Here is a 57,671-nt window from a genome sequence, read left to right as displayed (position 1 = left end):
CCGTTTATGCTATGTACTAGTACAGCAAAATGAAAGTTTTACAAGGGGTAATAAGGTGAAACCCTTTCTTGGGGGCGAAGCCCCCAAACCCCCAGGTTGCAAAGTTTAGTGTTTGCAACACTAGTTAACAATTGCACCCTTAAACCCGGTCATATAGTTTGCTTGCGAAGCTAAATTCGGACAGACCGATTCCAGAATTACAATCCGGTAATCATAATCGGAGAGCCAGCATGTCTCTGAGGTTCACCAGCATCTTCAACCGTAATGGCAACGTTAGTAACTAGATCCTGGGAGCGGAAAGCCCTGGGGACTACAATCACCTGAGAAAAATTGCCCTGCTCATCTACCTGAAACACTTCTGTCAGAATGGCAGACTTGTCATCGGTGGTAAAAGGAGCATTCGGTTTCAGCACCGTCCATAGGGCATAGACCTTTCCAGGCGACAGGGGAGGCAAATTTTTCACCTCCAGCGTGGCTTCTAATGCGTTTGGATCGACTTTAACGATCGCAGATGCATTGCTGTCTCCTTTGGTTGCTGCCAGGGCATAGCTAAGACTGGCGTACTTCTGGGTTTCAATTTGGGCAGTCTTCACATCTTGCCAGAGGCGATAGTTATTGACTCCCAATGCAACAATGACAGCAGCGGCAGCAACTTCTAGCAAACCACGCCACGGTAGCTTTCTGCGCCCTTCTGGACGAACCCGTGGAGCTATCCTGGTAACTTCGGTTTGAACTTGGCTCAGAATTACTGAGCGCAAATGCTCAGGTGGCATGATCTCCGGTGGAGCATAGGTAGCTTCTAAAGCACTTTGCATCTGGGCAACTTCGGCTGCGATCGCCGGATTTTCTGCCAGGACTTGCTCAAATGCGGTTGCCTCCTCCGGACTCAAATCGCCGAGGACGTAGCCTGCCACCAATAGTTGTAACTCTTCCGAAGGCGTTGACATAGCCATCACCGTAACTATCCAGTAAAACTTGTAAGGGTTTGGCGTAACTTAAGCAGCCCTCTTCTGGCTCTCGCTTTTACTGTACCCAGGGGAATCTCTAATTGGCGGGCAATTTCTGACTGGCTCAGACCATCGTAATAAGCCATCCTCAAAATTTGCTGCTGGCTATCAGACAACTGAGCCAGGGCAGCCTGTACTTCTTGAGATTGTTCTGTTTGAGAGACGTGTTCCAGGGGAGTGTTGGATGAGGTCGCGTCGGCTGCGCCTGACTTCCAGCGATTGACCCGGTCACGAGCACTGGTGCGAGATCGCAGTCGATCAATTGCCCGAGATCGGGTCAAAATTGCCAGATAGGTTCTGAGCGATCCCCGGGCTGGATCGTAGGAACATCTCTTTGCCACAGTGAGAAAAATGTCCTGAGTTAAGTCCTCTGCTTCCTGGGCAATGCCCAAGGTGTTGAGCGCTATCCCATAGACCAATCCGGCATGGCGATCGTAAATAACACCCAGAGCATCAGTTTGACCATTACCTAATGCGACAAACAAATCTGCATCTGTTGGGTCAGGCAATGGACCGGCTGGACGACCAGATGGCTCAGAATGCATCATGCACACATAGCGAAAACGGTTTGCGGGAGCGAAGATTCGATCGGATTACGGCACTATAGCGTTTTTGAATCCACTCAGGTACATGGATTGGGCTTTGGTCGTTCAAGCTGTTTGGATAGGCGTTTAGAGGGGTAGGAAAATACCGCGCAGTTCTCCTGCCCGGTTCTGCCTGGTATGAATATCCACATATAACCTACCGTCAGCCAGAGCTTGCCGTTGCTCACTCGTAAGAGTATACTCCCCAGCAAATCTACCGCCGATTCCAGTCTGGTTGGGGGTAACAGTCAGCGCATACTGAAACGGTCCATTTTCTGTGGATATGCCCTGATGGATGTGAACTGCCGAGGTAATGTTGGGATTGGGAGGACTCAGCGGGTCGATGGCATAGTCACGCAAGGCGCTGGACAGCCCGTTAAAGTCACCCCGCACAACCAGGCGATCTCCCACTAACACCGCCCCCGCCACCCCATTTGCAGAAGTTGAAGGCAGATTGGGAACCACATTGTTTTTGGTCAGAATTGCCGCATAACGTTGCATGGAGCCGTCAGCCATCCCTTGAGCCAGCAAGACCGCTTCAGAGGCTTGCAAGTCTGTCATCAACTGCTGACTTATCGGCTGCAACCCTGAGTCTTGCTGGAAGTATTCAGATACGGTAGACGGCTGGCTTTGAGTCGGTAAGGGAGAGAGGCTGCTGCTCCAGGATGGAATGGGAATACCCATCAATACCACACAGGTCATTGCACTCAGGAAGAAGTAGAAAAAATTCCGCTTTGCTCTATTCATAGATGCTTAACCGCACAGGTGATAGGATTTCAACCCTTAATACGGAGCATTGAACTCTTTGGATGCATTGAGAGATCGCTGGAGCATTGAGAGATCGCGATCGCCCTTGAAGAATCACGTCTGGATACCCAGGCAGGTATCGCAACCTCAAGATACCTCGATTCTTGCACAGGGTTGGATACATAGAGCTTGGATAACTGAATTCTGCTTCAACAGTGACAGAAACACTCAAGGACAGTAGAAACACTCAAAGATGTAATAATCAAAAGATTGTTCGAATTCTGAGAAATTACGGATGCGATTCAGAAAACTTTGTGGGTCACCATCTCGTTGTCAAGAGGCAGAACCCCAGCTTTGCTAACTATTTAACAAATATGGAAATAGGAAAAATTACCAGCAATCGAACGCCAGCAACACACAAACCTTGCTTACTATAGGTTTTTATAGTTAGCATCTTTAAATTCCCTGTTTGATTAATAAAGCCACACCCTGATAAGCAGGGCTGATGTAATATGTACATGTTGAATATGCTTAGAACAATTTAACTTGACGTTCTCAGGGAAATCGCGCATCTACCCAGTCATGCAACTTGAGCTGGACGTTGATCTCAAATTCAGGTTTGGGTGAAGCGTTTTTGTTTTTTTGGTATTCACGTCTTTCAACGGTGTAATCATGGGTTCCTATCTATCCTCTCTGTCATCTCTCCCCCAACCAACCTCTAGCTTTCCTGAGCCGTCTCTATCAACTTCAAACTCACTGCTAGTAGAAAGCAATCCTCTAACTCCTTCGCGGCCCGTCCCCCGTCCCCTACAGTCCTCCTCCCTTCTCTTCATTGATGCAGAAGTGGACGACTACCAGAGCCTCGTCAATGGGGTTGTTGCGGGAACCGAAGTGTATATTTTGGATTCCGCTCAAGATGCAGTCAGCCAGATTACTGCTGTGCTAGCGGGGCGACAACAGGTTTCCAGCCTTCATATTGTTTCTCATGGTGAAGTTGGTGAACTCAGGTTTGGGAATAATTCACTCAACCTCTATAACTTGCAAGACTACGCCAACCAGATCCAATCCTGGAGTAGCGCCCTCACTCCCAATGCCGACATTATTGTGTACGGCTGCAACGTGGCACAGGGAGAGCTGGGAGCGGCATTTGTCCATAACCTCAGCCAGTTGACCGGAGCCGATGTGGCAGCCTCGAATGATCTGACCGGCAATGCCAGGCTGGGTGGTAACTGGATTTTGGAAGTCAGTACAGGCACTATTGAAAGTTCCCTGGCTTTCCAACCAGCAATTTTAGCCAACTATTCCTATATCCTTGTGCCTGTGTTGGATCAGGTGACCGGGACGATTAACTACCAATTTATTGGTGCCCCTACCTTGTTGGCACCAAACTTGAGCATTGCCGATGCTGATACTCCCCCTGCTACGCTAGATGGGGCGTTTGTCAATATCACCACTAATTTCGATTCCACCCAGGACCGTCTGGGAATTCAGGGACAAGCTGGTACCAGTGGCACAGTCAGTGGCTTGAACTGGAATTACAATACGACCTCAGGTGTACTCAGCCTCAGTGGAGTCGCGAGTCTTGATGTTTATCAGAGTGTCCTGCGCCAGGTAACTTATACCAACCTGAGTGGGGCATCGGCAGCCAATCGACAGGTTCAGTTTAATCTGGGATCTAGCTTATTGAACCCAGAAAACGGACACTTTTACGACTTCATTTCATCTCCAGACATTACCTGGACAGATGCTAACACAACCGCAAATTCCAGCACTTTCTTTGGTTTACAGGGCTATTTGGTAACCATCACCAGTGCCACAGAGCAGGAGTTCGTTCTGATCAAACTGGGGGGTAATGGTTGGATTGGAGCCAGCGATGCAGCCGAGGAAGGAACCTGGCGGTGGGTGTCCGGTCCAGAAGCTGGGATGCAGTTCTGGCAAGGGGTAGCAAACGGTAGCCCCGTCTGTGGAGGATATAATAACTGGGACGTGGGGGAACCGAACAACTTTGTCAATAATGGCATTGATGAAGACTATGCCCACATGATTGGCAATCCTGCCCTCGCTGCCAGTAGAGGTTTCTGGAACGACCTTTCAAATACAGGCCCGGGCGGCATCTACGCGCCGCTGGGGTATATGGTGGAATACGGTGGCTTGGCAGGTGACCCTCCTTTGCAAATCACGGGGACTGTCACCGTTGACCTGAGTGGAGCCACTACCCCACCAGCCACCTTCAGCATCAACAATGTCCAGCGCAGTGAGGGAACCCGCGCCAATAAGGAGTACACGTTCACCGTGACCTTATCGGCAGCACTGGGTCAAGCGGTGACGGTCGATTACTCAACCACTGATGGTACAGCCACGATCGCCGATAATGACTATATCGCCACTAATGGAACATTGACCTTTGCTCCCGGTGTAACTACCCAAACGATCACAGTTACGGTGGTTGGGGACAGCAAACTGGAGGGCACAGAGCGGTTCACCGTCAACCTCTCTAATCCTACTGTTGCCACAATTGCCAACGGAACTGGTACAGGGATTATTGGAGATGATGACGGCAACGCCCCCGACTTCAATCTGGATGGTAACGCCGACATCCTCTGGCGCAACACAATCACAGGTGCAAACAAAATCTGGCTGATGAATGGTTCCTCTGTGGCTCAAGTGGTTGACCTACCTAGTGCAGACTCAACCTGGAGACTGGAGGGATGGGGTGATTTTAACGATGACGGGGTCGATGACCTGCTCTGGCAGAACATTCAAACATTTGAAACAGGCATCTGGCTAATGGATGGAACCTCGATTGGCTCTATTGCAGTCCTGCCATCCACTGGTACAGCAAACTGGTCTGTTGAAAAGATTGCTGACTTTACTGGTGATAACCAGGTCGATATTCTGTGGCGCAACAGTGCGAATGGAGAAACTGGCATCTGGCTGATGCAGGGTGCAACATTCACTAATGTGGCACTGTTACCGACATCAGTCGTGGATTGGCACATCGCTGGGGTTGGCGATTTTAATGGAGATAATGTTCTCGATATTCTCTGGCGTAATCGTGTGAATGAAGAAACCGGAGTCTGGATCCTAGATAATACCTCCCTTGCCGATGTAGCCCTGCTTCCATCATCTCCCCCCAGTTGGGTGGTCGGTGATACTGCTGATCTCGATGGAGATGGCGACCTCGACTTCTTCTGGTACAACACCGTGAGTGGACAAACTGGCATCTGGCAAATGAATGGATTGACGCTTCAATCTGTGGTGATTGATTTGCCAATTTCTCAAGGTTGGGAAGCTAAAAATATTATTGACCTGGAAGGAGATGGTCAACTAGAAGTCTTTTGGCGTAACAATACTTTGGAGGCTAATGGCATCTGGCGCTTGGCAGGTACCAGTTTTAGTAGCGCTGAACCTTTACCATCGGAAACTCTGGGATGGGAGCCTTCCTTCGATGGTTGATCAGCCCTACCTGTGCTTATAAATTACTGCCTTTGGATAAGGCAATTGACGACAACCCCCAGGGCGATCGCCCCTGGGGGGTTATATCGGAAAACAACTTACTTACTGCCAGTTAACTGCTCTACTAAAGCAAGAACTTTTGTGCGGCTGAGTTTTTCTTCACCCTGAGCGAGAGCATCCAAGGTAGCATGCGCCAGTGCCAGCGGAATTTGGCAGAAGTTGAGCGCCGGACCCAGGGGCAATGCACTGGTATAGGCATCTGCCATCGCCAGATTGCGGCGGGCGTAGGTCTGCATCCGCTCATTGGTCCAACCATCGGGGTAAAAATCCACGCCCCGGTTCTTATCCTCCAAATGGTTGCGCAGGATGTTCACCGCCTGTAGACCACGCCCAAAACCCACGGCATGAATTCGGTTAGTCTGAGTGCCGTCATACCAAGCCCACAAATCAGACAGCAGTAGCCCAACCGCACCGGCAACACTCATGGTATATCGATCCAGATCTGCTTGGGATTGAATTCTCCAATTGTTGGATGCCCAATACGCCATGCGATCTGACATGGCAGCCGTTGCATCCCAGACACGGGCAGCAATTGTATTGGGTGCTAGCATTGCCCACTCGCCGATGCGGATGCTGACCTCTGGCAGTAAGGTCGTATATTGGCTCAATTCTGCCGCCAGGTCATCGACATCAATGCCATCCGTGGCTGCCTGCAAAGTTAGACTAATCGTTTGCAAAAGCTGTGCTTTGAGGGGATTATCCAGATCTGGATGATCTTCAATTTCATCAATAGCACGCATACAGAGATAGGCTGAGGTTACCGCTTCTTGCAGTCCTGCCGGAAGACGGCTGATAGGGATATGAAACGTTCGACTGGTTTCTTGTAAAACCTCTAGGGCATTTTTGTGCAATTGCATCAATTCACTCCTCCAAACCACCAGACCAAGTTCGCTCTCAATATATAGCAAAAAACTTAATTTTTTTTGAAAGAGATTTGCATGGGATTCAGCTTTTTCGAGACATCCACACCGTTTAAACCTGTAGAGTTATGAGACTAACTGTGAGAGTATAAAGAGAACCTCAATGTTAAGTTTAAGATTTACAGAAATCTGTCTGACTAATTGCAACTGCTCATGAAGGTTGGTTCGCATCAGTAAACTCTACGAATTTACCAATCCTGTTGTCAAAAATATAGTAACTTCTGTTACTGACCCGCGATCGCCAAGGGATGTTCGGAGTCCACTGTCTAACCATCCATACACAGGAAACCCCCAGCTTTCCTGAAAAATTGCCTTCACCTTTTGTTAAGGTCATATTAAGCTCCTTTGATGAGAAGAGATGCTAGAGTCTGTCTCAGGTAAACGCCTTGTCTTGTGGGAATTGAATGATTAGATAGAATACCGTATAACAATTCTCAATCCAGGGAGAGTACTTGCCAATAAGGAAGCCGAGGAGTCAGACGACTGAGGATATGCCACCGTTGAGTAGGAACGGTTAAATCTGAATACTTGATGTCTATTTTTTGCTTACAACTTTCTAAGTTTCTTCCTCTATCTGGGTGGTTTTGTGAAAGAACTTTTCGTATGAACGATTAAGAGGGTGTTTGAAAAGTCATTTTTGTCATTCTAAGTGGAGACAAGCATTCAGGGTTTAGGGCAATACACTGAGATGCGGACGTGCGGAAACGCTGACACGAAGCCTTTGCTGCGGCTTTGAATTCTGTGGGAAGCAAGCTACAGACGAATAATCAGCCCCGATTCAGTAATACTGGAATTTCAATTGCAAATTCTGTGCCATTACCAGGGCTGGAAAAACATTGGAGCTGACCACCATGTTTTTCGGTAATGATTTCATAGCTAATCGATAGTCCCAATCCGGTGCCTTTGCCAACGGGTTTTGTCGTAAAAAATGGCTCAAATAGCTGTTTCTGCACTTGTTCTGAAATACCCGGACCGTTATCAGCAATCTGAATCATGACCCAATTGGAGTCAAGTACCTTAGTCCGGATCGTGATCGTTGGTAAACGGCAGTGGGCACCGGTTGAAGAGGTGGATGAAAAGCAATCTGAATACTCCGCCCATTTCCCATTTCCTAGCGCCTCTTCGATCGCGTCGATCGCATTCGTCAAGATATTCATAAACACCTGGTTCAGTTGTCCGGCATAACACTCGACCAGGGGTAAATTGGCGTATTCCTGAATCACCTGAATTTCGGGATGGTCGGGTTTGGCTTTCAGCCGATTTTGCAGAATCATCAACGTACTGTCGATACCTTCGTGGATATTGACCGATTTCGTCTCCGATTCATCCATGCGGGAAAAGTTGCGTAGAGAGGAAACGATGGACTTAATCCGGTCGGCTCCCACTTTCATAGAGGTCAGGAGCCGGGGCATATCTTCTACCAGAAACTCAAGATCAATCTCCTCAGCTTCTATCTGCACTTCAGAAGCAGGATTGGGATAGTGTTTCTGGTAGAGTGCCAGCAACCTTAGCAAGTCCTGAGCATAGCCGTTGGCATGACTGAGATTGCCATAAATAAAATTCACTGGGTTATTAATTTCGTGGGCAACTCCAGCAACCAACTGTCCCAGGCTGGACATTTTTTCATTCTGTACCAGTTTGGATTGGGTTCTTTTGATATATTTCAAGGCATCTTCCAGTTCTTCTGCCTGTTGTCGCATTTTTGCCTCTGAGTGCCGTAGCATATCCTCTGCCCGCTTCCGCTCAGTAATATCCCGTAAGATGACCACATATTCGGCAATCAGATCGGGACGATCTGCCTTTGAAATGGCAATTTCGACGGTTCGTTGCCCGCCATCCAGCAATTTCAGAATCTGTTCACTTTGAGGTGACCAGATCTCTGGGTTGCCACTCAATTCCAGCAGGAACTCTGCCAGGGGTTGCCCTATTAAGGCTGAGCCATTAAGCGCAAACAGTGCTTTTGCTGCCGGATTGACCTGGTGAATCACTCCCTGCTCATCCAGTACCAGAATGGCATCGCGGGCAATCATAAACAGTTGTTCTGCCTGTTCCCGCGCTTCCATCACAGCAGCCACCTGGGGCAGACTCGTCCAACAAGCGATCGCAACCCCCACAAAGGCGATCGCCAGTAGCAAGACGACAAACAGATTGGCGTTATTATCCAATGCGGAACCATCTAACCGGGCACGCACAAACCAACCAGTGCAGGTGGCTCCGCAAATCAGCAGGATCAAAACACAAACCTGACGCAACATCAGGTCAGAAAACTGGTGCAGCACTGGTCGTTGATAGTGCTGCACCCACCAATCCAGTCGGAATAGGGGAATCTTTGTCTGCCTTAAAGCCGCATCCATTCCCAGGATGGCGATCGGCAGCAACAGTCCAATCAGTAAATCTTGCCAACCCCATGCCAGACCTCCCACAATCAGAACGATCACCTCTACCACACAAAACAGTAGCGACCAGCGGGACCAGCGAGCTTCCGGATGCTTGCGGCGCAGCCACATGCCGAGATGCACCCCAATCATGGCAATCAGGTAACTGGTGCCTGTCACCATCACCACACGGGAAACGTCTCCCCACACCAGGCAAGCCACGCTCAACGTTCCTGTGAACGCCAGCCCAGGTGCCAGCACCCCCCGTCGGGAAACAAAAGAAAACAGGGGTGCCAGATAGCCATCGAGAGACAGTTGATAGAGCACACGGGGAGCATTGGAAACTGCGGTGGCAGAACTTAACAGGCAACCAGAAGCGATTAGAAACGTGACTAGAATGGGAGCGGCATTTCCCCAAAAGGGTTGAGCCGCCGCTGACAGGGTCAGAAATGGGCTATCACCCAGGCTAGGAGACGTTGCCAGACGCATGAGCAGCCAGGAACCCCCCACATAAACAATTGGCAGAAACAGAGCAGCCAATGAAAGGCAGCGTAAGGTGACGGACGGACGGCGGCTATCGGCAACAAATGAAGAGGCGGTTTCACAACCATAAACGGCATACACCGCCACAAAAAACCATTTCGCCCAGTTCTGGAACTGGAAACCTGACCAGGTAGACGGGACTAGACCAGGGCTTTCCGGGGCAACTGCCAACCATCCCAGCCCTTGAGTGCAAAAGAGCAGTAAGAACCCGATCGCCGGTAACACAAAAACCAGATGCAAAATGCTAAGTGATCGGGTGCCACTAAACGCAACGATGAAGGGAATGGCGGTGAACCCTACTTTGAGGAGCCATACAGGACAATCAATTCCCAATGGTGCCAAATTGGCGGTAATCAGGTCAGCCAGGATGATGGCATTCATCGCTGGCACTGACACCCAGCCGATCCAGTAGCCGATCGCCACGTAGCGAGCCAGTCCTGGGTAATGTTTCAGTAATCGGGTAGTGTAGTTGGGCGTTCCCCCCGAAACATCCTGCCAGTGGGTTCCCAGATGCCTGACCTGCAAGTTCAGCATGATGCCAACAATGGCACCGGGAATCCAAACCCAGATTGCCTGGATACCTAGATCGTGATGCATTCCAGGTTCAGTACCCAGCCACAGGAGCAAGCCACTCAGCCCAAAACCACAAGTTTCAGCAGCACTGAGGCTTCGAGGTAACCGTAAGGACGAAAGCGAGTTCGGGGATACAGGTGAGCTGTTAGACATGAGAGCACAGGCAGCAGATTTGTTACAAAAGCTGAAGAAAGTGTTCCCTTAAACACGGGTAAGCTCACAGGGATCAGTGGAAGTGAGGGGGAGGGGGGAGTTGAGAATTTTGAGTTGAGAGTTTTGATACCGATTTAAACGGATTTGTGGGCACGTCAAAGTTCAGGAGGGGCTTGGCACTGCCAAGCCCGTACCGGGATCTGTTGTGGTAATTCAAATTGGTATGAGTTGTGGCCATAGCCACCTGATTTAGGACGGGGTGCAGGGGTGGAACCCCTGGCTGAGGGCAGTGCCCCCACACCCCCTTTAACCCCCAATGTACTAAGTAACCTGGCGATAGCTATATAGATATGACAGGTGGTCAATGGTGAGTGGCGGCTTTAGGAATAGCTACCACCTCTCACCTACCCTCGGCTGCACTTCAACGTTTGTAGACAATAAACCCAGCGATCGCATCCAGTAATGCTTCTGGTTCGTCTGCACGGATGGCATGACCACTATTTTCAAAGATGCGCAGGTCTGAGTTGGGAATCAGGTTGGCAATTTCTTCGGAAAATTCTGGGGGGCAGATCCAGTCGTGGCGTGCTCCGATGACTAAGGTGGGTGCGGTGATTTTTGGGAGCTGGTCCCGCACATCATAGGAGCGTAGAAATTGCCCAAAGGCAATGTTAATCGCATCAGGGGAGACGATCGCCCGTTCCCAAGCCTTAGGCGGTGCCGCATCCGGGTCTGCTTTGAGGGAGTAGAGGGGACGCATGATGCGGAAATAGTCTCTTAACTGGTCTTCGCTGGTAAAGGTACCGTCCCAAAGATGTTGGGCGATCGCTTTCTGCTCCTCTGTTCCCCGCTCTGCCAGAATTGCCTTTGCCCGCTCTAGAAACCGGAAATCGGGTACGGTCACAATCGCAATCAAATGGGACACATGCTCTGGATAGCGGCTGGCATAGGTAAGAGCAACCATGCCGCCGTAGGAAGCGCCGATTACAACAATCCGATCCAACCCCAGGTATTGCCGTAGAGCCTCCATGTCTTCCACATTGTTGTCCAGGGTGTAGGTTTCCTTTGCCCCCCGTGCCGATCTGCCCTGCCCCCGGTGGTCAAAATAGACCAGTTGCATCTTCCGACTCAGGGGCGAAAAGGTGGGCTTAAATCCGGTATGGTCTGCCCCTGGTCCTCCGTGGATCAGGAATGCAACTGGCTTCTCCCGCATTTGTGACCCGTCTGGCACCAGTCCTGAACCTTCTACGTCAAAGTAAATTTCAGTGTCTCGGATTTTGGCTTTCATGGGCAGTGATGCTAGAGGTATCAGGTGTCAGGAATTATAGTCTGCTATAACTGCCGCCAGTTTTCGGTTTGCAGCCCAGGTACTCGAAATTCTCGCTGGTTGGCTGTGACCATCAGAGGATTGTTCTGAAGTGCAGTTGTCGCTATCAAGACATTGTAAGCACCCATTGGTTGTCCTCGAGATTTAAGGACGGCGCGGATTTGAGCCGCTTGTTCGGCTTCTACCGTGCTGAACGGAAGAATGATTGCAGAGGCTAGAGGACTGGCGATCGCGGGTTCAACCTTTTGAACCCGCTGAGGATTAAGTACCAAACCATAACGTAACTCCATGACAGTAATGGCAGAAACGGCGATGTCAGCCGGTGGAGTTCGCTTGAGCCTAACTTTAGTGCCAGCTTTACCTCTGATGAAGTCGCTTGAAGTCGCTGATGACACAGGTATCGAGTAGGTAGCGCATTAGAACAGTTTCGGTTCATGAGGCGGAAGGAGTTCATTCCGGTAGGACTCAACCGCAGGAAAGTCAGGGGTTCCTTCGTAGGACAAGATAACCTCCGACCATTGCGAGGTGGAAATGGGTGGTGCTTGGATGGTCTGACGTAAGGCTTGCAGAATTAAGGTTTGAAGTGGAACGTTGAGCTGCGCCGCTGGACGGATCACGTCTTGCTCAAGATCTGAATCTGATGACCAAACCTTGTTAAAACAATCTTTTATTCGAGGTGTCCTACGGTTCTATCTCTGCAAGATTCATTATATTTACCAACAACAAGGTGTTATATTGCATCGCAGCTTTGAATGAGCTATCTCCTCTTATAGAGGGGCTTCAGGTTAAGTCCGGTGATAGACAAAGATAAGGGCTAAGTTTTTCCTGCTTTCCTGCCTTCTCTCTCCCGTTGCTCATCTGCCAGCCAAATGACAACTCCTTTTGCAGACCAAGATGCGATCGCCTACCTCCGTTCTCCCCAAGCCATTCGAGAACGATGCGGGCAATTATTTGAGTTGGCTTGTGCTGACCAGTTGCGCTGTTTTCGGTGCAATTTGAGCCAGCTTGATGGAACGGCTGACTATGTAATCCAGGTCATGCGGGAAACCTACCCTGACCTCGATATCCCATTCCATAGTCGCTGGCGACATTTTGAAGTGGGAAGTACCTCTCGATTAGCTGACCTGGAACGGCAATTGACCGATTTAACTCCCCTGGAAAAAGCCTGGGCAAAGTTTGATTTAGCCATTACAAGCGTATTACTGGATGCCGGGGCGGGTGCCCAGTGGCAGTATCAAGAACCTGGAACGGGCGAAGTATTCAGGCGATCGGAGGGGTTGGCAGTTGCCAGTTTCCATCTGTTCTGCCAGGGCTTGTTTTCCAGCGATGCAACCAATCCCTTACAGGCAGATGCAATCGCCCTTCACCAGCTTTCAGCCGAAAAGTTAGCAAACGGCTTCCAGGTTAGTGCAGCCAATCCCTTAATCGGTATGCAGGGACGTACAGAACTACTGCAACGCCTGGGTCAAACCCTTTCCCTGCACCCAAAGCTGTTCGGGCTGCAAAATCCCCGTCCCGGTTACCTGGTCAATTACTTGTTAGATCAGACCCAGAATAGTCAACTAGAAGCCAGCACTATTCTGCAAGCCATTTTGGAAGGCTTAGGCGACATCTGGGCAGGGCGCATCACCCTTGCAGGCGTTAATCTAGGCGATGTCTGGTACCACTCTGCCCTACTGCCCAATGCGACTCTCCCCCCCTCTCCCCTCTCCCCTCTCCCCTCTCTCTCTTTCATTCCCTTCCACAAACTCTCCCAATGGCTCACTTACTCACTATTAGAGCCATTACAAGAGCTGGGAATCACCATCACCGGGTTAGACGCTATGACTGGATTGCCGGAATATCGCAATGGTGGCTTATGCGTGGATATGGATCTTTTACAGATCAAAGACCCCCTTGTGCTTCAGCAACCCCATTTACCCAGTTCTGAAGTCATTGTGGAGTGGCGAGCCTTGACTGTTATCTTGTTAGACCTGATTGCAGAAACCATCCAGAAAAAACTCAACCTGTCCAGCACCGAACTTCCCCTGGTCAAAGTCCTGCAAGGCGGCACCTGGACAGCCGGACGCAAAATCGCTTCAGAAAAACGTCCTGGCGGCGTTCCACCCATTCAAATTGAAAGCGATGGAACTGTATTTTAATCAAGCCTCTGGCTTTTGTTGTAGGTTCGGTTGAAGCATGTAGCTTGCTTCCCCGCAGAATAACCCAACATCCAAACCACGCCAGGGTCTGTGGATGTTCAGTTTGCCGAAGCCGAAAGCTAATGAGGAAAAGCTTGACGGTGTTCAACCCGACCTACGAGATGGGCGATCGCGGGATGACGACATAGCCAAGTTGGGGGCGTTAAGAGGCAGGCTTGTCTAATTTTGGCTTATTTTCCCACTCCAGGGTAATTTCTAAATTGGCAGTGCCTGTACCCCTGACAATGGCGGCAACTAAACTGCCCTGCTCAATCCCGATCGCCAGACCATATTTCACTGTAGCTTTGGTTGGCTTTGCCGCTTGAATTGGCGCTACTATGACTTGGGAAATTTTGGCGATCGCCTTACCCACGCATCAAACGGTAGGGTGCCTGCCTTGACTTTTTCCAGCCCAGTTTCGGTGACTTCAACTTGAGCGATAACGCCATCACCCAGGTCTACTGGAATCAATTCAGTCGGCAAATCTGCATTTGGCATAGATTGTTTATTTATAGGCTGCTCATCGTTTTAGCTGCACAGTCAGTTTGTCCAGAGGGGTAATTTCGTATGGGCTGATGAAGCTGGCTGAAGCAACATAACGTTCGCAATCACCGGACACCAATACCTTTATAATGCAACAACCATACTGAATTGTTCCGGTGCATTGCGATTGTTAGGTTTAGTTTGTGCCAAGTAGTTTCAGTGCCAGTGCTTTTGCTTTGTCTATTGGTAACTCTTTTTCTTCAATATGTTCACCGTGGCTTAGCTGATCACGGATCTTTTTCATCTCTAGGAAGCACGCTACATCACTCTCTTCAATCCTTTCCCAAGCAATTATTGAGCACCAATGGAACCGTTGCGATAAATTTTTCGAGTCCACAAATATTTTTTCAAAAAACTTTGTAGCTGGTTCTTTTACACGATCAGGCACATTGAAAGCTTCTTGCACGTTGTTACTGTAATTCAATGACTTATATGTACTGTGAGTGTATCTCTCTATAAATTGAAAGTAACCAAGGAATTTTTTCAATTTATCAGATTCATTAAGAGCTGCATAAAAATGCCTACACGTATCTTTAGTTAGAACGGGCAATAACCCTTTCGATTTTTCTAATGATGTGTTGATTTGTTCAAGACTTTTCGGAGAAGACACATCGAGGCTACCGCTAAAAGTGAATTTTAGGTCAAAAAGTGTTTGCCCTTTGCTTGTGACACCGAAAATACTGCGCTCTATTGGTACAAGATCGACTTGCTGTTCTAGTGTCGAAAGATGAACCGTTAAAGATGTCACGATACCTGGAATAGCTTCGTCTTCCCACTCCCTAATTTCTTTTTTGTCAAAAGCATCATAAGTATAAATACAGCCATCCTTTTCCTGCCTATATCCTCCTCGCAATTCCCTTGGAGAAGCTTCTCTAAAATAAAGTAAGAGGAAAGGCGGATTTACTTTCTTATCAGATAACCACTTCTCCTCATCTTCGGCAAATACGTCCCCAACTAATATTTTTGAAGCTTTATTAATTGATTGAGCGATTACAACAGTACAACGATCTGCGATAGATACCACGTCTGACTGCTTTCCCTCGCAGTCTTGCTGAAATACCATTCCCCGCAATGAGTAAGCTCTAAGAATCCCAAAATGAACTGCTATCACATCAGTCAAGGGATACTCAGTGTAACCCATAGCTTCAATTGCATATCTCGAGAGAGTCATTTCGTCTTCGTAATTTGTGATTTAACACCTAACGTTGCCCATCACCCGCCGCAGATAAGCTTTGCGTCACGGTGTGCATGGGCGTTGTTATGCACCATTAGGTGGTGATGATGGGTCAAATCCATCTTCTATTGCTCGATCAAGTCCGTCCAACAATTTCTTTGCTATTTCAAGCCCCTTAGCCCAGTCAACGTCCTGTTCTTCTTCGCGAAAATGTGCGGCATGAGCAGCGCGATTACGGAGATCACGAAAAAAACGAAATTCATGTGCCGTTTCGTGCGGGATGTACCCCTTTATTGCAAGATTGTCTATGAGATGTGGAATTTTGCGGGATAAATCCATTAAAGCCCTCCGACCAATCTCGTCGCCGGGTGTTACCGTCAGTCTCAATAATCGTTCCTCAACAAGGTTGTATGCTTGCAGAACAGCCGACTCAGGAGAAATCTGAAATAACGGATCGAGTGCATGTTCGTTCTCTTCAATTTGTTGAGCGAGTCCGATAAATGCGAGTTCATCTTGCGATAAGTGTGATTTCAATACATCTGACAAATCAACACCATACTCATCGCTAAGTATCCTTTTTAAAAAAAGATTATGCATTCCAGGTAGTAGAAAACGCTCTCTGCATCAGGAAATCCAAATCTATGCTGAATTGTATTGCGATCGTCGATAAGCAATTCAATAATTGGACGTTCCGGCACTATGACATTATGATCAGCAAGTTTGTCAAATACTTCCCAGATGCCAATTGTTTGAGGCTGTTTTGGCTTATAAATACTTTCGCCTTTGTCAATCAACAAGTCTTTCAAGATCAGCTCGACTGAATTGGCTAAGTGCAGAATAACAAATTTGAATTTTCGAGGCTTATTGGCGCGGTAAAGCTCAACCGCGTGAGCAATCAATTCCATCGAACTGACAAAAAGGGGAGATTTATCGCTCATGGCTGACCCGTCAGGTACATAACAACATCATGGCGCATAACTATTAATAGACTGAAATTTTCTGCCTAAGATCCCGTAGTAGGTGGATAGGGAGAATGGTTCGGTATAATACCCTAAATTTAATACTTATGCAGATTATTTCCGCATAGTACCCCGCTCAGGCTAGATAGCCCGAATTTTTCGGCATAATTTCAGATCTTTAGAGAGATGCACGGCATCTTTATCTTGGATGCCAACTGATCGCTTTGCGCTACAGCCCTCACCGATGAGTCAAGGGTTAAAACTTACTGTACAGAGCTTTGCTGTAGCTCTCCACGCTCCGGGTGGATCTACAGCAGGTTCCATAGAACTGTCAGCCCAGCACGATCGCCCTTCTTCCAAAAAGCCGAAGATTTTGCTTTGACACCAACAGCTAAAAACCAACTACTAAAAACTACCTGAAAATGTCCTTCCGCTTCTGCACCCAGAAGGTAATCACCAGATAAATAACTGCATGGAGACAGAGCATTCCCCAATTGAGCCACAGGTTATTCCAGGTTGGGCTATAAACATTGCTGGCTTCAAACGGAAGTGGAATTGTGCTGCCATCGGGAAGTCGGGTAGGTTCTGGCACCATACTATTCACATCGACCAGACTGCCATAGCCACCAATTGACCAACGACTTAGCATCAACCAGGAAACTTTACTGGTAAATCCTTCGATGCTGAACAGCACACCGGAAAAAATAATCTGAGGCAACAGCAGTAGGGGCAGGGCGCTGTTTGCCTGAGTGCTATTGTGGACGATTGCCGAAATCATTAGCCCCATACTCATGCAAGCAATCAATGTGAGAAAAGTCGTTATTCCCAATCCGGCACTCCACGGCAGCAAGGCTGAATTGGGATCGGCAAATCCAATTAGAATCACGGCGACCATCAATAGGGTTTGCAGTAAAGCCAAACCCGAAAGAATCAATGCTTTAGAACCTAAATAGGCAAACAAGCCCAGGTTAATCAACCGCTCCCGCATGTAAATGGCAGACTCTTTAACAATTTCTTGCAGGGAACTGGAAAGTCCCACCCAGAGAGCCGCACAGGTAAACACAAACAACACTCGCAGCGCCAGGGGAGCCAAAGTTGGATCGGGAGTGTCGCCGAAAAGGAAGGGATCTCTATTACGGATTGCCAGGGTAATTAAACCAATGCTCAGGGGGGCCGTTAACAGAGCCAATCCGAGATTGATCGGATCACGTACAATCAGTTGAAAGTAGCGCTGGGTCAGCAGAAAAAGCTGTTTAACGAAAGACGCTCCCTGGCTGGGAGAAGCGAGAACTGGTCGCTTGGTTGAATTTCCAGGACTCAAATGCCCTGTGACGTAATGCCAGTGATCATCGGACTGGCGAAACTTTTCTGCCCAGTGGCGGACAACGGTTTCGCCCCGCTCTAACTCGTTGTAAATATCAGCGAAGTCATCGGAGGTGACATCAAAAAACTTGAGTGCTTTTGTAGGAGGACCAAAATAGCAGAGTCGTCCACCCCGACCTACAAAAACAATGCGATCGCACAGGGTAATATTTGCCGTGGCATGGGTGACTAAAATGACGGTGCGCCCCTGGTTTGCCAGCTTGCGGAGCAACTGCATCATCTTTTTGTCCAGCCCCGGATCTAGCCCCGAAGTCGGCTCATCCAGAAAGAACAGCTTGGGGTCTGCCAGCAGTTCTACCCCAATGCTGACCCGTTTCCGCTGCCCACCGCTGAGCCTGCTGACCAGCACATTACGGTGTTCTTCCATCTCAATTTCAGCCAGGGTTTGGCTGACCACTTCTGCCACATCCGTGTCGGCGGGTAAACGCAACCGGGCAGCATAGGTCAGCACCTCAGCAACCGTCAGTTCCCGATGCACAATGTCATCCTGGGGCACATAGCCAATCTGGGAACGGTAGATGCCAAAGTTGTGGCGCAGAGCATTGCCATTCAAATAGACCATACCCCGATCGGTGGGATCAATGCCCAGTAAGGTGCGCATCAGGGTAGACTTGCCTGCCCCACTGCCGCCGACCAGAGCAACAAACTGTCCCGGTTCGATCGCCAATGAAATCTCATCCAGCAGGCGACGCGGTTGCTGGCGCTGGTCTTTTACCTCCCGCACCAGTTCCCAGGCATCCAGGCGGATCTGGTTCCCCCGATCTACCACTTCCAGCTTGTCTCCCTGCAATTCCAGGGTAAAAGGTCCAATCTGGACGGTGGCTCCCTCCGTCAAAAATGTGCTTCCATTAACCCGTTCGCCATTGACGAACACCCCGTTCATGCTGTGATCCCGCAGGATGTAGCGATCGCCACTATCCGGCTCAATCGTGGCATGGCGGCGGGAAATGATCGGAGCTTCCAATTGTAGGGTTGCCTGGGGATCTCGCCCCAGCAGGACAGACCGATTTTTCAAAGAAATTGCCCGTTTATCGGGGAGTTCAACCGCATCTGAACCAAAGGGGTTACGGTAGGTCAGCAAAACCTGACTGCGGGAATTTTGCCCAATTCGCAGTTCCGTGCCTGGTTTCAGTAAGTAGCCTTTGGCAGGGGTGATGCGGGTGCGGTTAAGAAACAACCCGTTAGTACTGGGTTTATCCCCGTCCCCGTCATAGATACAGTAGTCTTCTCCTTCTCGACGCAAGCAAGCATGGCATCCAGAGACCATTTGCCAGTCCGTCGGAACCAGCAAATCTGCCCGTTTGGGATCCCTTCCTAAAAGGTGCTGCTCCTGGGTTAGAAACAGTTGAATACTGTGTCCCTGGTTGTTTAATTCCAGAAATGGCTGGGTAAAGACAGTTTTCTGCTCAATTGCAGGCATGGGAAGTGAGGGGCTTGAGAATGAAGTCAGGTAAACCCTTCGTCAAGCATACCCAGACGCTTAGTGGGTATAGCGCCCCCAGCGAAAAAAGGTGGTCACTATATAGAGGACAACCAACGAACCAATCAGGGAAGGAATCAGCGGAACTCCTAAAATTGCCCAGTCCAGGGCATCATGGCTCAACCCATACTGATCCCGGAGGAAGTTAAAGACAACTTCACCCAGCCAAACACCGACCAGTCCAGTCAGCATTAGCCCTAGAAAACGACCGGGAATCCGGCGTGGGATCAGAATATTTGCAATGCCAGCGCAGAGGATAGCGACGATTAACTGTACAGCCAGATGTTCCATAGTTGATTAAAGAAAGGGGAATCGGTAATGGCTGCACCCATGATTCAGGGGGGCATTGGTCATTGGTCATTGGTCATTGGTCATTGGCTTTGACTTCAAACCTGAATCCAAAGTCAGGAACCAAAGGGCTGAGCTTGACCAGGAAAGCAAGAATTGGCAGTTTTGAAATGAAGTCATATCAATTTAAGTGGTCAATGCAGTAGATGCGAGTGTGGGGTTGAAAGGGGTGCTGCTCCCACACACCCATCTGCAAATATTTCTAATCACATTAGGATCAAAATAGGAAATTGACTCGTTTGGGTGAACCTAAGAACGAGCGTAATAATGCATAATTCTCTCCCTAATTGGTAGATCCGGGAAAAAGGTGGATCTTGTAGAGGGGAAGGTAAACAAGCGAAGACCTCCGAAGTCTTTAAGACTTCGGAGGTCTCTGGAGGCTGGTTTGATTAGCGTCCCAGTTCTTGCGATCGCCGATAAGCCGCCTGGACTGCTTCAATCACAGATGAGCGAAAACCGGATCGTTCCAGTTGAGCAATGCCTGCAATGGTCGTGCCACCCGGACTGGTGACCCGGTCTTTCAGTTCGCTGGGATGCATGTTTGATTCTTGCAACAGTTGGGCGGTGCCTTTAACCGTTTGTAATGCCAGTTGGGTTGCGATCGCTCTGGGCAAACCAGCCGCGACTCCCCCATCGGTTAAGGCTTCGACCATGATTGCCACAAACCCCGGACCAGAACCGGAAAGTCCAGTCACCGCATCCATCAGAGATTCAGAGACTTCCACGACTTCTCCCACAGCTTGAAAAATTCGCTGTGCCTGCTCCAGATGATGGGGTTGGGCATGGGTACCGGGGGCGATCGCAGTCATGCCCGCTCCCACGGTGGCTGGGGTATTGGGCATTGCTCTGATGATTGGCAGTCCGCTAAAAGCGTTCTCGAGTTTACTCAGAGGAGTCCCTGCCAGAATAGAAATGATCAGTGGTTCAGGTTCTGATGGGTGAGGCACCCTAGACAACCCCGCCACAACTTGCTCAAATACCTGTGGCTTAATTGCCAGCATCAAAACTTCGGTTTCACAGGTTGCCTGATTATCTTCAGTAACCTGCACGTTGTAACGTTCTGCCAGCAGCGATCGCCGTTCTGCCTGGGGTTCACTGACCAGTACATCCTGGGGGGCATAAATCCCCTGCACAATAAGGCGGGATAAAAGAGCTTCGCCCATTACCCCGCCACCAATCATACTAAATTTAATTGCCACCAAACGCCTCCTCAAGTCGTTAGCGATCAGATGTTAGTTGTGAGATAGATATGACTTCTAACAACTAACATCTAATAACCAACAACAACTATTGCGCCATCCGGATCTGCTCCGTTGACCAGGCAGCAGAGGGAGGAGCCTGACGGGGCATGCGCACCTGGGGCTGCTGAACAGGCGCTTCAAAGCCTGTTGTGCCTTGAGTGCTAACCTGAACACAACTGGGAGTGAACAGAAAAATGCTTTCGCCAATCCGTTCCTGGTGCCCATCGATCGCGTAGGTGCCCCCAGCCACAAAGTCTACCGCTCGTTGTGCTTGGTCGGGGTCCATAATCGTCAGGTTGAGGACAACGGACTTGCGCTCACGTAATGCCTGAATTGCCTGGGGCATTTCTTCAAAGGAGCGGGGTTCCATCACCATCACTTCAGAAATACCGTTTACAGCACCCGGCATTCCAATCACATTGCTCATGCTGGGAGCAGATCCCATCCCCACATCTGCACCCATTGACACTGGGCGATCGCGGAACCGACTACGACGAGTCCGCAAATCTTCTTGGGCTGGCTGGGGCATTGGTTGGGGAACATGCTCCTGCTGATAGAGATCTTGATAATCCCCACCATCCATTTCATCGTACTCGTACTCGTAATCCATCTGCTCATTAAAGCCAACGAAATCCCGTAGTTTGCTGAATAGATTGCTCACTGTTCACGCTCCATCACGATCAGGGTTTAGTTATGAATCTATGCGGATGACTAGAAACTCAAAAACATATCTAGTCGTTATTGTCGAGAATTTAGGACTGCCTTTAGGGGTTGTAGTGATAGCCAAACGACTTACGTTAATGGCTCAATCTGCAAACGAATATATTTAGGCATCCCGCCTGTTTGGCTGAATTGAAAGTTTAGTATACATCCACATTCCTGAAATGGATAGGTTGTTCACGTTTTTTCGTTTAAAGCTTGGAGGATTCACGAAAATCGTTATCAGAGCAAGCAATCATAGACCACTTACTCAATTTTGAAGCGAAATATCTAAAAAAAAGATGCTTGCCACTCCATGCAAGCATTTAACAATCTCTAAAGGTTTTTCCTAAAAGTCTAAAGTTATTGTATTTAGTTGCCCCTTTGGGGGAGATTGATACTGCTTGGGCGATCGCCGAACAGGATGCGCCCCAGGCGTACCATCGTCGTACCCGCTTTGACCGCCAGCAAGTAATCGCCTGACATCCCCATTGAAAGCTGGTCAGTGCAGAGATGGGACCAACTTTGTTGATTAATTTTGTTAGCCAGGTCGCGGGTTTGTTGAAAAATAGTCAATAATTCTGAGTCACTTAAGCCTAAGGGGGCAATGGTCATTAACCCTGAGATCTTGAGATGCTCACATTGATCTAATTCAGATAAGTCATTAAGCAAATCGGAGGCTGACCAGCCATATTTATCAGGGTCTGGCAATAGTTTGACTTGTAGTAAAACCTGAGGTTTTTGGGGTAGTGGTTCCGCTAACCGACTGAGGCGTTGAGCCAACTTTAAGCTGTCGATTGAGTGAATCCATTGGAACCGTTCCAACGCCTTTTGGGCTTTGTTGGTTTGCAGATGCCCAATTAAATGCCAGGTAATATCAGTCAGATCGCGAAGCTGTTCTTGTTTTGCCTCTGCTTCCTGTACCCGACTTTCGCCAAAGTCACGGATTCCGGCATCGTAGGCTGCACGCATGGCATCGACCGAAACCTGCTTGGTCACAGCGATTAACCGGACAGAGGCAGGCAGGGTTTGGCGAATCTCAGAAATGCGCTCTGAAATTGTACTCCCAGGTTGAGGAAACGAACTCATTGAAATGTTTGCTTATAAACCACTTGGATGCGATCGTGATCCTGATACTGTCCTCCACGGCGCAGGATGCGCATCCGGTTTTCGACCATGATGCGGGCATCGGTTCGGGTAATGGGTTCAAACTCCAATCCATCCTGACCATTGGCGACCAGAAAAAACAGGCGCTGGGCATACAGGGTTGTAAACAACTCGCGATTTTCATCGACCAGGCATACCCTGAACAGCAAGCCAAAGTTGGGGTGATTAAGATAATTTTCGGTGCTCATTCAGGCTCAAGCTGGGCAGACATGAAAATGTTACATCTGTTTCTACATCCCATCACTTTACGTGATAAAGCGACTCTGTTCCAGTCATCATCCGATTTCGGAAGTACCCACCAACTAACAACTCCGACTCACCGCTGCAAACTACGCGGATCGAGAGCATCGCGTAGACCATCGCCCAAAAGGTTAAATGCCAGAACAGTCAGAATGATCAGAATGGCGGGGGGCCAAATCAGCCAGGGTTGTAGAACCAGAATGGAGGCGTTGGTTGCCAGGGATAGCATATTTCCCCAGGAGGGGTCTGGTTGCTGAATTCCAAGCCCGATCAAACTGAGAACAGACTCTGCCACGATGAAACTGGGAATAGCTAAGGTGGCTGAAATAATGACATAGGTCAAGGTCTGGGGTAGGACATGACGAACGACGATATAAAGCGACTTGCCCCCCATAGCTTCTGCTGCCTGAACAAACTCACGCTCCTTCAAAGAGAGTACCTGTCCCCGAATCACTCTTGCCAGCGCCGCCCAACTAATGAAAGAGGTAATCAAGATAATTAGCAGAAAGCGTTGAGCACTGGTCAGACCGGGGGGGAGGACGGCGGCTAATGCTACCAGCAGGTAAATGCTGGGAATCGTCATGAGCACTTCCACCAGACGCATCAGGCTACTGTCAATCCATCCTCCGAAGTAGCCAGAAATGCCACCTACCAGCATTCCTAGTGGGAATGAAATGGCGATTCCAACTAAACCAATGCTGAGGCTAATCCGTCCACCATAGATCAGACGACTAAACTGGTCTCTTGCCTGCTCGTCAGTACCGAGTAGATTGAACCTGGCAATGCCATCGGTACCAAACAGATGCAGGTTGCCAGGAATGCCGGGAAAAAGTTCGACTTCTTCAAATCTGGGGTCGGTCAGAGAAAACCGGGTGGGTAAGGGCAGTTTGATCTGGAGGAAGCGGTACTCTTCACCCTGGGCAAACAGCCTGAGGCGAGAGGGGGTGTTACGATCAACGATCAGTTGGCGATCGCCCGTTTCCAAATCTACAGGTCCCTGAATCGTGGGGTAAACATGGGGACCAATCAACTGCCCAGCCTGATCTCTCCAGTAAATCTGGGTTGGTGGCAACAGTGCCCCATCGATTTGAGAGCTGTAGGGGTCATAGGGCGCGACAAACTCAGCAAAAATTACTGACAGATAAAACACTAGTAGCACCACTGCTCCAAATCGCGCCAGATTATTGTTTTTCAGCCGTTGCCACCAGTTCATAGGGAGAAATCAAGAGTGAGGGGTGTAAGCAACAATTTTAGACAGGGATTCTATATCATGACAAACTCAGTGGGATTATCTCATTTTGTTATTTGATTCTCAGGGTATCTCGCCCTGTCCCCTATGTTCTAACCCTTCAAGCAAACCTCAATGTTTCCTGTTGTTGAAACCCTGCTAACTGTCCTGATCATTGGCTCCATTGCCTTCTACTTTGCCTGCGCTTTCTTCACTTACCAGTTCTTCTCAAATTCCCAACATCAGGGAGACCATTCAACAGCCAAAGGCACCAACTCCCCCCCTCTCCCCTTCACCCTTTCCCTTCCCCACCCTCCCATCTCCCTTTTGATCCCTGCCTGTGGGGTTGATGCTGGGGCATGGGATAACTGGACTTCCCTCTGCACCCAGACCTATCCTGACTATGAGGTGTTGTTTGGGGTCACGGATCCCCAGGATCCCTGTATTCCAGTGATCAAAGACCTGATCGCTGCCTATCCTGAGCGGGTGAGGCTGTATGAGGGATTAGAACCACGGGGCTTTAACTATAAAGACAGTAACTTGAGTTATTTGCTGGAAAAGGCAAAATATGATCTAATTGTCTTTGCCGATAGCGATATCCGGGTTCATTCGGACTATTTACATACTGTCACTGCCCCTTTGGGGGATGAGCAAGTTGGGATGGTGACCTGTGCGTTTATTGGTTATGAGCCTCAGTATGTGGGAGCCGCGATCGCCTCCCTGGGGCGGTGTGTCGATTTCATTCCCAGTCTGCTGATTGCGCGATCGCTGGATGGAGGGTTGCGCTGTGCCGTGGGAGCGACGATCTCCACCCGTCGCTCTGCCCTGGAGGCATACGGGGGATTGCAGATGAATCGGATTGGTTCGGACTATAACATTGGCAAACGGGCGGCAGAGGCAGGCTATCGGGTAGAGTTGTCTCCCTATGTGCTGGATTCGGACACGGGGACTGAAACCGTACAGCAGGTATTTCAGCGGGAGTTGCGCTGGTCCAGGACAATTCGTTTCAACCGGGGGGCACAGTACTACACGATGGTGTTTTGCTTTGGGACGGTTTATTGCCTGCCGTTGCTGCTGGTATCTGGGTTTGCGGGCTGGGCGATCGCTCTGACATTGTTAACCTTTACCATTCGTTATCTGCAAGCCTTAGTCGCCATTTCCAGTATCGGTGCGCTGAAACTGATGGGATGGCTGTGGCTGCTTCCCTTGCGCGACTTACTCAGCTTTGCCAGTTGGGTTGTGGGAGCGTTTGGTCGTGGTGTGTATTGGCGAGGAAGGCGGCTGCGAATTGAGGGAGATGGGTTGATTACGCAATGGTGAAAGCTTTGAAGCTCCTACACCTTATCTGACTTAAAAGCTCAAATTTAAGGGTTGGATCGTTTGGATGCTTACTCACACGGACACCAAGAATGTTGCAAAGTTGTCTTCTGGGATAGACAAGCCATCTTCTTCTAGTGCAGTCACGTAGCCTGCGATCGCTTCCTTGATGGTTGACAGAGCCTCCTCTTTCGTTTTTCCTTGGCTATTACATCCCTTCAAGCTTGGGCACTCTACAACCCAATAACCTTAGATTACCCGTCTTGTATGCTGGTTCATAGGTCACACAACAGCAAGTAACGTTTCTCCGTAATCCATAAAAAGACCCAATAAAGGTGAGCATATCAATATTCGAGCAGAATTGTGAAGGGGCGATCTCTTTTACAAACTTCGCAATGTCTGTGTTCAACAACGCCCAGGGCCACACTGTTGCCATCAGATTCCCAAATGCTCCAACTTATCATTTTTTCAATTCTCTAAACTTGCCACAGCCAGTCCTCGACCGCGATCTCACAGATAACTCCAAGCGGTCTAACGGTGAAGTTGTGCGGTGGCGACAATCTTGAACTCTCGCCGATCACCTCTGTTCCGTCCGCACCAACGCAGTGTTAGGTGGCGATCAACTTGGAGGAATGCTCTGCCACAATTCGGCTGCAACAAATCTCGATAAGTGCCCTATATTCGTTGTCGCAATGACAACACCTGCGACTCCGAGAGTCATTGCTTGAGCCACCAAAATCATATCACCGTCAATCGTTTTGTCACCCGCTGTCGGTTGCCCTTGCTGACGAGCCTGTGCCCAAAGCTGCGCCGCTTGACGCATTGCAGTCGTTGTAATCGGCAAATACTCAAGAAACTTGGCTAAATCATCTAGACGAGCAATCCCCTTTGTCTTATTTGCTCGTAACAATTCACGTCGAACCTCGTAATCTGCAATTTCTGGAATAATGACGCGATTCCCTACTGTAACGTGGGTCTGAAGCCATTGGGCGCAAGCAATACTCTCAGCAGATAACCTTGGATTCGTGACTAGACCAAGCGGACCAGTATCTAAAGTGATGACTCGGCTCACCAAGTTACACCCTTCATGTCAAGTGGAAACAACTTTCGCTCAGATAACCGATCATCATCTAAGGCATGAATCAAATACTGACCTGTTTCTTGCTGTTCCTCCACATCCTCATCATCAATCCAAGACTGGAGCAAGTTGACTGCTTCAGTTTGTTTTTGCTTCAACGAAATAGAATTTACTAAAAGTTGCAATACCAATTCCTCTACTGAAAGCCCTTGTTGATTGGCTTCCTGTAAAAGATACTGCTCTAGCTCTGGTGACAGGTCAAGGGTTAATGTCATAGGTCTTTCGAGAATACGCCTTAAAATTGTAACTCTGTAAAGTTAGGAGTTTAGGACACGATGGCGCTGCGCCTTAGACAGCAATTCTCCAAATGGAGGCTGATTTGACGATAGGTTTCAACCTGAAGCTGCTCGGATTGTTTCGCCGTGAGCACTAACTCGCCCAAAGTACTTTTCAGATGTCGGGGTTTGCCCGATGCTTTGCCAGTAAATGTTTTAACCATCCCTAAAAGCGTGTAATTCAGGCTTGAATACGGTTCTAACTTCATAAATAGGACATCAGTACTGAAAAATTAGCGCCTTTACATCTAGGGTCATGGAGCAATTAATTTAAAGTTTAGGCTCTAGATGTAGCGCATTCCTCAAATTTCGTCTACACTCCAGACGTGAAAAGCTGGATCCTCTAGCACCCAACTCAGATTAACACTCTGGGCAGTTTCTTCTGCTATAGAGCAGGCTCGTGCAAGTCCATCCCTGGCACCTGACCCCTAAAAATTTGCATTCTTTTGTAAAGAAAGCGTCGATTTTGGTGCAGGTGTGCAAAATGAATGGGCATCTCTGGCAAGCCCAGTTTTTCCATGAGACAGAAAACGCTGTTGAAATGCTGAGTCAATTCGCTCCTAACTTGCTTTGATTTCTTCACTGCCTACTTCTGAGAAGCCTTCTCTGGCGTGGTTGCCCAGATATCTGGTGGTTTCTGCGATCGCCCTTCCTCCCCTGGCGATCGGTCAGTTTCTCCTGGCAAACAGCCCTGTCAGCGCCCAGACTGCCCCTACTCCAGACTCCCAGTTTTACCAGCGCTATCAAACAGTGGATGTCGCTGAAACGGAACCGGCTACGCCACTCCCCCCTCAAGCCGCTCCGGGTGTTGCCTCTGTGCCTGAAAACACCCAGCCATCCTCCTTTTCAGATCCGATCTGGGTGATGCCAGACCAGCCAGCCGCATCCCCGCCGCCGCCTCTCCCGACGGCTCCTTCTGTGCCTCCTCCCGTTCAAGTCACGGTTCCCGATATTCGTAACACCCCACCGCCCCCTTCCAGCAAACCGGCGACTGTTCCACCACCACCGAGCAAGCCTAACATTGCTCCTGGACTGGCAGTGACCGCTACCAGTGTTGCGATCGAGGGGGTTGACACAGAACTGCAAGAGGTCGTTCGCCAAAACATCAAAACCCAGCCCGGTGGACAAACTAGTACTGCCCAGCTAGAGCAAGATGTGGCAGAAATCTTAGAGAGTGGCTTTTTTGCCACTGCCACGGTTAGCAGTCGTCCCAACCCGAATGGGATTAGTGTGGTGTTTCGGGTAACCCCGACCGTTGTGCAGAGGATTCAGCTATCGGGGGCACAGGTTCTGACCCAGAATGTGGTGGAAGAACTGTTTCAGCCTCAACTGGGAGCTACCATTAGCCCCGCTGCCCTGACCCAGGCAGTGCAACGCACAAACCAGTGGTATGCCCAGAATGGCTATGCTCTGGCACGGGTGCTGACTCTGGAACCTACCCGTGACGGGACTGTGATTATGACAGTGGCGGAAGGGGCTGTCGGCGATGTTCAGGTACGGTTTGTCAACCAGGAGGGCAAGCCCGTTGATGATAAAGGGCAACCCCTGCGTCATCGCACTCAGGCAAACTTTGTCCGGCGGCAGATTAAGCTGCAACCGGGGCAGGTTTTTCAAGACCAGGTGGTGCGCCAAGATTTAATGCGGCTCAATGAGTTGGGGATTTTTGATAGCGTTAGTGTCAGCTTTGAGGGAGATGCCCGTCGCACAACCGTGGTTTATAACGTGGTAGAAGGGAAGTCGCGCGGCTTTAACTTTGGGGGTGGCTACAACACTGATTTGGGTGTGTTTGGCAGTGTTAGCTACCAGGATAGAAACTTTGGTGGGTTGGCACAGAGCATGTCTGGAAGTGTACTGGTAGGGGTGCGGGATGTGCAGTTTGATGCCCGCTTTGTCAGCCCTTATCGGGAGACGGATCCGGAGACTCCGGGCTATGGAGTGGAGCTATTTCGGCGGCAAGGGCTTTCCCGCGTTTTTGATGACCCTTACCGGCTACCAAATGGCGATCGCGTTCGAGAACGGCGTTTTGGTGGGGCGATCAGCCTCAACCGACCGATTGGACCCACCTGGATGGGGACACTCGGATTCAGCTATACCAATGTCAGTATTCGCGATAGCGATGGTACCCCCTTTGCGACCGATGGTGCTGGTCAGCCTCTGACCCTCAGCGACAGCGGCATTGATGACCTGTTTGCCCTCACCTTTAATGCTGTACGGGATCAGCGGGATAGCCCAATTAACCCCAGCACTGGTTCTATCCTCAGCCTCTCGACCCAACAATATTTCCCAATTGGGCGGGGGAACGTCCTTGGCAATCGGCTGGATGCCCACTATTCCTACTTTATTCCGGTCAATATCATCAGTGGGCTAAAAGGCGACCAGCCTCAAGTGTTGGCATTTAACCTTCAGGGAGGCACTTACCTGGGCGATTTACCCCCTTATAATGCCTTTATTCTGGGGGGGGTGAACTCAGTCCGAGGCTACGATTTCGGTGATGTCGCTGTGGGACGCAGCTATGTTCAAGGGTCTGTAGAGTACCGCTTCCCCATCTTTAAATTTATTGGTGGAGTCGTCTTTGCCGATTTTGGTTCAGCTCTGGGCACTCAGGATAATGTTCCAGGAGAGCCTGGGGAAGTGCGCGATTTGCCTGGAAGTGGCTTTGGTGCAGGGTTTGGCTTGCGGTTTAACTCTCCCATTGGCATTATTCGGACTGAACTGGGCATCAGCAATGGTGGAGACACCCGGTTCCATTTTGGCTTCGGTCTACCCTTTTAGTTCAGTTATGCTTTATGAATTATGAGTTAAACGAATTGGGAAACTGAACTCGAATTCAAGACCTGTGATGGATGTATTAATTGGTACAAGGCTTCAAGGTGGGAAGTATACCCTGGATCAGGAATTAGGTCGGGGCGGCTTTGGCATTACGTTCAAGGCAACCCATCACCTGTTGGGTCAAGTGGTGGTGATCAAAACTCCGAATGAAGCATTTCAGTACGATCCCAGTTACGGAGACTATCAGCGCAAGTTTCAGGATGAAGCCCGCCGTCTGGCACTCTGTGTCCATCCCAATATTGTGCGGGTAAGTGACTTCTTCCTGGAAGACGGTCGGGCATATATGGTGATGGACTACATTCCTGGTCCCACCCTGGAAGAGGTTGTTTTTCCCCACCATCCCCTGCCAGAAACGACGGCGCTTCACTACATCCGGCAAGTCGCCAGTGCGCTGAAGGTGGTTCACCAGAATGGCTTGCTCCACCGCGACATCAAGCCCCAAAATATAATTTTGCGTCAGGGAACCGATCAGGTCGTGCTGATTGATTTTGGGATTGCCCGCGAGTTTACCCCCGGTTCAACCCAGACTCACACGAATCTGATTTCTTCCGGCTATGCGCCGATTGAGCAATATATCGCCAAGGAAAAGCGCACCCCAGCAACGGATGTTTATGGACTGGCAGGCACTCTATACAGCCTGCTGACGGCTGAGATTCCCGTGGCTTCGATCCTGCGCGATCGCCAGCCCATGCCTGAACCACGCCACCTGCGACCCGAACTGAGTCCAGCGGTGAATCAGGCAGTGATCCGGGGAATGGCGATCGAAGTGCGCCATCGCCCTGCCAGTATCGATGAATGGCTGGCGCTCCTGCCGGACGGTTCTTCTGCCGGAATCGCTCCTCTCCCCACGACAACCCTGCCTCCCAGTCCTCCCCCACCCCGCACGGCGGCTACCCTACCCATCTCACCCCAGCAACCTGCTCCCTGGCAAACCCAGCCGGACGCTGACCACACCATCAATCAACCAACCGTTGCGCCTGGACTCCAGCGGCGTTCAGCACGTACCAATCCCCTGCTGCTCCTGTTGGGATTGTCTTTTTTGACGCTGGTGGGTGTGACCCTGGCATCCTTCTGGTTCCGAGCTATGCAACCCCCAGAGGCGATCGTGGAAGAAGTGAGTCCTTCCCCCCCACCGTCGCCGCCTCCAGTGGTCGAGTCTCCCGAACCAAGCCCCAGCCCTTCCCCCACGGTCAGCCCTTCGCCTGAACCCAGCCCTCCTGTTGTTGAAGAGACCCCACCAGCGGAGACACCCCCACCCTCTGAGCCTACCCCCGCTCCAGATACCACTCGAATTCGGGGTTTTGCCACGGGTACCCGAGAAAGTGAGATTAAAGCCTCTCTAGGAGAGCCAACCCAGGAGGGGAAAGGCTTCTGGCAAAATACGCGCACTGCCCTGTACGAAGTGGTTCCCAATGCCGTCACCCTCGCTTACATCTATGACATCTCCAATGGAAATGTGCGTCAGACGGAAGCTTCCTTTGCCCAATCCGTTGACCTGATGCAGATGAAAGTTGCCCTCAACGGCATGATGGGCGGCAGTGCCCCCGGTGAGGCGATCGATGAGTTACAGCGGGTGTACCAGCGGCAGTCCAATGAATACACCTTTTCCAAAGGAAACCTGAAAGGTGTCATTCAGCGGAACGACAAAGACCGAATTTATGTCGCTGTCTGGGAGAGGGATTTGCATGATTGATGGGTTTTGGTGGTTGGTCACTGGTCACTGGTCATTGGTCATTGGTCATTGGTCACTGGTTATTTTCAACTCTCAACTCTCAACTCCTAACTCTCCTCTACCCCCGATACAATAGGTAACAACCGATCGCATACTATCCAGCCAATGACCGCATCTCCGGAACTAGACGCTAAACCTGAACAAGAGTCGGGTGCTGACTCCGCCGATTCAACCGCGAACGATGCGGTAATGACTTCCTCATCGGCAGTGGTTGATGAGGATGACCTGATTGATGATGTGGAGATGTCGCTGTTTGACCATCTGGAAGAGCTGCGCCAGAGGATTTTTTATGCTTTGATTGCTGTTGGAATTGGCATTGTGGGCTGTTTCACGGTCGTAAAACAGATCGTGCAAGTGTTGCAAGTTCCAGCGGGTCCAGTTAAGTTTCTTCAGCTTTCACCAGGAGAATATTTCTTTGTTTCGCTCAAGGTGGCGGCATACAGCGGCATTCTGGTTGCCAGTCCGGTGATTTTATACCAGATTATTGCGTTTGTAATCCCCGGCTTGACCCGCAAAGAGCGACGGTTACTGGGTCCGATTGTGTTTGGTTCTAGCTTTCTGTTTGTGGGTGGACTGTTCTTTGCCTATGTGGCTCTGATTCCGGCGGCACTCAACTTTTTCATCTCCTATGGAGCGGATGTGGTTGAGCAACTGTGGTCGATCGATCGCTACTTTGAATTTGTTCTGTTGCTCCTGTTCAGCACAGGACTGGCGTTTCAGGTACCCATCATTCAGGCATTGCTGGGCTTACTGGGGATTGTTTCTTCCAACCAAATGCTGGCAGGGTGGCGCTTGGTGTTGCTAGGTGCCGCAATTATCGGGGCTGTACTGACTCCTTCCACCGATCCCCTCACCCAGAGTTTATTGGGTGGGGCGATCGTGACACTCTACTTCGGCGGTATTGGGCTGGTGAAATTGTTGGGCAAGTGAGTTCTCACTGTCCCAGGATGTCTTTTCGATGGCGGATGGGAGCGAGAACCACTTGAATTTGCTTTTTGCGGCACTGTTCTGACAATTGATCCAGTAACTGCTGTTTGGTGTCTAAGGGTAGGTCATCAAACGGAATATGCTTGAGTTCTTCCTGGTCAGCCAGGGATTTGAGTGTTTTTTGAAACCCCATAAAGGCAAGGTTATAGATTAGCTTTTGGGAAAAAATGCCGTCAAAAAAGCCTCCGTGAACGTTGATTGATTGGGAGCCACCAAAAAAGTAAGCGAAACCCACCCTAATGTAGTCGATGAAGTTGAGCGCTGGTTTTCGTTTGGCAAAGCTGACAACCCCTTTGGGTTCGCTTTGTTTTTTCGGATGGGTCAGGTTGTCCTGGTAGTCCACGTAATCTGTGCAATCGAAATAGGTAAACAGATCTGAAATTGGGGCATTTTTGAGGTCTTCCGTGTTCTCTTTTTCAATTTGTTGGAAGGCTCTGATTTCACTGAGTTTTTGGTGCTCTTGATCCGATGCCCGAATTTCTAGATAGCTGTAAGGAGAGCCAAAGGTGTCGTTTTCACGGTTCACAATGCCATATTTTTCATCTTTTAATTTGGTTGTTTTGCGATCGCCCGCTCCGCTAAACCGTGCGACGGTCAAATTTCCTAACCGATAACCACTAGAGCGTTTTTTACTGGGAAAGCTAATGTAATTTGCTGCCGTTGATGCCAGACGCAGGGCTAAATCGGCTTCATTCGTAAACACGTATGCCTCTTCACATCGCCGCAGGGCAGAACGCAAAAAATTCGCCCGTCGGGGGATGATCGTTTCGACTGGAATATCAGGAGCCACTAAAATTAAACGGGACAGACAAAAGATACGACCAATATTAGAGGCGGGTCTCTTTTCAATCGAAAGTTGGTCGAAAACATCGGACAGAATGCGGATGGCATTGGTCACGACAAAACCGCCCATACTATGACCAATAAAGGTGAGCTTAACTTTGTGCGGATTGCAGGAACTCGGATCAAATTTGCCCTTTTCATCCGCTTCAATCACTGCCAGGTCAATTTGTCGCAATAGCTCTACCAGATCAGGCACACCAAAATTGGTAGCGCGGTAGTTGTCTCTAAAATAGGCTGAAAGCCGTAGTAAGACCAGGCTCAGCAAAGTTGCAAAGGCAATTGCAGATGCGACTAACAGGAAGATCAGTAGCGCATTAGTTAGTAGAACATTATAGGATGCGGTAAAAGCCAGCAGGGGAGTAACGCCCAGAACTAGCAACAGTGCCACCCGAAAGATTTTAGAGGGAAAAATCGGAAAAGCTTGAAAAGCATTTTTCCGTTTGTCTCGAAATGATCCACCAACGATGGATGGATCACCCGTTGGCTTTTCAGAGGGCCACAGATATCCCAGAAAGAGGGCTGAATCTGGACGGCAAATCGTTTCTGCATAGTTGTGGATTTTGCGATATCGCTCTTCGGCATCGGATCGCTGCGTGCCGTAACCATGAATTGCAATGATAATTTCAGGATGGGTTGCTTCCACTAAATACCGGGCAATGTTTTTAAGTTCTTCCACAGCCGATTTGTTAGTCGGTTGCGGTTTGAGGGAAGCTTCCTCATCGACGTTAATGGGTGCGGTACTTCTGACGAAGTAACCGAGGACTGAGTCTGAGTTGAAACTTTTCTCCTCAGCACGGGGAGGCTTGATAGGATACAGTTCAAATTGAGTAATGTTCGGCTTAGAAGCAGATGCAATGGGCGTATCCATAGGCATTCATGAGTTCCTTCACAACAAGCTACAGCAACGTTAGCAAATACTGCTTAATAATTTATCCCTTTGCAGTAAAAATTCTTATGATGTTGTCCGAGCAACACTCCTGTCGTTGGCAGTTGAACCCACGCCTGCACAAGCAAAGCCTGCCTCCCCAGACTCCGCAGCTATTTGGGTAATCTGCGAAGGCGGATTTTGTAACTGTAGCAGCGGCTTCAATCGCCAAAGTCAGCGATAAAAAACAGGGCATAAAAAAAGCGCATACATTTATATGCGCCCTTGAACCTTAACAAAAGGCAATTACATACTTGAAACGCCAAAAGGCTGACCCTCATCCCCTAGCCCCTTCTCCCATTGAGTAGAAGAGGAAATGATCAAAGTCCCTCTCCCGCTGTGGGCTACCGTGTATACAGATCTCGGCTTCGTTAGAAACTGGCTCTGGGGGACTTCCCCCCAGTCCCCCGCCTTTTGGGGTCCTAACTCCCCCAAACCCCCCGAAAGGGTCTAGCGTTGGGGCTTCAAGTCTAGCGCGACGAGAATCGGTCAAACATTGCTTCCACTTCAAAAACCAACCGCTCCCCTTGCCACCCGTTTGCCCTTGCTTGAAGACCCAATGAGATGAAGGAAGGTTGCCATTCACGCCGAGATCGCATCGTTTTGGAGGGGGTGCGGGGGACGCAACCGTCCTCTGCCACGGGGGGGTTGGGGGGCTGCCCCCCAAGCAGGGTTTTGGCATTCACCGTTGACTCTGCGATCACCTACCGATTCAACTTTCACACTTGTGTATACACAGTAGCCCAGCTTGGGAGAGGCATTTAGGGTGAGGGGCAAATTGACGGCGTGGCAAGGGTTTTCAGCATTTTCACAAAAACTGTCCGAAATATTTCTTTAAGGTATATGCAAAAACTTCCTGGATTTAGTATTGAACAGGAGCAGAATTTTAAGAACCTGCCGCACTTGCCAGGTCATCGGCTTCTGCCTGTTCCCTATCCAATCGCCGTTTGCGCGCATAAAGCTGAATACTGACAGCAAATGCGATTACCATACCTGCTACGACATAGCTCGTTAAATCCGTTGGCAGATTGTTCTTGAAAATTGCCAGCATTACAATCACAACCAGAAAAATAGTGGGTGCTTCGTTCAACCAACGGAACTGTTGTGCTGTAATTTTGCACTCTCCGGCTGCAAGCTGTTTCATGATCCGTTTGCAGTAGTGGTGATAGCCAATCAATAGCAACACCAACCCAATTTTGACATGCAACCAGGGTTGCTTGAGGATTTCGGATTGTGTGGAAACTAGCCCGATCGCCATTGCCACAGTCAACAGCATCCCTGGTGTAGTAATGATGCTGTACAAGCGTTTTTCCATCAGCTCATACTGCTCTTTCAAAATACTGCGGGCAGGCTCTGGCTTGTCATTTGCCTCAGCGTGGTATACGAACAACCGCACCAGGTAAAACAAACCGGCAAACCAGGTGACAAACCCAACAATGTGAAATGCCTTATACCAGTAATAAGCCATGAAAAAACCTCTTCAAAATCTTCAAACCGCCTGTTTAAATACAGAGTCAAGATAGACCCGTGCAGCCTGGCGATCGCAATCTCCATTCTGCAACAAAAAGAGGGACAGTGCAGCGGCAAACACACGATCCTGATCCCAATCAGGGTGAGTTTCTAAATAGCGTGTGAGTGCCATGTGGAGTTCCTCTGGAATCTCTGCCAGGATGCTGACGGTTGTGTTCATGAAAACCTCAGATAATACTTGGGGCAGGTAGCTAGCTGATACATAAACGCTAATTTGCACCCTGTGGCAAACAGCAGGCAAATTACACCAACACCAGCGCTAGAGCATCAACAAAGCAACTCAATTGGTTACTTTGACGGGTTAAGGGAATTCCACAAAATGAATGCTCTCTGCAAAGACGGGCTTTAACAATGGGGTGGTGCTGAATAGCCGCATGAACTGAAATTTCGTTCCAATTCATCCAACTTCTAATTCATACCCAAAATCAGCAACGCCAACCATTGTTGTGACTGAAGCAAAAATGTCTGGGTGGACCCGTCGCCACGGATAAAATTGCGTTTGTGGAATTCCTTAACAGAACCGTTCGCTCTCGCTCCCAGCCCTCGTGTTAAGGCGTAAGTGCTTCATTTTGTTCGTGATCAGGCAACCTTGTCAATGATGCGAGTTAGTTCAAACTGAGGCGGGCTAAAAAGCCGCTCACGAATGAATCGGCATTTCAGCCCGATCCCCGTTACAAACATTTACAACTTACAATCCTCATGCCCCCGATCAGCCTGCTTTTCTGCAATCGCCTAAAAACAAGCAAAAACCGATTTCTTCGTCGTTCCTTGTGGAAAACTTTTAGAAAACTGTGGAAAACCCTGAGGGATCTGTGGAAAGCCTGTGGAAAGCCTGTGGAAACTGTGGGGAAAACTCTGGTTAACGATAAGTTTTGCAAACGCTGGAAAAAGTCAGGATTTATGGAGGTGCCATTCGGTTGCCTGCTGGCGAATTGCCTGTCGTTCTTCCGGTGAGATTTTATCCAGGTTTTTCAAGATGAAGCTCATGCGCCCCTGCGAATTGAGTTGTTCTCGATGGCGGTCCAGAAAGTCCCAATAGAAGAAGTTGAAAGGGCAGGCGTTGTCGCCAATGCGATCGCGGGCACTGTACCTGCACTGACGACAGTAATCGCTCATGCGATTGATGTAATTGGCAGATGCCGCGTAGGGTTTGGATGCCAGTACACCACCATCGGCAAACAGCCCCATCCCAATCACATTGGTTTGCATGACCCAGTCATAGGCATCAATGAAAGCGGCATGGAACCAGGACTCTACGGCTTGGGGAGACAGTCCCGCAATCAGGGCAAAGTTACTCAACACCATCAGCCGCTGAATGTGATGGGCATAGCCGGTCTGCTTAACCTGGCTCAGGGTTTGATGCAAACAGTTCATGTCCGTTTCCCCAGTCCAGAAAAATCCAGGTAAGGGATGGGTGTGGTCAAACCAGTTGCGCTGGGAATAGTCTTCATCTGTGAGGTGATAGACCCCGTGCATATATTCTCGCCAGCCCATGACCTGACGAATAAAGCCTTCGACACTGCTCAGGTTCCAGTCATTCTGGTTTTCCAGATAAGCCTGCTCGGCGGCTTGTACGACTTCTAAGGGGTGCAACAAGCTCAAATTGATGTAGGGAGAAATCATGCTATGCCACATTGTCATTTCTCCTGTGACCATGGCATCCTGGTAAGGCCCAAAACCGGGCAGGCGGGTATGGATGAAAAAATCCAGGACTTCCAGTGCTTGCTGGCGGGTTACAGCCCACCGAAACGGTTCAATTTGCCAGTATTCCTGATGCAGTTGAAACCGATCGCTGTGCTTGATCCAGTCAATCACGTCTTGAGTGATGGCATCGGGTTCAAACCATAGGGCTTTTGGGGTTTTTAAGCCTCCCTTAGGCGGTTTTCGGTTCTCCTGATCAAAATTCCAGCGTCCACCGATGGGCTGTTTGCCATCCATCAATACCTGAAAACGGCGGCGGCTTTCCCGGTAAAAGTCTTCCATCAGCAGGCGTTTACGGGAGCTTGCCCAGGATTGAAAGTCTTGTACATTCCAGAGGAAGCCATTGTTCGGAATTAAAGTGACCTGGCAGGGGAGGTCGAGGGACTGAATCAATTGAGCAAAGGGGCGATCGCTGGGAGCCATCAGCCGCAATTCAGTAATCCCTTGCTGCTTAATCCATTCCCTGAGCGGGTCGTGAAAGTTTTCAGCCGTGCGGTAATAGCTGATCTGCCAGTTTGCCTGCCGCAGTTCCTCAGCAAAGTGACGCATGGCAGACCAAACCAGCACGACCTTTTGCAGGTGATAGGGTATCGCCTGAACATGACTGAGTGATTCAATAAAAATCACTGGGGTGTTTGCCTGCTCATCCACACAGCTTTGTAAGGCTGACTGTCCCGCCCATAGCTGATCGCCTAATACCCAAACTCCGACTGTCATCTCTTAGCCTCAACCGTATTTCAGGGCGTTGCTGATTTTGGGTATGAATTGAGAGTTGTATGAATTGAAACTTCGTTCCAATTCATACTGCTATTCAGCACCACCTTTTTCAGAGTCTAAATATCTATAGACGACAACGTCCTTCGGTGCTGCACTCGAGGCGTTGCTGGCGATCGGCGGCGATCGTTGCCAGATCGGGCCGTCCAGTCAGGCGTAAGCGCCAATCTGCCCAAATTCCGTAGAGCCAGTCGGCAATCCCACCAATGACAGGCACCTTTGTCACTGCGTAGATCCAGCCCATGCCCAGGATTTCATACACGCGCCGAAACACCTCTACGTTTTTAACTACAGTGCCATCGGGAAGCACCGCATGAATGCGACCCATTGCCGTTTCAAAGTCAACCCCACCGTGACTTTCGGGGGCATAGTCATCCTGGGCAATATCCACAAACTCAACCAAACCCCGCCCTGCATCCCGCTTTCTTAAAAAGTTGACTTCGCGCATACAAAGGGGACATGCGCCGTCATACAGGAGTTTGATCTGCCAGGGGGGCAAGGGGGAGGGGGAGCGGAGGAGGGAGGTTTGTTCTGGCGATCGCTGATTCATAGCCACATAAGGATTGTTTCTATTAAAAATTGTAACGAAAACAAAGCGATCGCTGGGAGGGAGAGGGGGAAGAGGTTGGTAGTTGGTAGAGAAAGGCAAGCCGGATTGGTCATTGGTCATCGGTCATTGGTCACTGGTCACTGGTCATTCTTAACTCTCAACTGCTCCTCTGCTCCTCTGCTCCTCTGCCCCCCTTCTAACTCTCATTATCAACTCAAAACTCCCCCATTCCCCTACTCCCTCACGCGGTCTGCAATTCCAGAAATGGATAGTCAACATATCCCCTTTCGTCGCCGCCGTAGAAGGTGGAGCGATCGTAGGGATTCAGGGGGGCGTTCTGGGCAAACCGTTCTACCAGGTCGGGATTGGAGATATAGAGTCTGCCAAAGGCAATTAGATCGGCATCTCCGCTGGCGATTGCCTGTTCGGCGGTCTCCTGGTCATGTCCACCGGCAGAAATCAGGGTGCCCTGGTAGACCGAGCGGAAATAGCCGCAGGTTAGTTCCTGCTGTTCTGGGGATGCGGTTTCATTGGCGCGGGGCTCCACCAGGTGCAGGTACGCCAGATTAAAGCGGTTTAGCTCGTTCACCACGTAGGTAAACAGCGCTTTGGGGGTGGAATCAGACATGCTGTTGAATACGCCGCTGGGAGATAGGCGGATGCCGACGCGATCGCCTCCCCAAACACTGGTGACGGCTGCCACCACTTCCATCAGGAAGCGTGCCCGATTTTCAATCGAGCCGCCATACTCGTCTGTCCGGTGGTTGGTGCCGTCTTGCAGAAATTGATCCAGCAAGTAACCGTTGGCGCTGTGAATCTCTACCCCATCAAAACCAGCTTTGAGCGCGTTTTCCGCCGCTTTCCGGTAGTCTTCAACAATACCGGGAATCTCTTCGATCGCTAAAGCGCGGGGTGTGACAAAGGGCTGCGGTCCGCTGTAGGTGGAGGCGTCGCCTTCAGGGGCGATTGCACTAGGGGCGACAGGTAAAGCGCCTTCTGGTTGCAGGGACGGGTGGGAAATCCGCCCGACATGCCACAGTTGCAGGAAGATACGTCCTCCTTTAGCATGGACTGCATTTGTCACCAGTTGCCATCCTTCCACTTGCTCTGGGGAATAAATACCTGGTGTGCTGGGATAGCCCATGCCCTGGGGCGAAATCTGCGTAGCTTCGGTCACAATTAATCCGGCGGAAGCTCTCTGTTCATAATAGGTGGCGTTTAAAGGACCCGGTACATTTCCTACCCCAGCCCGGTTCCGAGTCAGGGGAGCCATGACAAGTCTGTTTGGCAGTTCGTAAGCACCCAGACGAACCGGCGAAAGCATCGTTTTTTCAGCGCTCATGCAATTTCTCCAATCTCAAGTGGTCGTTTGTGGATGTTAGGGCAATTTCTAATCGGGCGAAATCTACCCCCTGATTCAGGCAGTCAAGGGAATCAGGGGAATCAGGGAAACCAGGGCATATTTCCTGAAATGTCAGGATTTAAGCAACTTGCTGGGAAGAGGGAAGTGTTTGTTCCAAGATGAAGTTTAGCTTTTCGGCGATCGCGGACTGGGTTGTCACACCCACCAACCGATCCACCACCTGTCCATTCTGGAAGAACAACAGGGTCGGAATTGCCTCAACTCCGTATCTGGAAGCGGTTTCTGGATTCTCATCCACATTCAGCTTGCCAACCCTGACCCGTCCAGAAAATTCATCTGCAATCGCGTCAACCATCGGCCCGACTAATCGACAGGGTCCACACCAGGTAGCCCAGATATCCACCAGCACCGGGACAGCGCTGGCAAGAACCTGGTCTCTAAAGTTGTGGTCTGTCAGTTTCAGCGTGTTGGCATTCATAAGGGAACTCCTTTCATTTCTTGCCATTGAACCCAACCTCCCATTGGCAGATATGGGTGGTAACGACCAAAACTCTGCTGAAGGGAGTCGAGTCAATTTGGTAACCATACAAATTGTTTAACCCAAGTGGTTAAACAACCATTTAACTAAGATGATAATAGGTTAACTTAAAGATAGTCAAGTAGTTGTTTAACTATTTTATTGCCTTGCCAGCATGAGATAGTAGTAAGAGCTAGTCAGCTATTGCGATCGCCATGCCAGAATCGATGCCGTTACCTTTTTCCCTCAGCCAAGCCGACACAGAACAACGGGCAAAAATTTTTGCTGCCCTGTCTGACCCTACTCGCCTGAAGATAGTCGAAATGCTAGCGCACCAGAATGAGTTGAGCGGTTCAGAAATTGCTGGGCAGTTAGGAATCAGCCTTGCCCTCTTTTGCCACCACTCCAAAACCCTGGCAGAAGCGGGAGTTCTCCAGGTGCGGAAGGAAGGGCAAACCAAGTACAACTCCTTAAATCGGGAGCTGTTGAACGATTGTTTTGGCAGCTTAGGCTTGGGAGGGGGAGGGGTTGAAAGTTGAGAGTTTTGAGTTGAGAGTTTTGAGTTGAGAATTGAGAGTTTTGAGTTGAGAGTTTACCTTGTTCTCCAGGCTCAGCCTGGGAACACTGACTAAGAGGCTTTGCCTCTAGCACTGATAGAGGCAAAGCCTCCAGGGTTGCCATTCCAAGGCAAGGCATTGGAATGAGAGGGATGGATGATGGAAACGTGCGGTCACTCGTATGTTTCCGCTTATTTCAGTGCCATTGGGTTATGGCTAATCGGTTGTAGGTAATCGGGGGTTACTGGTTGGTTATTAGATTAAACCTCTGATCACTAAAAACTGCTAACTTGAAGCCTCTCCTCCCTACTCACTCCTCCCTTCTCCCTACTCACTCCTCACTTCCCTCCACCCCGACACCAGATCTTTCATCCGACTGCTAACGGCTAACCCTCTGTGCGGTAAAGTGACAGTATGTATGATGACGATGATCTGACTGTCCTTGATCTTGAGAGTGATCTGGAAAGCCCGCTAGATCACATGCAGCCTGTGGATGCCGAGTCGGAGGAGCCGAAGCCCGACCCGGAAGAGATGCTATTGCTGTTGCAGTCGCCTGAACCAAACCAGCGGATGCTGGCAGCACGGGCGTTTTGCGAACTCCAAGACGATCGCGCAGTGCCTCACCTGATCCGGCTCCTGACCGATTCGTGTCCTCTGGTGCGAGTGAGTGCTGCCTATGGCTTGGGGCGAAATCCCAGCCATGATGCGGTTGAATCCTTGATCAAGCAGTATGACGAGGATTTCAACGGTTATGTCCGAAAAGGGGTGGTGTGGGCATTGGGGAATTGCCGCGATCGCCGCGCTCAAGACACTCTAATGGATGCCCTTAAAACCGATATTTCTGCGGTTCGCCTGTGGGCGGCTAGTGCCCTGGCACAGATGGCTGCCGTGGGCTATGACGCTGTAATCGCTTCCATACCACCGTTGATTGAGGCGATGCGGCAAGACCCGGTTGCTGCTGTGCGTAGCAACTGTGCCTGGTCTGTGGGGCAGCTTTGCCGGGAACTCCCTTCCAACGTGGTTTATGGCACTGCCGTGGATGCTCTACTGGAAACCTTTGCAGAGGATAATGATCTGGGTGTGCGAGAAGACTCCCGCTCTGCCCTCCTGAAGCTGGGAGACCCACGCGGTTTACAGATCATTGAGGAGTTGGAACGAGAAGGCTTTTTGTAGAAACATCAATTTCATTCAGTGGGTAAAGGCTGATTGATCGACAAAAGCCCCAAAAGTCGATTACTTCGTTGGTTACCTTGCTGTTGAAATCAGGGTAGAAAGGTGAGTTTTTGCACTGAGTAGTGATTTAAAGTGGCTGTCAATCTTACTTTCTCAAAATTTAAGAATCAAGAATTTGATGCGATATCGGAACTGCTTTGCAATATCTTTGACACAACAAAAGCAGAGCTAGAATTACTCTACAAAGAAATAATTGACGATTTCGATAAAGATGGGTGGCCATCTCATTTTGTCAGTCGCAGTTTCTTCAAGAGCGAGTATAAAGAGTTTCAAAAGACATATGAAATACCCCCTGTAATTGCCGTACACTTGCCAAGTCTCTTTGACTTAGATAGTGGAATAGATGGTAAACCCACGATCATGATCCTTGGTCAAGATTCTAAAAGTGATCAAGCTTCTGAACAGATAAGACTTGGTACTCCCTATGGCTTGCATCATAAGGGTTCTCGTGAAATTCTCAGGCGCACTCCCCACCCTAGTGGCGCTGCCAATGGGACTTGGAAAAGGCTGATGAATCAATCTCCTACCTACGGAAATAAGCTTGCATACTGGAATGCTGAGATTTCAAAAGTACTACCTAAGAGTATTTGATGAATTTAGCTGAATATTAATGAGACAGTAAGTTGGTATTTTCATTGCTGAAAATCTTCTTAATCAGGTGATACCCATTAAGGCGCTACCCGCAAACCATGCCAGACCATAGCTTGGGTTGAAAATCCCGAAGGCAGGGTTGCGACGCTGGGATCATGTGGCTCAGACTATAGGCGGATCAGCGGGTAAAATTTCATCCTGATTTTATATTTACCTGTAATACTGCTCTTCAATCATTGTTCATACCAATTTAAACCGTGAACGCTGCACATAATCCCACCGCCTTCGGCATCTCCCTTTACCAAGGGGAGGTTGGGAGGGGTTACATCTGTCGCATTTTCAAATCAAATCGTTATCAGTTCTCAACTTGCACCGTTATCTCTGCTCCAGGAAATGGCCGATGGCTCTTACTCTCAAACGCTCTAATCTACTAACGAGAGATCGCGTTGCTGGAACGTGTCTTAGCTTACTGTTATTGGCAACTTCGGCTGAAGTATTGGCTCATGCAGGGCATGGTGATGAATTCCATCAAAATCAGTCAACTCAACCAGCAGGCGCGATCGCAGTAGACAGCACAACCGCAGAACGGATTGGGTTGAAAGTTGAGCCTGTCACTCGTCAATCTTTAGCATTTGGTGTGCAGGCAACTGGGCAAATTGAAGCCTCTCCTGGTCGCAGGGTCGAGGTAACAAATCCTGTTGGTGGAACGGTTGTCAAGCTACTTGTGGAGCCAGGAGATACGGTTAAAGTCGGACAACCTTTAGCAGTAATCACTAGCGGCGAACTAGCAGAACTGCGCGTTACAGCATTAGAAAATTCCGCAGAACGGCAGGGAGATGTGCAGCAAGCTAAAGCCAACTTGGGATTAGCTCAGCAAAATTACGATCGCCAGCAGAAAATAGCCCAGACTGCCATTGATCAGGCAAGAACCGAATTGAGAGTCGCTCAAGAGCAATATGACCGCGATCAGGAACTCGCCGAGCAAGGAGCCATTCCCAGACGGGAATTTTTAGAGTCAGAAGGGCGTTTGGCATCGGCGCGACAAGTAGTGACGAGGGCTGAAAGTCGGTTAGATGTGTTGGCAGCCCAAACCGAGGTGTCACGCACTCAAACTGCCCTTCAGGTGGCTCAATCTCGTGCCCAGCTCAGCTCAGGTACTTACCGAACCCGCTTGCAACAGTTAGGTGCAGAAGCGAATTCAGACGGCACAATCACCATTAAAGCTCCCATTGCGGGGACGATCGCCACTCGTGAAGTCACCCTTGGCCAGTCATCACAGGATGCAGGTGCGGTTTTGATGTCGATTGTGGACGATCGCACCGTCCTTGCCACCGCTAATATTTACGAAAAAGATTTGAACCAGGTTTCCCAGGGACAACGGGTACGGGTTACGATAGCGAGCCTGCCGAATCAAATCTTTGAAGGGCGAATCACCACGATTGGATCGGTCGTGGAAGGAGAAAGCCGGGTTGTACCTGTAAGGGCAGCGTTAGACAATCGAGATGGGGTACTCAAGCCAGGCATGTTTGCCGAATTAGAAGTACTCACGGCTCGCACCCCCCAACCTGTTGTTACGATTCCTCGGTCAGCCATCGTTGAGGCAAACGGTCAGCAGCTTGTTTTCGTTCAGAATGGCAGCCGCTTCCAACCTGTCGAGGTCGTACTGGGTCGGCAAGCGGGGAATTTAGTCGAAGTAAAAAGTGGATTATTTGAAGGCGATTGCCTCGTCACCCAACGGGCTAACCAGCTCTATGCCCAATCGCTACGGGGCGGGTCTGCGAAGGAGGAATCAGAACCCGCTGAAGTAACAGAAGCTCCTGTCACCAGGGGCAGCTTGCCCTGGTGGGTTGTGATTCCCGGAGGTGGGGCACTGGTGATCGGGACTTTTGCCGCAGGGGTGTTCTGGTCAAATCGGCAGCATCAGAAGCGAATCGTACCAGCTACGGGAGGATTAGCCCCTGGAGACCATTCTTACAACGGGCATCACGCTGCTATATCGTCTCTGGGCGAACCTGGCGTTTACAAACCAGAGGTTCACTCACAAGATGCAGCGACTAAAGATTGATAGTTATGCTTAACACAATTTTGAAATGGTCGATCGTCCAACGGTGGCTGGTGGTGATTGGAGCAGTGATCGTCACTGTTTTGGGCATCTACAACCTCACCCAAATGCCACTGGATGTGTTTCCTGACTTTGCACCACCCCAAGTTGAAATTCAAACAGAAGCACCGGGACTGGCACCTGAAGAAGTAGAGGCGTTGATTACCTTGCCGATCGAGAGTGCGGTGAATGGTACTCCAGGAGTGGAAACGGTGCGATCGTCCTCTGGGGTCAGTATCTCAGTGGTGAAGGTGATCTTCAATTGGGGCACGGATGTTTATCGCGCCAGGCAACTGGTGGCAGAACGGCTCCAGCAAGTGCAGGAAAAGCTGCCAGAGGGCGTAGGAACGCCGCAAATTTCTCCCGTTTCTTCTCCCATTGGAACGGTATTAATGTATGCCTTCACCGCAGAAACAACGCCGTTGATGGAGGTGCGAAGCTTAGTGGATCGAGCTGTCACCAATCGGTTGCTGGCGGTTCCAGGGGTGTCTCAGGTGATTGCCTATGGTGGTGATGTACGGCAATACCAGGTCTTAGTCATTCCGGCGAAGCTGGCTGCCTTCAACGTATCACTGCAAGAGGTGACGGAAGCCGCAGAAGCTGCCAATGTCAATGCGGCTGGAGGTTTTCTGACAACTTCAGATCAGGAAATGATCATTCGAGGCGTGGGACGACTGGAATCGATCGATCAACTGGGGGCATCGGTTGTAACGGCTCGCGATGGCAAGCCAGTCCTGCTGCGCGATGTTGCCCAAGTCAAAGTAGGAGCAGCTCTCAAGCGAGGAGATGGCAGCTTTAACGGTCAACCCGCCATTATTGTGGTGGTGAATAAGCAGCCCATGAATGACACGCCGACGGTGACACGGGCGATCGATCGGGCAATGGTAGAGGTGAAAGCCGGACTGCCTGAAGATGTAACGGTGACAGAAACATTCCGCCAGGACAACTTCATTGAAGCCTCGATCGAAAATGTTATCAGCTCATTGCGCGACGGCACGATTATTGTTGCAGTGATTCTACTGCTGTTCTTAATGAATTGGCGCACGGCTGTGATTACCCTCAGTGCCATTCCTCTGTCCATTCTGGTGGGAATGTTGATTTTGAATGCCTTTGGGCAGGGCATCAACACCATGACTCTGGGTGGATTGGCAGTGGCAATCGGCTCGGTGGTAGACGATTCCATTGTGGATATGGAAAATGCCTATCGAGGATTGCGAAAGAATCAGTTAGCAGGGACTCCAGAACATCCGTTTAAGGTGGTTTATGACACCTCTGTAGAAGTGCGTGTCAGCGTTATTTTTTCAACTGTGATTATTGCGGTAGTTTTTGCGCCGATTTTCAGCCTTACAGGAGTAGAGGGGCGAATTTTTGCACCGATGGGCGTTGCCTACCTGGTGTCTATCTTTGCCTCTACCTTTGTGGCAATGACCCTCTCACCCGCGCTGTGTGCCATCCTACTAGCCAATCATCCCCTTCCCAGTGATGAAACCTGGGTGGCAGCCTTTTCTCAGCGGATCTACCGACCTGCCCTTACTTTTGCGATGCGGCGCGCCAAAATTGTGCTGATGATGGCGGTTGCGTCGTTGGTTGCGTCTCTGGTTGTGTTTTCCAGTTTGGGACGAGTATTTTTACCTGAATTTCAAGAGCCTTCTCTAGTTAATGCCATGGTGCTATATCCCGGCGTTTCTTTAGAGGCAACCAACCAATCTGGGCTGGCGATGCAAGCAGCGCTCAAGGATGATCCACGCTTTGCCACCGTGCAATTACGAGCGGGACGTGCCCCTGGAGATGCGGATGCAGGCGGGGTGAACCTGGGGCACTTAGATGTGGAATTGAGTCGTGAGGGCTTAAAAAACCGCGAAGCCTCATTGGAAAAGATTCGTGAGGAATTTGCTCGGATTCCAGGGGTTGCGCCCAGTGTAGGTGGTTTTATTACTCACCGGATGGATGAGGTGTTATCGGGTGTGCGAGGTGCGATCGCCATCAAAATCTTTGGACCCGATCTCAATGAACTCCGCAACCTTGGCAGCGAGGTCGAAACCGCGATTCGGGATGTAGATGGCTTAGTTGATTTGCAACTGGAGCCGCAAGTTCCCATTCGGCAGGTGCAGATCCAGTTCGATCGCTCAGCAGCAGCTCGTTATGGTCTAACGGTGGGGAAAATTTCTGAGATTGTTGAAACGGCACTTAACGGTCGCGTTGTCTCTCAAGTTCTAGAACAACAGCAATTATTTGACCTGCTAGTGTGGCTGGAGGAAAGTTCTCGAAGCAGCCTGGATACGATTCGCAACCTGCTGATTGACACCCCCACTGGACAGAAAATTCCCCTGGCTCAAGTTGCCCAGATTGATTACGGAACAGGACCCAACACGATCAACCGTGAGAATGTGTCTCGTTTAATTGTGGTGTCTGCCAATGTAGCTGGACGAGATTTAGGGTCTGTGGTTGAAGAAATCCAGTCTAGGGCAAGGGAAACGGTGCAACTGCCTGCTGGGTACTTTATCCAATACGGTGGACAGTTTGAGTCAGAACAGCGGGCAAGCCAGAATTTGCTGGTGTTTGGCGGGTTGGCAATTGTTGTGATTTCCATCCTCATGTACTTCGCTGTTAAGTCTGTTGCCGGGGTTTTAATGATCATGATCAATCTGCCCCTTGCTTTAGTAGGCGGTATCTTTTCAATTGCATTAGGTGGTGGGATTGTTTCGGTTGCCTCACTGGTCGGCTTTATCACCCTGTTTGGCATCGCTACCCGTAACGGTTTGCTGTTAGTGGACAGCTACAACAACAAACTGGCACAGGGAATGCCACTCCAAGCGGTAATTGTTGACGGCTCAATGGAACGACTGGTAGCCATTCTGATGACAGCACTGACCTCGGCATTGGGTATGGTTCCCCTCATCATTGGGACTGGAGCCGGAAAAGAAATTTTACAACCGTTGGCGATCGTAGTGCTGGGAGGATTGTTTACGTCTACGGCTCTCACACTGTTAGTTTTGCCTGCCCTCTACTCGCTGTTTGGGCGATATCTAATTCCCAAAGAAGTGGCAACATCCGTTCAAACTGATGTCTTTCAGGATTCTGTTCCTGACAAAGTTCCGATCGCGTAAATTCAATTTCATTTTTTCATTTTCTACAGCAGGTTAAACCGATGAAATTCAATCAATCCTTTGCCATCGTTGTTGCCAGTCTAGGGCTGTTGTTAGGAGCCTGTGCTAGCGGAGGCGATCAAACCGCAACTTCAAAGCCTGCGGCAAGTCCCTCTGTCGCCAGTTCTCCCGTCACTGAATCTGCGGCTGCCTCCCCGGCAACGGATCATTCTGCACCAAAGCAGGGGGGACAGGTGGTTGAAACAGGGGCTTATCATCTGGAGTTCGTGGCTTTACCCGAAGCCAGTGGCACCCACTTAGATTTGTTTCTCCAAACGGGTGATTCGCATGAAACAGTGGAAGGGGCAATCGTTAAAGGTCAGATTCAGCTACCGGATGGTTCTCAGCAGAACGTTAATTTTGAATATGATGCCGAGGGAAAACATTACGCGGCGATGTTGCCAGCAAAGGCTTCTGGAGAATATAAAGTTGTAATCTTAACGGATATCAAGGGTGAAAAGGTGAATGCACGGTTCAGTTTTACCCAGTAGATAACTTAACGCTAATGAGGGTTTTGTTGGTTGAAGATGAACCCGATCTGGGTGCAGCGTTGGAGCGATCGCTTAAACGCGAGAAATATGTCGTGGATTGGGTGAAGGATGGCACAGAAGCGTGGCAATTCCTGGAGAACGGCTGGAATCAGTACACGGTTGCCATCTTTGACTGGTTATTGCCAGGGTTATCAGGGATTGAATTGTGCCAACGGCTTCGGGCAAATAAAAGTCCTCTGCCTGTCTTAGTGTTAACGGCAAGAGATCGGATAGAAGATCGCGTGATTGGACTGGACGCTGGAGCCGATGACTACTTAGTTAAGCCGTTTGGCATGACAGAGTTATTGGCACGACTGCGGGCATTGCAACGACGATCGCTACAAATTCAACCACCCCAACTTCAAGTTGACAACCTCTTACTCGATTACGCCACGTCAACGGTTTCAATTTCCACAAACACAGGAGAATTACAGAATATTCCCCTCACTGCCAAAGAATTTCAATTACTGGAATACTTTATGCAGCACCCCAATCAAATTCTCTCTCGTAACCAAATCATCGGTCGTATCTGGCGGACAGAAGCAGATTTCAACAGTAATGTAGTTGCGGCTCAAATGCGTCTGTTGCGGCGAAAGCTGACAGAGTATGGCTACAATCATCTCATTGAAACCGTTTACGGCATGGGCTACAAACTCAATACTCATGCAACATAAACCATGAAGCATAGTCAGGTTTTTCATATTACTCGACTGCGCCTGGCGGGGCTATACGCCGGAACGATGGGAGTTATTCTCACACTCTGTGCGGTAGTGTTTTATGAAGCAATGACCCATAGCTATGTCTCCGAGTTAAACCACCGGATCGAGTCGGTGGCTGGAACGCTACATGATGGGCTAGAAGCCTCCCTGCAAGAACCGGGCAGGTTAGAACCTATTGTAAAGAAATTTATTTCATCCCTTTGTGTGGTTGGAACAACCTGTTCGTATAACTCCACAGCCTTACACTACCTGGGTGTTTTTCAAGAAAATGGCTATTACATTCGCTTCATCAGCCTATCTGGACACTTGATAGCGGATGGGGGGCAGGTTCCAACCAATTTACCAATTCAGATTGAAACTGAAACCTGGCAAACACTGGAAGCATCCGATGGTAACCGTTATCGGCAACTCTCCCTCATGCTTAAAACTATAAATCATGCTCCTTGGGGATATATGCAGGTGGGGCGATCGCTCTCTGACATTGATGGACATATGGTTTGGGTTCGATTGATTCTGCTGATTGGTTTGCCCAGTGCCATGTTTCTTGTGGTTGTTGCCAGTTGGTGGCTTGCTGGACAAGCGATGCAACCCGTCTATCGGTCTTACCGGCAAATGCAACAATTTACTGCCGATGCTGCCCATGAACTCCGAACGCCGTTAGCGGCAATCCAAGCAAATTTGGAATCAACCCTTGTCCCAGAGGCAACGGATACCGATGCTTGGGATACGCTGCGTACAGTCGAACGCCAAACCAACCGCTTATCCAGGCTGGTTCATGATCTGTTGCTCCTCTCCCGCATGGATCTACAGAGATTTCCTGCTAAGCAGGAGCCTTGTAATCTCAATGATTTAGTGAATGATTTGGTTGAAGAGTTTTCTGCACTCGCCCTGGCTTCTAACATCTCACTCACCGCAGACATTCAGACAGACACAGCGATTATGGTACTTGGCAGCGAGGAGCAACTCTATCGCCTGGTTGCTAATCTGATCACGAATGCCATTCAATATACTCCCGCTGGTGGCAAGGTTATCGTTCATCTGAAGCGAGACGATCACCGCACAGTGATTCAGGTTCAAGATACGGGAATCGGTATTCCATCCCAAGAGCAAGCACGTATCTTCGATCGCTTCTACCGCGTCAATAGCGATCGCTCGCGTCATACAGGAGGATCTGGCTTGGGTTTAGCGATTGCCCAAGCGATCGTACAGTCCCACCAAGGAATGATTCAAGTGCAGAGTGAGCCAAGTCAGGGAAGTATTTTTAGTATTTATTGGCCCTTGAAGAGCAATTCTAAAATAGGTTCACTTTTTACTGACTGACCCTTCTTCTTTTGTAGAAATCACCTGAGTCATCGTCAAAGTAGTCAATCCAGCTAAATATCAATCAAATTCTCTTACAATCAAATAGAATGGTTGCTCTTAACTCATAACCATCATCCTTGTACTCATCGGTAGCTGCATTATACGGTGAGACTTGCAAAGGTTGGAGACCAGCAAGTTCTATCGCTAGATAGGAAGTTTTCTATGGAAACCGTGCTCATTTCGCTCCTACCCTATATCATCGGCAGTGCTGTCGTGCCTTTGCAAATAATTATTGGCTTGTTGCTCCTGAAAAGCCCTCAGCAGGGACTGTTCAAGGCTGTAGCTTATGTCACTGGAATGACCATCACACGTCTGTTGCAGGGATTAGTTTTCAGTTTGATCCTGTCCGGGTCTACGGCAGTGACTGAGGGAGGTACCAGTAAGAATCCGGTGATCTCAACGTTGCTCCTGGTGCTTGGCATTCTCTTACTGATTGTCGCCTACAAAAAATGGCGCGGGGAGGATGATCCGGATGATCTACCGCCCAAAGGGTTAACCATGATTGACAGCTTAACTCCGCTGAAGGCTTTTGGGGTTGGACTCGGACTACCATTGATTGCAGTGAAGTTATGGGTTTTTACCCTCAGCGCCCTGGCTACGATCGCAGCAGCGCAATTGGGTCAGCCATCTAGCATGATCGCCTACTTACTCTTCATTTTGCTGGCTGAGTCCTTGCTGCTGTTGCCGATCTTGACTCGTATCCTCATGCCCGAACGCTCGAAATTTTTACTCACTAAGCTTTCAGCCTGGTTAACCAGAAATAGCCGTCCAATTAGCATTGTTGTTTCGTTGGTTTTTGGGCTGTTTTTCTTGCACTCTGGGATCAGTGGGTTACTCGTCGCACCAGTTTACCGTTAGCCTTCTGTTGCACAAGCACTTTTGAAGGCGTTGCTGCTTTTGGTTATGAATTAGAAGTTGTATGAATTGAAACTTTGTTCCAATTCATACGGCTATTCAGCATCACCCTTTTGAAATGCAATTGCAGATAACTTATAAATGGCTAACTTCCCATTGCCTGACCTGCCAACCAGCCCGTTGTCCAGGCGCTCTGGAAGTTGAAGCCGCCAGTAACACCATCAATGTCGAGGATTTCGCCTGCCAGGTACAGCCCAGGGCATAGGCGGCTTTCCATCGTCTTAAAATCTACTTGCTTCAGGCTCACACCACCGCAGGTGACAAACTCTTCTTTGAAAACCCCTTTGCCGGTGATGGAGTACTGGCCACGGGTGAGTTCCTGAATCAGGGCATTGATGGTCTTGTTAGAGAGTTCTGCCCAGCGATCGCCCTCTTTGACTCCAATATGAGCTGTTAACCGCTCCCAAAGGCGACGGGGGATGGGAACGGGGCAGTTTGCTGCAACCGTTCGCTGTGGTAACTGGGACTTGACTTTCAGTAAATCCCGCCGCAGGGTTTCTGGGTTGTACTGGGGAAGCCAGTTAATGAATAGCTCTGCCCGATAGTGTTGGTTATACAGTTCTCTGGCTCCCCAGGCAGAAAGCTTTAACACAGCGGGACCACTCAGCCCCCAATGGGTAATCAGCAGAGGTCCAGTTTGCTCAAACCGGGTCTTTTCCCCCACCTGTAGACGCAAATCAGCAACGTTGACGGACACCCCCGCCAGATCACGTAATCGTGCATCAGAGATGGTGAAGGTAAACAGGGAAGGCACCGGAGGTTCAATCTGGTGTCCCAGCGAGCGGGCGATCGCATACCCCGCCGGACTGCTCCCCGTCGCCAGCAACACCCGATCTGCCTCAAACTCTTCTCCAGATTTCAACTGCACCTGAAACCCTTCTGTCTGACGCACTACTGACTTCACCGCCGCCCCTGCCCACAGTTTGACTCGGTTTTCCTTAACGGCTTGGAGCAAGCACTCCATAATCGTTGCCGAGTCATCGGTGACTGGAAACATGCGTCCATCCGTCTCAGTCTTTAACCTCACCCCCCGCGACTCAAACCAGGCAACCGTATCCCGCGCCTGAAAGCGGGTAAACGCTCCCCGTAGAGCCTTGCCACCACGGGGGTAATGTTGCACCAGCAGGGCAGGGTCAAAGCAGGCATGGGTCACATTACAGCGCCCTCCACCAGAGATCCGCACCTTCGACAAGGGTTGGCGGAGAAGCTTCCAGTAAGGTAACTCTGGTGTGGGGATGGCTCTCAGCACAGGCGATCGCGGCAAAGAATCCAGCCGCTCCCCCACCGATGACAACAACATTTAGGGATTGATTAGGCAACAGAGAATTAGGGGATAGGAGGAGGGAGGGGGTGAGTTGAGAGTTGAGAGTTAGAGGGTGGGTAATGGGTAATGGGTAATCGGAGGTGAATGGTTGGTTGTGAGATTGACCTTCTAATCACCAACAACATAATGCGATGGGCGACTTTGCTGAAATGCCTGCAAGAACTGCCCACCCTTTGGCAGGCAAGCTACACCCTAGCCCTTTCGAGGGGACAGCAAATGTCTGAAAGCCCTTCTCATCGGGGAGAAGGGTGGGGATGAGGGCAAATGAGTTGCACATCCTGTAACTAACAACCAACTACGTTAACTTGACCACCTGACACCTGACACCTCACACCTCTTCTGGCTCAAAGTCCTCCTTTGTGGCTCCGCAAACGGGGCAGACCCAGTCTGCGGGGATGTCTTCAAATGCAGTGCCGGGTTCAATTCCGCTGTCTGGGTCGCCCTCTTCTGGATCATAGACATATCCACAAACGGTACAAATGTAACGCATGTTTAGTAAACTCCTGGATCACCGATGTCTAAACAAACTCACTTTCCGGTAAGTAACCATAGCACATGGCAACAGGAGAGTTTTCTCGCCCATTCATGGCACATTCTTTACGCCCACAGTGGGTACAGTCCGATCGCGTTGGTAGCACCAGTTCTACTGCCGGATACACGCTGATGTTCTGACTAATGCATCCCCGTGCCTCCATTTCAGAAATAGTATTGCAAATCAGCACTGCCTGCCGAATCCCCAATGCCTCGCGCTGGTAGTTAATTTGCTTCAACGTTTCACCAAAGCCCTGACCATCCAGTTTAACCACGACTAAAACGCTTTGAGCCAGACAGGTAAAGCAGGTCGGTTTGTCTTGCTCAAAAAAGTCTTTGTACTGGAGGGTAAGGGTGCCATCGGGATAATGCAGAGTACGCATGTGGCGGAGGAATGGAATGGTGAAGTGACCATTGGCATCGATCGTATACCACCATGACTTGTACCAGGCATCGTGGGGCAACCGCAGAATATCTTCCACTTGTTTGGGGACAAAGCCCGACTCTGCCAGGAGGGAAACCGTAGGTGCTAAGGCTAGATTTTGCCCCAGCGTTTGCATTTCTGATTCATGGCGGGTTAGCTTTGCCAGTTCCCGGCTATCACGCGCCCAACCGCTTGGGGTCGATCGCAATTCGACTGGCTGCTGGGAATCTGCCAGCACACATTTGACTGCCTCAAACTGTAAAACGCCATCGGCTGCTTGCTGGTGATTGGTCGGCACTCCAATTTCCGTCGAAATTGTCCGAATATGGTTCGCGTCTACGATGGGGGGAATGCAGTCTGCCAACAGTGATTTCAGCATGGGGGCATCTGCGATCGCCAGGGCAATCTGCACCTGGTCACGAAAGTCCCCTACTTTCACCGAATCAGCCAATGGGTAAAACAGCGGATTGTTCGGCATCACAAACGTCCCGTAAGTAGCTGTAGGCTTTTAAACCAACCCTTGCGCCTTGCAGATCATTGTGGCAGCAGATAACAATTCCTTCTACTTAGGAAGCACTTCTCTTAATAAATTGGAACAGGTGGCTTACCCATGCTGATGCGCCATCTCGGTTAAAATCCGTTGAGAACTCTGTTCTGGGCTGTCTCCGGTGGGACGGCGCTGGACATAGCGACCGTCGGGCTGTAAGTCCCATGCCTGTCGGTTGTCTGCCAGCATGATGCCGAGAATTTCCTCGAGATCTTTGGCGATCGCTTTGTCCTCAATCGGTACTACCGCTTCGACCCGCCGATCTAGGTTGCGCGGCATCCAGTCAGCACTGCCGATGAAGACTTCTTCCTCGCCCTGGTTATGAAAGTAGAAGATGCGCGAATGCTCTAGGAAGCGTCCAACGATGCTGACGACGCGAATGTTATCGCTAACGCCCGGTAGCTGCGGACGTAAACAACACATACCGCGCACAATCAGGTCAATTTGCACCCCTGCCTGGGATGCCTGATAAAGGGTGGTAATGATGGCAGGGTCAATCAGGGAATTCATTTTGGCAACGATGCGGGCGTGGTGTCCTTCCTGGGCGTGGGTAATCTCACGCCGAATCAGGGCAAGCATGCGATCGCGTAAACTGACCGGGGCGACCAGCAAGCGGCGATAGGACTGCTGGCGAGAGTAGCCGGTCAAATAGTTGAACAAATCTGTCAGATCTGCCCCTAGCTCCTCACGACAGCTTAACAACCCCACATCTGTATAGAGACGAGCCGTTTTGGGGTTGTAGTTGCCGGTGCCCACATGGACATAGCGTCGAATGCGTCCGTCTTCTCGTCGTACTACCAACACCACCTTCGTGTGGGTCTTTAAGCCGACCAGACCGTAGACCACATGGACACCCACACTCTCCAGTTTGCGTGCCCAGTTAATATTATTTTCCTCATCAAACCGGGCTTTCAACTCGACCAGAGTAGACACCTGCTTGCCATTTTCTGCCGCTGCAATCAGCGCATTGACAATGGGTGAATCGCCAGAGGTGCGATAAAGGGTCATTTTAATTGCCAGCACATCGGGGTCATAGGCTGCCTGGGTAATAAACCGCTGCACTGTGCTGGAAAAGGAGTGATAGGGATGGTGCACCATCACATCATGCTTGCGGAGAACCGCAAAAAAGTCCTCTTCCAGCTCAATCGGACCATCCTCACTACTAAAATCCCCTCCTTTGCGCAACCGCGAGGGCACTGTCGAAGTCCTGACCGGGTCACGCAGTTCAGGTAGCGGCAGGTCAGTCAAGGCAAACAGGTCGCGCAGGCAAAGAATTCCTTCTGCTTCATAGACATCGTTTTCGCTTAAATCCATCTCCTGACGCAGCATTTCCCGCACTACTTCGGGGGTAGAAGTGTGGACTTCTAAGCGCACGATGGAACCACCAAAGCGCCGTTTGCGTAACTCCTGTTCGATCGCCAGCAGCAAATCATCTGCCTCATCTTCTTCCAGTTCCAGGTCCGTATCGCGGGTAATGCGGAACGGATAGTATTCCTGGATGTTCATACCCGGAAAGAGGGACTCCAGGTTGTGGGCAATCACCTGCTCCAGGGGAACTGCCGTCCAGATGGCGGGCACATCCTTCTGCTGAACCCGTAACTCCTCCGGCAACGGCAAAAAACGGGGTAAAATGTTGGGCGCTTTTACCCTGGCATAGAGGTCTTCGCCGGTCACGGGATCTTTAATCACTACTGCCAGATTGACGCTGAGGTTGGAAATGTAGGGAAAGGGATGCCCAGGATCGATCGCCAGTGGTGTCAGCACTGGAAAAATTTGCTCCTCAAAGTAACTTTGCAGGTAGGTGCGTTGCTCCTGATTCAGATCGATATAGTCCAGTAAATGAATGCCCTGGGCTGCCAGAAGTGGACGTAGCGCCTGCTCAAAGTGTTGGTGCTGCTTCATCACCATCGGACGCAAGCGCTGCCCAATCAGGTCAAGCTGTTCCTGGGGTGACTTCCCATCTGGGGTTAATTTCGTCACCTGGGCTTCTACCTGTTGTTTTAATGCCGCCACCCGCACCATGAAAAACTCATCCAGGTTGGCACTAAAAATTGCCAGAAACTTGAGTCGCTCCAGCAATGGCGTGCGGGGGTCAAAGGCTTCATGCAGCACCCGGTTATTAAACTCCAGCCAACTGGCTTCGCGGTTGAAGTAGTACTGGGGATCCGCCAGATTAATCTCAGTCGTCGGTGGTTTTTTACGGCGGGCCATGCCTAAAACACCTCATCTTCGATACCAACCCACCATTCGCCCAGGTTCATCAAGTCCTTGTGAAGGTCTTCTAATTGTTGCAGGTACTCAGCTTCCGGCATATCATCCTTGCCCTCCTGCAATTTCTTGACACGAAGCTGCACCAACAGCCACGGCTTGGAAATACTATTCGTTGCTTCGATGTAACGGGCGAGTTGGTCGCTGTTCATTAAGAGTGAGGGGTAAGAAGGTGGGTCTCGGGAGTTGAGCGTTGAGGGTTGAGAGTTGAGGGTTGAGAGGTGATGGTTGAGAGTTGTGAAGGTAATCGGTAGGGGGACTCCTTTGTTTGTTATCTGTAAATACAAAATGAACAATTACAAATGAAATTTACGAAGGACGAATGATGAACTTAAAGTGACCAAACACTAATGACACCCGTCTACCCACCAACAACTCCACCCATGTACCCAATCTTAGTACTAGAGAGTATTGATAAATTCACGGTTTTAGTGGGATTGGATCTTGACTAATGTGATAACGGAAAATATTAGAATTGATTCTCTGTCATAGTCATCAAGTAAATAAGTGACTAAATCTCAAGCGGTCTCTCATTGAATCAACTTATCTAATTTTAAT

53 protein-coding genes and 1 pseudogene are annotated in these 57,671 nt (G+C 49.8%); 16 read left to right on the top strand and 38 right to left on the bottom strand.

All coding sequences use genetic code 11. The features are described 5' to 3' along the window. Positions 1-197: 197 nt before the first annotated feature. From AC1S52_RS06190 to AC1S52_RS06180, 3 genes are all read right to left on the bottom strand, one after another. Positions 198-947 (bottom strand): anti-sigma factor, encoded by a 750-nt coding sequence (locus AC1S52_RS06190; protein ID WP_482028139.1) that lies wholly within the window; start codon positions 945-947, stop codon positions 198-200. Positions 948-961: 14 nt separating this feature from the next. Continuing rightward, positions 962-1,555, bottom strand: a complete 594-nt coding sequence (locus tag AC1S52_RS06185; RefSeq protein WP_482028138.1) for a sigma-70 family RNA polymerase sigma factor — start codon at positions 1,553-1,555, stop codon at positions 962-964. 123 nt (positions 1,556-1,678) lie between these two features. Beyond that, positions 1,679-2,338, bottom strand: a complete 660-nt coding sequence (locus AC1S52_RS06180; protein WP_482028137.1) for a CHRD domain-containing protein — start codon at positions 2,336-2,338, stop codon at positions 1,679-1,681. 672 nt (positions 2,339-3,010) lie between these two features. Here AC1S52_RS06180 and AC1S52_RS06175 point away from each other — a divergent pair. Continuing rightward, positions 3,011-5,794 carry a DUF4347 domain-containing protein gene (locus tag AC1S52_RS06175; RefSeq protein WP_482028136.1) on the top strand — a complete coding sequence of 928 codons (2,784 nt, stop codon included), beginning with the start codon at positions 3,011-3,013 and terminating at the stop codon, positions 5,792-5,794. 98 nt (positions 5,795-5,892) lie between these two features. Here the strand turns inward: AC1S52_RS06175 and AC1S52_RS06170 are convergent, their stop codons facing one another. The 5 genes from AC1S52_RS06170 to AC1S52_RS06150 form a co-directional block, all read right to left on the bottom strand. Next, on the bottom strand, positions 5,893-6,711 hold the full coding sequence (locus AC1S52_RS06170) for a squalene/phytoene synthase family protein (protein ID WP_482028135.1): 819 nt from the start codon (positions 6,709-6,711) through the stop codon (positions 5,893-5,895). A gap of 830 nt (positions 6,712-7,541) precedes the next feature. Further along, positions 7,542-10,418, bottom strand: coding sequence for an ATP-binding protein (locus tag AC1S52_RS06165; RefSeq protein WP_482028134.1), 2,877 nt, complete (start codon positions 10,416-10,418; stop codon positions 7,542-7,544). A 421-nt stretch (positions 10,419-10,839) separates the two neighbouring features. Next, positions 10,840-11,703, bottom strand: coding sequence for an alpha/beta fold hydrolase (locus AC1S52_RS06160; RefSeq protein WP_482028133.1), 864 nt, complete (start codon positions 11,701-11,703; stop codon positions 10,840-10,842). A gap of 44 nt (positions 11,704-11,747) precedes the next feature. Next, on the bottom strand, positions 11,748-12,137 hold the full coding sequence (locus AC1S52_RS06155; protein ID WP_482028132.1) for a PIN domain-containing protein: 390 nt from the start codon (positions 12,135-12,137) through the stop codon (positions 11,748-11,750). 21 nt (positions 12,138-12,158) lie between these two features. Beyond that, positions 12,159-12,359, bottom strand: coding sequence for a hypothetical protein (locus tag AC1S52_RS06150; protein WP_482028131.1), 201 nt, complete (start codon positions 12,357-12,359; stop codon positions 12,159-12,161). 252 nt (positions 12,360-12,611) lie between these two features. Here AC1S52_RS06150 and AC1S52_RS06145 point away from each other — a divergent pair, with 252 nt between their 5' ends. Then, complete coding sequence (locus AC1S52_RS06145) at positions 12,612-13,883, top strand: URC4/urg3 family protein (protein WP_482028130.1); 1,272 nt, start codon at positions 12,612-12,614, stop codon at positions 13,881-13,883. A gap of 202 nt (positions 13,884-14,085) precedes the next feature. Here the strand turns inward: AC1S52_RS06145 and AC1S52_RS06140 are convergent, their stop codons facing one another. The 12 genes from AC1S52_RS06140 to AC1S52_RS06085 all read right to left on the bottom strand — a co-directional run bounded on the left by AC1S52_RS06140 (position 14,086) and on the right by AC1S52_RS06085 (position 24,369). Beyond that, positions 14,086-14,295: a CU044_2847 family protein gene (locus tag AC1S52_RS06140; RefSeq protein ID WP_482028129.1), complete on the bottom strand. Its 210-nt coding sequence runs from the start codon at positions 14,293-14,295 to the stop codon at positions 14,086-14,088. Next, entirely contained in the window at positions 14,259-14,420 is a 162-nt protein-coding gene (locus AC1S52_RS06135; RefSeq protein ID WP_482028128.1) for a hypothetical protein, read from the bottom strand. Before AC1S52_RS06135 ends, AC1S52_RS06140 begins: the two co-directional genes overlap by 37 nt. Positions 14,421-14,601: 181 nt before the next feature. After that, positions 14,602-15,636, bottom strand: a complete 1,035-nt coding sequence (locus tag AC1S52_RS06130; RefSeq protein ID WP_482028127.1) for a hypothetical protein — start codon at positions 15,634-15,636, stop codon at positions 14,602-14,604. Between the two features lie 87 nt (positions 15,637-15,723). After that, complete coding sequence (locus tag AC1S52_RS06125) at positions 15,724-16,236, bottom strand: hypothetical protein (RefSeq protein ID WP_482028126.1); 513 nt, start codon at positions 16,234-16,236, stop codon at positions 15,724-15,726. Then, positions 16,218-16,577 carry a hypothetical protein gene (locus tag AC1S52_RS06120; RefSeq protein ID WP_482028125.1) on the bottom strand — a complete coding sequence of 120 codons (360 nt, stop codon included), beginning with the start codon at positions 16,575-16,577 and terminating at the stop codon, positions 16,218-16,220. The genes AC1S52_RS06125 and AC1S52_RS06120 overlap by 19 nt, the downstream gene beginning before the upstream one ends. Positions 16,578-17,010: 433 nt before the next feature. Further along, positions 17,011-19,401: an FHA domain-containing protein gene (locus AC1S52_RS06115; protein ID WP_482028124.1), complete on the bottom strand. Its 2,391-nt coding sequence runs from the start codon at positions 19,399-19,401 to the stop codon at positions 17,011-17,013. A gap of 60 nt (positions 19,402-19,461) precedes the next feature. Further along, positions 19,462-19,752, bottom strand: a complete 291-nt coding sequence (locus AC1S52_RS06110; RefSeq protein WP_482028123.1) for a hypothetical protein — start codon at positions 19,750-19,752, stop codon at positions 19,462-19,464. A gap of 446 nt (positions 19,753-20,198) precedes the next feature. Next, entirely contained in the window at positions 20,199-21,008 is an 810-nt protein-coding gene (gene proC / locus AC1S52_RS06105) for a pyrroline-5-carboxylate reductase (RefSeq protein WP_482028122.1), read from the bottom strand. Positions 21,009-21,096: 88 nt separating this feature from the next. Next, complete coding sequence (locus AC1S52_RS06100; protein ID WP_482028121.1) at positions 21,097-21,711, bottom strand: cell division protein SepF; 615 nt, start codon at positions 21,709-21,711, stop codon at positions 21,097-21,099. 410 nt (positions 21,712-22,121) lie between these two features. Further along, on the bottom strand, positions 22,122-22,838 hold the full coding sequence (locus tag AC1S52_RS06095; RefSeq protein WP_482028120.1) for a YggS family pyridoxal phosphate-dependent enzyme: 717 nt from the start codon (positions 22,836-22,838) through the stop codon (positions 22,122-22,124). Then, positions 22,835-23,104, bottom strand: coding sequence for a transcriptional coactivator PipX (gene pipX / locus AC1S52_RS06090; protein WP_482028119.1), 270 nt, complete (start codon positions 23,102-23,104; stop codon positions 22,835-22,837). Before pipX ends, AC1S52_RS06095 begins: the two co-directional genes overlap by 4 nt. Positions 23,105-23,232: 128 nt before the next feature. After that, the gene (locus AC1S52_RS06085) at positions 23,233-24,369 is read right to left on the bottom strand and encodes an ABC transporter permease (RefSeq protein ID WP_482028118.1); all 1,137 of its coding nucleotides are present in this window, start codon (positions 24,367-24,369) and stop codon (positions 23,233-23,235) included. Positions 24,370-24,519: 150 nt separating this feature from the next. On the opposite strand from AC1S52_RS06085, the gene AC1S52_RS06080 reads away from it, so the two are divergent. Then, a complete protein-coding gene (locus tag AC1S52_RS06080; protein WP_482028117.1) occupies positions 24,520-25,704 on the top strand; it encodes a glycosyltransferase in 1,185 nt (394 codons plus the stop codon). A 72-nt stretch (positions 25,705-25,776) separates the two neighbouring features. On the opposite strand, the pseudogene AC1S52_RS06075 reads toward AC1S52_RS06080, so the two are convergent. The 4 genes and pseudogenes from AC1S52_RS06075 to AC1S52_RS06060 form a co-directional block, all read right to left on the bottom strand. Beyond that, positions 25,777-25,932, bottom strand: a pseudogene (locus AC1S52_RS06075) (type II toxin-antitoxin system HicB family antitoxin); the annotation flags it as partial. 388 nt (positions 25,933-26,320) lie between these two features. Next, entirely contained in the window at positions 26,321-26,773 is a 453-nt protein-coding gene (locus AC1S52_RS06070) for a PIN domain-containing protein (protein ID WP_482028116.1), read from the bottom strand. After that, a complete protein-coding gene (locus AC1S52_RS06065; protein ID WP_482028115.1) occupies positions 26,770-27,054 on the bottom strand; it encodes a hypothetical protein in 285 nt (94 codons plus the stop codon). Before AC1S52_RS06065 ends, AC1S52_RS06070 begins: the two co-directional genes overlap by 4 nt. Before the next feature lie 50 nt (positions 27,055-27,104). Further along, positions 27,105-27,323, bottom strand: a complete 219-nt coding sequence (locus tag AC1S52_RS06060) for a hypothetical protein (RefSeq protein ID WP_482028114.1) — start codon at positions 27,321-27,323, stop codon at positions 27,105-27,107. Positions 27,324-27,684: 361 nt separating this feature from the next. Here AC1S52_RS06060 and AC1S52_RS06055 point away from each other — a divergent pair, with 361 nt between their 5' ends. The 3 genes from AC1S52_RS06055 (at position 27,685) to tatC (ending at position 32,605) form a co-directional block, all read left to right on the top strand. Continuing rightward, entirely contained in the window at positions 27,685-29,886 is a 2,202-nt protein-coding gene (locus tag AC1S52_RS06055; protein ID WP_482028113.1) for a BamA/TamA family outer membrane protein, read from the top strand. 67 nt (positions 29,887-29,953) lie between these two features. Beyond that, positions 29,954-31,636, top strand: a complete 1,683-nt coding sequence (locus AC1S52_RS06050) for a serine/threonine protein kinase (protein WP_482028221.1) — start codon at positions 29,954-29,956, stop codon at positions 31,634-31,636. Between the two features lie 144 nt (positions 31,637-31,780). Further along, positions 31,781-32,605 (top strand): twin-arginine translocase subunit TatC, encoded by an 825-nt coding sequence (gene tatC, locus AC1S52_RS06045; protein WP_482028112.1) that lies wholly within the window; start codon positions 31,781-31,783, stop codon positions 32,603-32,605. Positions 32,606-32,609: 4 nt separating this feature from the next. Here the strand turns inward: tatC and AC1S52_RS06040 are convergent, their stop codons facing one another. The 8 genes from AC1S52_RS06040 to trxA all read right to left on the bottom strand — a co-directional run bounded on the left by AC1S52_RS06040 (position 32,610) and on the right by trxA (position 40,853). After that, complete coding sequence (locus AC1S52_RS06040; RefSeq protein ID WP_482028111.1) at positions 32,610-34,373, bottom strand: alpha/beta hydrolase; 1,764 nt, start codon at positions 34,371-34,373, stop codon at positions 32,610-32,612. Between the two features lie 527 nt (positions 34,374-34,900). Next, positions 34,901-35,134 (bottom strand): hypothetical protein, encoded by a 234-nt coding sequence (locus AC1S52_RS06035; protein WP_482028110.1) that lies wholly within the window; start codon positions 35,132-35,134, stop codon positions 34,901-34,903. Between the two features lie 182 nt (positions 35,135-35,316). Further along, positions 35,317-35,898 carry a protoporphyrinogen oxidase HemJ gene (gene hemJ, locus AC1S52_RS06030; RefSeq protein ID WP_482028109.1) on the bottom strand — a complete coding sequence of 194 codons (582 nt, stop codon included), beginning with the start codon at positions 35,896-35,898 and terminating at the stop codon, positions 35,317-35,319. A 21-nt stretch (positions 35,899-35,919) separates the two neighbouring features. Next, on the bottom strand, positions 35,920-36,120 hold the full coding sequence (locus tag AC1S52_RS06025; RefSeq protein WP_482028108.1) for a DUF2811 domain-containing protein: 201 nt from the start codon (positions 36,118-36,120) through the stop codon (positions 35,920-35,922). 731 nt (positions 36,121-36,851) lie between these two features. Continuing rightward, on the bottom strand, positions 36,852-38,378 hold the full coding sequence (locus AC1S52_RS06020; protein WP_482028107.1) for a cryptochrome/photolyase family protein: 1,527 nt from the start codon (positions 38,376-38,378) through the stop codon (positions 36,852-36,854). Between the two features lie 124 nt (positions 38,379-38,502). Further along, entirely contained in the window at positions 38,503-39,105 is a 603-nt protein-coding gene (locus AC1S52_RS06015) for a thiol-disulfide oxidoreductase DCC family protein (RefSeq protein WP_482028106.1), read from the bottom strand. Between the two features lie 121 nt (positions 39,106-39,226). Continuing rightward, a complete protein-coding gene (locus AC1S52_RS06010) occupies positions 39,227-40,327 on the bottom strand; it encodes an alkene reductase (protein WP_482028105.1) in 1,101 nt (366 codons plus the stop codon). 139 nt (positions 40,328-40,466) lie between these two features. After that, positions 40,467-40,853 carry a thioredoxin gene (gene trxA, locus AC1S52_RS06005; RefSeq protein WP_482028104.1) on the bottom strand — a complete coding sequence of 129 codons (387 nt, stop codon included), beginning with the start codon at positions 40,851-40,853 and terminating at the stop codon, positions 40,467-40,469. Between the two features lie 227 nt (positions 40,854-41,080). Here trxA and AC1S52_RS06000 point away from each other — a divergent pair, with 227 nt between their 5' ends. The 9 genes from AC1S52_RS06000 (at position 41,081) to AC1S52_RS05960 (ending at position 51,962) form a co-directional block, all read left to right on the top strand. After that, positions 41,081-41,404 carry an ArsR/SmtB family transcription factor gene (locus tag AC1S52_RS06000; protein WP_482028103.1) on the top strand — a complete coding sequence of 108 codons (324 nt, stop codon included), beginning with the start codon at positions 41,081-41,083 and terminating at the stop codon, positions 41,402-41,404. Positions 41,405-41,836: 432 nt separating this feature from the next. Further along, positions 41,837-42,595, top strand: coding sequence for a HEAT repeat domain-containing protein (locus tag AC1S52_RS05995; protein ID WP_482028102.1), 759 nt, complete (start codon positions 41,837-41,839; stop codon positions 42,593-42,595). A 132-nt stretch (positions 42,596-42,727) separates the two neighbouring features. Then, a complete protein-coding gene (locus AC1S52_RS05990) occupies positions 42,728-43,246 on the top strand; it encodes a hypothetical protein (protein WP_482028101.1) in 519 nt (172 codons plus the stop codon). A gap of 400 nt (positions 43,247-43,646) precedes the next feature. Next, positions 43,647-45,311 (top strand): efflux RND transporter periplasmic adaptor subunit, encoded by a 1,665-nt coding sequence (locus tag AC1S52_RS05985; protein WP_482028100.1) that lies wholly within the window; start codon positions 43,647-43,649, stop codon positions 45,309-45,311. A gap of 5 nt (positions 45,312-45,316) precedes the next feature. Further along, positions 45,317-48,454 carry an efflux RND transporter permease subunit gene (locus AC1S52_RS05980; RefSeq protein WP_482028099.1) on the top strand — a complete coding sequence of 1,046 codons (3,138 nt, stop codon included), beginning with the start codon at positions 45,317-45,319 and terminating at the stop codon, positions 48,452-48,454. A 41-nt stretch (positions 48,455-48,495) separates the two neighbouring features. Further along, entirely contained in the window at positions 48,496-48,984 is a 489-nt protein-coding gene (locus AC1S52_RS05975; protein ID WP_482028098.1) for a hypothetical protein, read from the top strand. Positions 48,985-49,010: 26 nt separating this feature from the next. Beyond that, a complete protein-coding gene (gene rppA, locus AC1S52_RS05970; RefSeq protein WP_482028097.1) occupies positions 49,011-49,697 on the top strand; it encodes a two-component system response regulator RppA in 687 nt (228 codons plus the stop codon). 3 nt (positions 49,698-49,700) lie between these two features. Then, entirely contained in the window at positions 49,701-51,062 is a 1,362-nt protein-coding gene (gene rppB, locus AC1S52_RS05965) for a two-component system sensor histidine kinase RppB (protein ID WP_482028096.1), read from the top strand. Positions 51,063-51,266: 204 nt separating this feature from the next. Next, positions 51,267-51,962, top strand: a complete 696-nt coding sequence (locus tag AC1S52_RS05960; protein WP_482028095.1) for a GAP family protein — start codon at positions 51,267-51,269, stop codon at positions 51,960-51,962. A 142-nt stretch (positions 51,963-52,104) separates the two neighbouring features. On the opposite strand, the gene AC1S52_RS05955 is transcribed toward AC1S52_RS05960, so the two are convergent. Next, positions 52,105-53,172 (bottom strand): BaiN/RdsA family NAD(P)/FAD-dependent oxidoreductase, encoded by a 1,068-nt coding sequence (locus AC1S52_RS05955; RefSeq protein ID WP_482028094.1) that lies wholly within the window; start codon positions 53,170-53,172, stop codon positions 52,105-52,107. Between the two features lies 1 nt (position 53,173). Further along, the gene (locus tag AC1S52_RS05950) at positions 53,174-53,338 is read right to left on the bottom strand and encodes an FAD-binding protein (protein WP_482028093.1); all 165 of its coding nucleotides are present in this window, start codon (positions 53,336-53,338) and stop codon (positions 53,174-53,176) included. Positions 53,339-53,469: 131 nt separating this feature from the next. Between AC1S52_RS05950 and AC1S52_RS05945 the strand changes: the two genes are divergently transcribed. Next, positions 53,470-53,601: a hypothetical protein gene (locus AC1S52_RS05945; RefSeq protein ID WP_482028092.1), complete on the top strand. Its 132-nt coding sequence runs from the start codon at positions 53,470-53,472 to the stop codon at positions 53,599-53,601. 70 nt (positions 53,602-53,671) lie between these two features. Here AC1S52_RS05945 and rd read toward each other — a convergent pair whose 3' ends face one another. From rd to AC1S52_RS05925, 4 genes are all read right to left on the bottom strand, one after another. Further along, positions 53,672-53,833: a rubredoxin gene (gene rd / locus AC1S52_RS05940; RefSeq protein ID WP_482028091.1), complete on the bottom strand. Its 162-nt coding sequence runs from the start codon at positions 53,831-53,833 to the stop codon at positions 53,672-53,674. A 28-nt stretch (positions 53,834-53,861) separates the two neighbouring features. After that, complete coding sequence (locus AC1S52_RS05935; RefSeq protein WP_482028090.1) at positions 53,862-54,776, bottom strand: hypothetical protein; 915 nt, start codon at positions 54,774-54,776, stop codon at positions 53,862-53,864. A gap of 126 nt (positions 54,777-54,902) precedes the next feature. Further along, positions 54,903-57,056, bottom strand: coding sequence for a polyphosphate kinase 1 (gene ppk1, locus AC1S52_RS05930; RefSeq protein ID WP_482028089.1), 2,154 nt, complete (start codon positions 57,054-57,056; stop codon positions 54,903-54,905). A 2-nt stretch (positions 57,057-57,058) separates the two neighbouring features. Further along, positions 57,059-57,265, bottom strand: coding sequence for a hypothetical protein (locus tag AC1S52_RS05925; protein ID WP_482028088.1), 207 nt, complete (start codon positions 57,263-57,265; stop codon positions 57,059-57,061). Between the last annotated feature and the right edge of the window lie 406 nt (positions 57,266-57,671).

It is taken from the genome of Kovacikia sp. CALU 1929 (genome assembly GCF_056784235.1).
The sequence above is the reverse complement of the archived record's forward strand: the minus strand, read 5'-3'. Positions and strand labels throughout refer to the sequence as shown.

Excerpts from the sequence above, each read along its gene's own strand:
- rd (WP_482028091.1), bottom strand. The coding sequence starts at position 53,833 with ATGCGTTACATTTGTACCGTTTGTGGATATGTCTATGATCCAGAAGAG.
- AC1S52_RS06080 (WP_482028117.1), top strand. The coding sequence starts at position 24,520 with ATGTTTCCTGTTGTTGAAACCCTGCTAACTGTCCTGATCATTGGCTCC.
- AC1S52_RS06130 (WP_482028127.1), bottom strand. The coding sequence starts at position 15,636 with ATGACTCTCTCGAGATATGCAATTGAAGCTATGGGTTACACTGAGTAT.
- AC1S52_RS06175 (WP_482028136.1), top strand. The coding sequence starts at position 3,011 with ATGGGTTCCTATCTATCCTCTCTGTCATCTCTCCCCCAACCAACCTCT.
- trxA (WP_482028104.1), bottom strand. The coding sequence starts at position 40,853 with ATGGCAAGAAATGAAAGGAGTTCCCTTATGAATGCCAACACGCTGAAA.
- rppB (WP_482028096.1), top strand. The coding sequence starts at position 49,701 with ATGAAGCATAGTCAGGTTTTTCATATTACTCGACTGCGCCTGGCGGGG.
- AC1S52_RS06125 (WP_482028126.1), bottom strand. The coding sequence starts at position 16,236 with ATGCATAATCTTTTTTTAAAAAGGATACTTAGCGATGAGTATGGTGTT.
- AC1S52_RS06015 (WP_482028106.1), bottom strand. The coding sequence starts at position 39,105 with ATGACCAATGACCAATCCGGCTTGCCTTTCTCTACCAACTACCAACCT.
- ppk1 (WP_482028089.1), bottom strand. The coding sequence starts at position 57,056 with ATGGCCCGCCGTAAAAAACCACCGACGACTGAGATTAATCTGGCGGAT.
- AC1S52_RS05975 (WP_482028098.1), top strand. The coding sequence starts at position 48,496 with ATGAAATTCAATCAATCCTTTGCCATCGTTGTTGCCAGTCTAGGGCTG.
- AC1S52_RS05925 (WP_482028088.1), bottom strand. The coding sequence starts at position 57,265 with ATGAACAGCGACCAACTCGCCCGTTACATCGAAGCAACGAATAGTATT.
- hemJ (WP_482028109.1), bottom strand. The coding sequence starts at position 35,898 with ATGGCTTATTACTGGTATAAGGCATTTCACATTGTTGGGTTTGTCACC.
- AC1S52_RS05960 (WP_482028095.1), top strand. The coding sequence starts at position 51,267 with ATGGAAACCGTGCTCATTTCGCTCCTACCCTATATCATCGGCAGTGCT.
- AC1S52_RS06095 (WP_482028120.1), bottom strand. The coding sequence starts at position 22,838 with ATGAGTTCGTTTCCTCAACCTGGGAGTACAATTTCAGAGCGCATTTCT.
- AC1S52_RS05995 (WP_482028102.1), top strand. The coding sequence starts at position 41,837 with ATGTATGATGACGATGATCTGACTGTCCTTGATCTTGAGAGTGATCTG.
- AC1S52_RS06050 (WP_482028221.1), top strand. The coding sequence starts at position 29,954 with ATGGATGTATTAATTGGTACAAGGCTTCAAGGTGGGAAGTATACCCTG.
- AC1S52_RS06145 (WP_482028130.1), top strand. The coding sequence starts at position 12,612 with ATGACAACTCCTTTTGCAGACCAAGATGCGATCGCCTACCTCCGTTCT.
- AC1S52_RS06160 (WP_482028133.1), bottom strand. The coding sequence starts at position 11,703 with ATGAAAGCCAAAATCCGAGACACTGAAATTTACTTTGACGTAGAAGGT.
- AC1S52_RS06165 (WP_482028134.1), bottom strand. The coding sequence starts at position 10,418 with ATGTCTAACAGCTCACCTGTATCCCCGAACTCGCTTTCGTCCTTACGG.
- AC1S52_RS06020 (WP_482028107.1), bottom strand. The coding sequence starts at position 38,378 with ATGACAGTCGGAGTTTGGGTATTAGGCGATCAGCTATGGGCGGGACAG.
- AC1S52_RS05945 (WP_482028092.1), top strand. The coding sequence starts at position 53,470 with ATGCGATGGGCGACTTTGCTGAAATGCCTGCAAGAACTGCCCACCCTT.
- AC1S52_RS06110 (WP_482028123.1), bottom strand. The coding sequence starts at position 19,752 with ATGGAACATCTGGCTGTACAGTTAATCGTCGCTATCCTCTGCGCTGGC.
- AC1S52_RS06065 (WP_482028115.1), bottom strand. The coding sequence starts at position 27,054 with ATGACATTAACCCTTGACCTGTCACCAGAGCTAGAGCAGTATCTTTTA.
- AC1S52_RS05980 (WP_482028099.1), top strand. The coding sequence starts at position 45,317 with ATGCTTAACACAATTTTGAAATGGTCGATCGTCCAACGGTGGCTGGTG.
- AC1S52_RS06025 (WP_482028108.1), bottom strand. The coding sequence starts at position 36,120 with ATGAACACAACCGTCAGCATCCTGGCAGAGATTCCAGAGGAACTCCAC.
- AC1S52_RS06000 (WP_482028103.1), top strand. The coding sequence starts at position 41,081 with ATGCCAGAATCGATGCCGTTACCTTTTTCCCTCAGCCAAGCCGACACA.
- AC1S52_RS06135 (WP_482028128.1), bottom strand. The coding sequence starts at position 14,420 with ATGCCAAATGCAGATTTGCCGACTGAATTGATTCCAGTAGACCTGGGT.
- AC1S52_RS06085 (WP_482028118.1), bottom strand. The coding sequence starts at position 24,369 with ATGAACTGGTGGCAACGGCTGAAAAACAATAATCTGGCGCGATTTGGA.
- AC1S52_RS06185 (WP_482028138.1), bottom strand. The coding sequence starts at position 1,555 with ATGATGCATTCTGAGCCATCTGGTCGTCCAGCCGGTCCATTGCCTGAC.
- AC1S52_RS06115 (WP_482028124.1), bottom strand. The coding sequence starts at position 19,401 with ATGCCTGCAATTGAGCAGAAAACTGTCTTTACCCAGCCATTTCTGGAA.
- AC1S52_RS06040 (WP_482028111.1), bottom strand. The coding sequence starts at position 34,373 with ATGGATACGCCCATTGCATCTGCTTCTAAGCCGAACATTACTCAATTT.
- pipX (WP_482028119.1), bottom strand. The coding sequence starts at position 23,104 with ATGAGCACCGAAAATTATCTTAATCACCCCAACTTTGGCTTGCTGTTC.
- AC1S52_RS06120 (WP_482028125.1), bottom strand. The coding sequence starts at position 16,577 with ATGAGCGATAAATCTCCCCTTTTTGTCAGTTCGATGGAATTGATTGCT.
- AC1S52_RS05935 (WP_482028090.1), bottom strand. The coding sequence starts at position 54,776 with ATGCCGAACAATCCGCTGTTTTACCCATTGGCTGATTCGGTGAAAGTA.
- AC1S52_RS06010 (WP_482028105.1), bottom strand. The coding sequence starts at position 40,327 with ATGAGCGCTGAAAAAACGATGCTTTCGCCGGTTCGTCTGGGTGCTTAC.
- AC1S52_RS06180 (WP_482028137.1), bottom strand. The coding sequence starts at position 2,338 with ATGAATAGAGCAAAGCGGAATTTTTTCTACTTCTTCCTGAGTGCAATG.
- tatC (WP_482028112.1), top strand. The coding sequence starts at position 31,781 with ATGACCGCATCTCCGGAACTAGACGCTAAACCTGAACAAGAGTCGGGT.
- AC1S52_RS06170 (WP_482028135.1), bottom strand. The coding sequence starts at position 6,711 with ATGCAATTGCACAAAAATGCCCTAGAGGTTTTACAAGAAACCAGTCGA.
- AC1S52_RS06190 (WP_482028139.1), bottom strand. The coding sequence starts at position 947 with ATGTCAACGCCTTCGGAAGAGTTACAACTATTGGTGGCAGGCTACGTC.
- AC1S52_RS05985 (WP_482028100.1), top strand. The coding sequence starts at position 43,647 with ATGGCTCTTACTCTCAAACGCTCTAATCTACTAACGAGAGATCGCGTT.
- AC1S52_RS06060 (WP_482028114.1), bottom strand. The coding sequence starts at position 27,323 with ATGAAGTTAGAACCGTATTCAAGCCTGAATTACACGCTTTTAGGGATG.